The sequence below is a fragment of the Bradyrhizobium sp. CCBAU 11430 genome (assembly GCF_028128855.1).
GTDB classification, from domain to species: Bacteria; Pseudomonadota; Alphaproteobacteria; order Rhizobiales; family Xanthobacteraceae; genus Bradyrhizobium; species Bradyrhizobium ottawaense.
In genome coordinates this window covers 57,672-115,342 of the sequence record NZ_LBJV01000006.1, presented here as the reverse complement: position 1 = coordinate 115,342, position 57,671 = coordinate 57,672, and the positions used below count along the sequence as shown (strand labels likewise).

The 57,671-nt window shown below is 59.2% G+C and carries 43 protein-coding genes and 2 pseudogenes (2 of these 45 cut by a window edge); 11 read left to right on the top strand and 34 right to left on the bottom strand.

The window, feature by feature from the left end; all coding sequences use genetic code 11:
• Both XI04_RS04300 and XI04_RS04295 read right to left on the bottom strand, forming a co-directional pair.
• Positions 1-941, bottom strand: the 5' portion of a protein-coding gene (locus tag XI04_RS04300) for a serine hydrolase domain-containing protein (protein WP_271596672.1). Its footprint begins 319 nt before the window's first position; only the first 941 of its 1,260 coding nucleotides appear in the window; the start codon lies at positions 939-941; its stop codon lies off the left edge, out of view.
• Between the two features lie 68 nt (positions 942-1,009).
• The gene (locus tag XI04_RS04295) at positions 1,010-1,699 is read right to left on the bottom strand and encodes a molybdate ABC transporter permease subunit (RefSeq protein WP_172787781.1); all 690 of its coding nucleotides are present in this window, start codon (positions 1,697-1,699) and stop codon (positions 1,010-1,012) included.
• 1,139 nt (positions 1,700-2,838) lie between these two features.
• Here XI04_RS04295 and dctA point away from each other — a divergent pair.
• From dctA to XI04_RS04275, 4 genes are all read left to right on the top strand, one after another.
• Positions 2,839-4,161 (top strand): C4-dicarboxylate transporter DctA, encoded by a 1,323-nt coding sequence (dctA, locus tag XI04_RS04290; protein ID WP_172787763.1) that lies wholly within the window; start codon positions 2,839-2,841, stop codon positions 4,159-4,161.
• A 755-nt stretch (positions 4,162-4,916) separates the two neighbouring features.
• Entirely contained in the window at positions 4,917-7,589 is a 2,673-nt protein-coding gene (locus XI04_RS04285) for a PAS domain S-box protein (protein WP_271596673.1), read from the top strand.
• A complete protein-coding gene (locus XI04_RS04280; protein WP_271596674.1) occupies positions 7,586-8,269 on the top strand; it encodes a response regulator transcription factor in 684 nt (227 codons plus the stop codon). Before XI04_RS04285 ends, XI04_RS04280 begins: the two co-directional genes overlap by 4 nt.
• An 86-nt stretch (positions 8,270-8,355) precedes the next feature.
• The gene (locus XI04_RS04275) at positions 8,356-8,742 is read left to right on the top strand and encodes a response regulator transcription factor (protein WP_246708936.1); all 387 of its coding nucleotides are present in this window, start codon (positions 8,356-8,358) and stop codon (positions 8,740-8,742) included.
• 845 nt (positions 8,743-9,587) lie between these two features.
• On the opposite strand, the gene XI04_RS04270 is transcribed toward XI04_RS04275, so the two are convergent.
• From XI04_RS04270 to glmS, 3 genes are all read right to left on the bottom strand, one after another.
• Positions 9,588-10,412 carry an Effector protein NopP gene (locus XI04_RS04270; protein WP_271623508.1) on the bottom strand — a complete coding sequence of 275 codons (825 nt, stop codon included), beginning with the start codon at positions 10,410-10,412 and terminating at the stop codon, positions 9,588-9,590.
• 143 nt (positions 10,413-10,555) lie between these two features.
• A complete protein-coding gene (locus XI04_RS04265; protein WP_271596675.1) occupies positions 10,556-10,792 on the bottom strand; it encodes a hypothetical protein in 237 nt (78 codons plus the stop codon).
• A gap of 281 nt (positions 10,793-11,073) precedes the next feature.
• The gene (glmS, locus tag XI04_RS04260) at positions 11,074-12,900 is read right to left on the bottom strand and encodes a glutamine--fructose-6-phosphate transaminase (isomerizing) (RefSeq protein ID WP_271596676.1); all 1,827 of its coding nucleotides are present in this window, start codon (positions 12,898-12,900) and stop codon (positions 11,074-11,076) included.
• Between the two features lie 1,225 nt (positions 12,901-14,125).
• On the opposite strand from glmS, the gene gmd reads away from it, so the two are divergent.
• Together gmd and XI04_RS04250 are read left to right on the top strand one after the other, a co-directional pair.
• Complete coding sequence (gmd, locus tag XI04_RS04255) at positions 14,126-15,211, top strand: GDP-mannose 4,6-dehydratase (RefSeq protein ID WP_271596677.1); 1,086 nt, start codon at positions 14,126-14,128, stop codon at positions 15,209-15,211.
• The gene (locus XI04_RS04250; protein WP_271596678.1) at positions 15,192-16,190 is read left to right on the top strand and encodes a GDP-L-fucose synthase family protein; all 999 of its coding nucleotides are present in this window, start codon (positions 15,192-15,194) and stop codon (positions 16,188-16,190) included. The genes gmd and XI04_RS04250 overlap by 20 nt, the downstream gene beginning before the upstream one ends.
• A gap of 309 nt (positions 16,191-16,499) precedes the next feature.
• Here XI04_RS04250 and XI04_RS04245 read toward each other — a convergent pair whose 3' ends face one another.
• The 3 genes from XI04_RS04245 to panB form a co-directional block, all read right to left on the bottom strand.
• A complete protein-coding gene (locus XI04_RS04245; RefSeq protein WP_271596679.1) occupies positions 16,500-19,598 on the bottom strand; it encodes an efflux RND transporter permease subunit in 3,099 nt (1,032 codons plus the stop codon).
• A 673-nt stretch (positions 19,599-20,271) separates the two neighbouring features.
• Positions 20,272-21,138, bottom strand: coding sequence for a pantoate--beta-alanine ligase (gene panC / locus XI04_RS04240; protein ID WP_271596680.1), 867 nt, complete (start codon positions 21,136-21,138; stop codon positions 20,272-20,274).
• A gap of 13 nt (positions 21,139-21,151) precedes the next feature.
• Positions 21,152-22,024, bottom strand: coding sequence for a 3-methyl-2-oxobutanoate hydroxymethyltransferase (gene panB / locus XI04_RS04235; protein WP_271596681.1), 873 nt, complete (start codon positions 22,022-22,024; stop codon positions 21,152-21,154).
• Between the two features lie 5,628 nt (positions 22,025-27,652).
• Here panB and XI04_RS04230 point away from each other — a divergent pair.
• The 4 genes from XI04_RS04230 to XI04_RS04220 all read left to right on the top strand — a co-directional run bounded on the left by XI04_RS04230 (position 27,653) and on the right by XI04_RS04220 (position 32,658).
• Positions 27,653-29,377 carry a recombinase family protein gene (locus XI04_RS04230; protein WP_271623507.1) on the top strand — a complete coding sequence of 575 codons (1,725 nt, stop codon included), beginning with the start codon at positions 27,653-27,655 and terminating at the stop codon, positions 29,375-29,377.
• Positions 29,378-29,754: 377 nt separating this feature from the next.
• Positions 29,755-30,141 (top strand): hypothetical protein, encoded by a 387-nt coding sequence (locus tag XI04_RS04225; RefSeq protein ID WP_271596683.1) that lies wholly within the window; start codon positions 29,755-29,757, stop codon positions 30,139-30,141.
• A 449-nt stretch (positions 30,142-30,590) separates the two neighbouring features.
• Entirely contained in the window at positions 30,591-30,899 is a 309-nt protein-coding gene (locus XI04_RS38800; protein ID WP_333913917.1) for an FMN-binding negative transcriptional regulator, read from the top strand.
• A gap of 853 nt (positions 30,900-31,752) precedes the next feature.
• Complete coding sequence (locus tag XI04_RS04220; protein ID WP_333913958.1) at positions 31,753-32,658, top strand: TauD/TfdA dioxygenase family protein; 906 nt, start codon at positions 31,753-31,755, stop codon at positions 32,656-32,658.
• A gap of 189 nt (positions 32,659-32,847) precedes the next feature.
• On the opposite strand, the gene XI04_RS04215 is transcribed toward XI04_RS04220, so the two are convergent.
• From XI04_RS04215 to XI04_RS04120, 20 genes and pseudogenes are all read right to left on the bottom strand, one after another.
• Entirely contained in the window at positions 32,848-33,078 is a 231-nt protein-coding gene (locus XI04_RS04215) for a DUF2274 domain-containing protein (protein ID WP_271596684.1), read from the bottom strand.
• Between the two features lie 4 nt (positions 33,079-33,082).
• Entirely contained in the window at positions 33,083-34,294 is a 1,212-nt protein-coding gene (locus tag XI04_RS04210) for a TrbI/VirB10 family protein (protein WP_271596685.1), read from the bottom strand.
• Positions 34,291-35,325, bottom strand: coding sequence for a P-type conjugative transfer protein TrbG (trbG, locus tag XI04_RS04205; RefSeq protein ID WP_271596686.1), 1,035 nt, complete (start codon positions 35,323-35,325; stop codon positions 34,291-34,293). Before trbG ends, XI04_RS04210 begins: the two co-directional genes overlap by 4 nt.
• Positions 35,322-36,005, bottom strand: coding sequence for a conjugal transfer protein TrbF (gene trbF / locus XI04_RS04200; RefSeq protein ID WP_271596687.1), 684 nt, complete (start codon positions 36,003-36,005; stop codon positions 35,322-35,324). The genes trbG and trbF overlap by 4 nt, the downstream gene beginning before the upstream one ends.
• Before the next feature lie 93 nt (positions 36,006-36,098).
• Complete coding sequence (gene trbL / locus XI04_RS04195; RefSeq protein ID WP_271596688.1) at positions 36,099-37,325, bottom strand: P-type conjugative transfer protein TrbL; 1,227 nt, start codon at positions 37,323-37,325, stop codon at positions 36,099-36,101.
• A complete protein-coding gene (gene trbK-alt / locus XI04_RS04190; protein ID WP_271596689.1) occupies positions 37,322-37,693 on the bottom strand; it encodes a putative entry exclusion protein TrbK-alt in 372 nt (123 codons plus the stop codon). The genes trbL and trbK-alt overlap by 4 nt, the downstream gene beginning before the upstream one ends.
• Positions 37,693-38,421, bottom strand: coding sequence for a P-type conjugative transfer protein TrbJ (gene trbJ / locus XI04_RS04185; protein WP_271596690.1), 729 nt, complete (start codon positions 38,419-38,421; stop codon positions 37,693-37,695). The genes trbK-alt and trbJ overlap by 1 nt, the downstream gene beginning before the upstream one ends.
• Positions 38,418-40,859: a conjugal transfer protein TrbE gene (gene trbE, locus XI04_RS04180; RefSeq protein WP_271596691.1), complete on the bottom strand. Its 2,442-nt coding sequence runs from the start codon at positions 40,857-40,859 to the stop codon at positions 38,418-38,420. Before trbE ends, trbJ begins: the two co-directional genes overlap by 4 nt.
• Positions 40,860-40,869: 10 nt before the next feature.
• The gene (locus XI04_RS04175) at positions 40,870-41,133 is read right to left on the bottom strand and encodes a VirB3 family type IV secretion system protein (protein WP_036006831.1); all 264 of its coding nucleotides are present in this window, start codon (positions 41,131-41,133) and stop codon (positions 40,870-40,872) included.
• Positions 41,133-41,456: a TrbC/VirB2 family protein gene (locus tag XI04_RS04170; protein ID WP_036006829.1), complete on the bottom strand. Its 324-nt coding sequence runs from the start codon at positions 41,454-41,456 to the stop codon at positions 41,133-41,135. The genes XI04_RS04175 and XI04_RS04170 overlap by 1 nt, the downstream gene beginning before the upstream one ends.
• Before the next feature lies 1 nt (position 41,457).
• Complete coding sequence (gene trbB / locus XI04_RS04165) at positions 41,458-42,372, bottom strand: P-type conjugative transfer ATPase TrbB (protein ID WP_271596692.1); 915 nt, start codon at positions 42,370-42,372, stop codon at positions 41,458-41,460.
• Between the two features lie 214 nt (positions 42,373-42,586).
• Positions 42,587-43,915: an MFS transporter gene (locus tag XI04_RS04160; protein ID WP_271596693.1), complete on the bottom strand. Its 1,329-nt coding sequence runs from the start codon at positions 43,913-43,915 to the stop codon at positions 42,587-42,589.
• 132 nt (positions 43,916-44,047) lie between these two features.
• The gene (locus tag XI04_RS04155; protein WP_225134410.1) at positions 44,048-44,473 is read right to left on the bottom strand and encodes a CopG family transcriptional regulator; all 426 of its coding nucleotides are present in this window, start codon (positions 44,471-44,473) and stop codon (positions 44,048-44,050) included.
• A gap of 56 nt (positions 44,474-44,529) precedes the next feature.
• Positions 44,530-45,267 (bottom strand): annotated as a pseudogene (locus XI04_RS04150) (type IV secretory system conjugative DNA transfer family protein); the annotation flags it as partial.
• Between the two features lie 36 nt (positions 45,268-45,303).
• A complete protein-coding gene (locus XI04_RS04145) occupies positions 45,304-47,067 on the bottom strand; it encodes a relaxase/mobilization nuclease domain-containing protein (protein ID WP_225155234.1) in 1,764 nt (587 codons plus the stop codon).
• Between the two features lie 511 nt (positions 47,068-47,578).
• The gene (locus XI04_RS04140) at positions 47,579-48,412 is read right to left on the bottom strand and encodes a lytic transglycosylase domain-containing protein (protein ID WP_333913922.1); all 834 of its coding nucleotides are present in this window, start codon (positions 48,410-48,412) and stop codon (positions 47,579-47,581) included.
• Complete coding sequence (locus tag XI04_RS04135; RefSeq protein WP_225155232.1) at positions 48,409-48,921, bottom strand: S26 family signal peptidase; 513 nt, start codon at positions 48,919-48,921, stop codon at positions 48,409-48,411. The genes XI04_RS04140 and XI04_RS04135 overlap by 4 nt, the downstream gene beginning before the upstream one ends.
• Entirely contained in the window at positions 48,918-49,382 is a 465-nt protein-coding gene (locus XI04_RS04130) for a DUF2840 domain-containing protein (RefSeq protein ID WP_271596695.1), read from the bottom strand. The genes XI04_RS04135 and XI04_RS04130 overlap by 4 nt, the downstream gene beginning before the upstream one ends.
• Positions 49,383-49,671: 289 nt before the next feature.
• Positions 49,672-50,553 carry a replication initiator protein A gene (locus XI04_RS04125; RefSeq protein WP_225155230.1) on the bottom strand — a complete coding sequence of 294 codons (882 nt, stop codon included), beginning with the start codon at positions 50,551-50,553 and terminating at the stop codon, positions 49,672-49,674.
• A 22-nt stretch (positions 50,554-50,575) separates the two neighbouring features.
• Positions 50,576-50,857 carry a helix-turn-helix transcriptional regulator gene (locus XI04_RS04120; protein ID WP_036006809.1) on the bottom strand — a complete coding sequence of 94 codons (282 nt, stop codon included), beginning with the start codon at positions 50,855-50,857 and terminating at the stop codon, positions 50,576-50,578.
• A gap of 555 nt (positions 50,858-51,412) precedes the next feature.
• Here XI04_RS04120 and XI04_RS38795 point away from each other — a divergent pair.
• Positions 51,413-51,661, top strand: coding sequence for a helix-turn-helix domain-containing protein (locus tag XI04_RS38795; RefSeq protein WP_442868215.1), 249 nt, complete (start codon positions 51,413-51,415; stop codon positions 51,659-51,661).
• 67 nt (positions 51,662-51,728) lie between these two features.
• Here XI04_RS38795 and XI04_RS04115 read toward each other — a convergent pair.
• The 6 genes and pseudogenes from XI04_RS04115 to XI04_RS04090 all read right to left on the bottom strand — a co-directional run.
• Positions 51,729-51,840, bottom strand: a pseudogene (locus tag XI04_RS04115) (DUF736 family protein); the annotation flags it as partial.
• Positions 51,841-51,911: 71 nt separating this feature from the next.
• Positions 51,912-52,232: a DUF736 domain-containing protein gene (locus tag XI04_RS04110; protein ID WP_036006807.1), complete on the bottom strand. Its 321-nt coding sequence runs from the start codon at positions 52,230-52,232 to the stop codon at positions 51,912-51,914.
• Between the two features lie 500 nt (positions 52,233-52,732).
• Positions 52,733-53,263, bottom strand: a complete 531-nt coding sequence (locus XI04_RS04105) for a hypothetical protein (RefSeq protein ID WP_271596696.1) — start codon at positions 53,261-53,263, stop codon at positions 52,733-52,735.
• Between the two features lie 139 nt (positions 53,264-53,402).
• Positions 53,403-54,326 (bottom strand): DUF2493 domain-containing protein, encoded by a 924-nt coding sequence (locus XI04_RS04100; RefSeq protein WP_271596697.1) that lies wholly within the window; start codon positions 54,324-54,326, stop codon positions 53,403-53,405.
• A 327-nt stretch (positions 54,327-54,653) separates the two neighbouring features.
• Positions 54,654-55,715 carry a DUF7146 domain-containing protein gene (locus tag XI04_RS04095; protein ID WP_271596698.1) on the bottom strand — a complete coding sequence of 354 codons (1,062 nt, stop codon included), beginning with the start codon at positions 55,713-55,715 and terminating at the stop codon, positions 54,654-54,656.
• Positions 55,715-57,671: the final stretch of a strawberry notch-like NTP hydrolase domain-containing protein gene (locus XI04_RS04090; protein ID WP_271596699.1), read on the bottom strand. 2,360 nt of this gene lie beyond the right edge of the window; only the last 1,957 of its 4,317 coding nucleotides appear in the window; its start codon lies beyond the right edge, outside the window — the gene reads right to left on this strand; it ends in the stop codon at positions 55,715-55,717. The genes XI04_RS04095 and XI04_RS04090 overlap by 1 nt, the downstream gene beginning before the upstream one ends.

The following is a 57,671-nucleotide window of genomic DNA, read 5'->3' as shown; positions in this document are numbered from 1 at the left end:
CGCTGCCCGTCCAGCTCCCCGCCATTGAGCAGCATTTGTCCAAAGCGCACGTAGTCACCCACTGTCGCAAATGCGCAGGCTCCGCCGCAGTCAAACTTCGTCTGGCTTTCGAGGAGTCCGATGTCTTGCGGCTTTCCCGTCAGGGGGTCCTCCGAAAATGGACGCGCGAGGCGGTCGCGTTGCCATTCCGACAAATGGAAAGTGGCATCTTGCATTTTGATGGGCTTCCATAGGTTCCGGGTGAGATAGTCGCCCAATCGGTGTTCGCTGACCTGTTCAATGACAGCACCCAGCACATCGGTCGAGAAGCCGTATTCGAATTCAGTCCCCGGTTGGTGCGCTAGCGGCAGCTTGGTAATCGCTTCAATGAAAGCCTGCTTATCGCCTCTTAGGGGCGGATCGGCGAAACCGGGATAGAGACGCACCACTTGGTCTGAGCTGCCGGGCGCACCATAGGTGAGTCCGGATGTGTGGCGATAAAGATCGTGGATGTAGATCGCAGAACTCTGTGTTCGGAATTCTAATGAGCCATCATGCTGTGGCACTGCCACCTTCATGTTTGCGAATTCCGGGTAGTAATCAGTAAGCTTGGCTTGTAGAGGTAGGCGACCTTGCTCCATGAGGATGAGCCCCGCAACGGCCACCATCGGTTTGGTCATAGAAGCAAGCGCGAAGATCGCATCGAGTCGCATCGGCCTTCCTTTTGCGGGGTCGAGTTGGCCGTACGCTTTGTAGTGAATCAACTTTCCGTCTCTTGCGATTGCAACCACCGCGCCTGGAACGCGTTTACTTGCGATCTCACGAGCGAAGAAGTCGTCTAGCTTGGCAATGCGCTGCTGAGAAACGCCTACCTCATCGGCCGCTGCTTCGGGCAGAGGCGCGGAGTGCACCGAATTGAGAGCGAATCCAGCAGCTGCCGTGGCGATAGCAAGCTTTTTCATTGTACCCTCGGACTGGGCCCAGTTTGCTAGACTGCTGCCCGGCATTATCGGAATGTCAGGCCGCAGCGCTAAGACGATTCGGTGCCCCTCCTGGCACAGTGTCTGTCGATGAGCGCCAAAGTGAAGATTGTCGCCAAGGCGAACATCACCATACCACCGGCGACCACACCTGCCTCACGCCAGCGCGACGCCTGGACGAAGTCTACGACGTAGGCCGACAACACCTTGGTGCGTCCAGGAATATTGCCGCCGATCATCATCACGACGCCGAATGTGCCGATCGTATGAGAAAAGCCAACCACGGCGGCTTTAATGAATTCCAGTCGCGCCAGTGGCGCGGTGACGGCAATGAAGGCGTAGAACGGCGGAACGCGCCCGTTCGTTTCCAAGGGGAGATCGCCTATCGCAACAAAGGCGCTACGGATCGGCTGCACGACCAACGGCAGCGCCGAGAGGACCGATCCGACGACGATTCCGGCGAAGGTAAAGGCTAGCGTACGCTCGCCCCAGAAAGAGGCGAGAACGCCACCCGGTCCGTGGGGGCCGAGCAAAACGAGGACGCAAAAGCCGAGAGCCGTTGGCGGCAGCACCAGCGGCAGGACGATCATCGTGGCCACCGCCTCGCTCGCAAAGGTCTTTGAGCGCGCTAGCCACCAAGCGAGGGGCACACTAATCAAGAGAAGGATCACGGTCGTCACACTGGCGAGCTCAATCGTGAGCGCAAGGGATTGCGAAATCTCTGCCCAAACCACTTCCATCTGCGTCAGCCCGCCAGAGAGTGTGGGCCGACGTATCCTGACAGTGATAGCCTGCACGTGCGGCTCACACGGGGAGGTGGCGCGAATGGCCAATTGGTCGCGCGGCGGCTCGCGGCGGCCGCCAAATTCACGCGCTTCCTTTGTGCGAGCAAGAGCAGCATCGCAAGCCTCATCGACAACTCCTGTGGCAGGTCCGCTTCGGTCCATATGACCGGGCAACTTCTCATTTGTCGTCAGCAATTCCTGTGCCGGGTGCGAACAGTGGCAGCTCCATGCTCAATGCGAGAGACAGTCGAGTGGAAGGCGACGTCACTTTGGAGTGGACCTAACACTCTGTCAGGTTTTCGGCATCATTGTTCCCGAGCAAACAGCGACGGCCCCGCAACGAAGCGTTCGACTTTGCCGGCCGAAGAGGATCCTATGTGGTTGGTCGACGGCTCGCCGCGGCGGTAGTGCAGCGGGCGGAAGCAAGCTCGCCGTTTGGCCGCAACACGAACGGTTAGCCGAGAACTCGTTGTAACGCTGCCTCTGCGAGGTCGCAAAGGCCCGAGGAGCCGCGAGCGAAGGCCGCCTCGTGGTCGACATAGCCAATGCATCGTAAGCAAAGGCCTGGAGACAAACGCCCCCCCGTGCACAGCGAGCTTTGTCGCTAGCCACAACGCAGTTCATCCATCAAAGGCTTTTCAGAACAATCTGTTCCCAAGCGGCGCTTCCATCCGACAAATGCGTGCGATCCAAACTATCGATTTTACCGATGCCGCGTGTTGTTGCATCGATCTCAGCAGTGTGTGCATATCGATCACGCTAACGCTCCCAGGCGAGACGTAACTCCGCCAAGGCGGCGCTACGCTGCAATTATTTTGTTCGATCTTACGCATGCGGTCCGCGCTCGACTGAGCCGATGCGCCCGGGGCAGACGACTTGTCCACGACTGATCAATCGGCCGGAGTTTAGGCATCTGGTGCATATCTTGCTTAAGGAGAATGGACAACGTAACTAAGCGCCTGCCTTTGGAAGGACGCGCCGGCTCCCGGAACCGTCTTCAATCGGACACGGCTAAAATGATGAGTCTCGTATGACGCTGCCGCCTCTGAAGGGCGCGGCGGCTCGCATTCGAGTATATTCGGGAAGGAAGCGTCATGACCACCATGGCAACTGCGGCGCCCGCACGCGCGTCGCAAGTTTGGTATAAGATACTCTACGTCCAAGTGCTGATCGCGATCATTATTGGCGCCGTGGTCGGCTGCCTCTGGCCATCTCTAGCCACCAACGACTGGATTAAGGCTCTCGGTGACGGGTTCATCAAGCTTATCAAGATGGTGATCGCGCCGATTATTTTCTGCACCGTCACATCTGGTATTGCGCATATTCAGGATGCGAAGAAAGTCGGGTGCGTCGGCGTCAAGGCGCTGTTCTATTTCGAGATCGTGTCCAGCTTTGCCTTGCTGTTGGGCCTTGTTATGGGCAATCTCGTCCAAATCGGCCATGGCCTTACGGTCAAGCCGGATGCTGCGGCGGTCGCCAATTACGTCAAGCAAGCGGAAGCTTCGAAGTCCGTCGACTTTTTTCTCAACATCATTCCCGATAGCGTGATCGGCGCCTTCGCTCGCGGGGATGTTCTGCAGGTTCTCCTGTTCGCGATCCTTTTCGGCTTTTCTCTGATGGCGCTGGGAAAGCGTGGGGAGCGGCTGCGCGGCATGATTGACGACGTCGCGCAAGCCGTGTTCGGCGTGATCGCTATTGTAATGAAAGCGGCCCCGGTCGGCGCCTTCGGCGCCATGGCTTTCACGGTCGGCAAGTTCGGGCCGGCAGCGCTCGGTAATTTGATCGGTCTGATCGCGCTGTTTTACGCAACAGCCGCGCTGTTTGTTGTGGTGGTACTCGGCCTGATCGCGCGCCTCGTCGGCTTTTCAATTTTCAAGTTCCTTGTCTATATCAAAGACGAGATTCTGATCGTGCTCGGTACGTCGTCCTCCGAAAGCGCGCTGCCGCAATTGATGGAGAAGCTCGAGCGGCTGGGCTGCTCCAAGACGGTCGTCGGACTGGTGGTGCCAACTGGCTATTCCTTCAACCTCGACGGCACTAACATCTATATGACACTTGCAACATTGTTCATTGCCCAGGCACTCGGGGTCGATCTCTCCTTTAACCAGCAGCTCACGATCTTGCTCGTGGCAATGCTAACGTCGAAGGGAGCAAGCGGCGTCACCGGCGCGGGCTTCATCACCCTCGCTGCGACATTGTCGGTGGTAAACCCAGCGCTGGTGCCGGGCATGGCAATCGTGTTTTCGATCGACAAATTCATGAGCGAGGTTCGCGCCCTGACCAACATCATCGGCAATGGTATCGCGGCCGTGTTCGTATCCTGGTGGGAAGACGAGCTAGAGCACGGGACGCTGCAGGCTCGACTCAACCAGCCCACAGCTTCGACCACTATCGACCCTACAAGCACAATGAAGTAGGTCCCGGATCTTAACCGCCACCATCCGAACACGAATTGACTCGAATCGGCCAAGCCGACTTAAGGCGAGCTGGCACTTTCTCATGCGCTCTCCAGTGCACCGCTCTTGCGCCCGCGTCGCGGCCGGGCAGGTCCTCCTGAAAAGCACGCGATCAAAGAAATAGCGGCTTCTTCAGGGTGGATTTCGCTGGAATCCAGCGCGGCATGACACCGAACCGACGGTGCCGTGGGCGGCTCGCCGCAGTTCAGATGGAGGTATCCTTGACCGAGCAGCTAGGCGCGATGGCCCAATCGCACCGGTAGCACTCGCGCAACTTTTCGTTCCTGTCTCGGCACATGAAGGTTGTGCTTTCCTTCGCAGACTGTGCCGGGGGCGGCCGCTTGTTTCTGTTCTTTGCCGGTTCGGAGGCGCGCCTGATCGTTTAGCTTCAACCTCTCGGCTGAACTAGATCCTCGGTCCTCGGTCCGGGGGGCGTAAGCAGGGCGCATCGGGGCAGGCTCGAACGAATGCCGGGAGGGCTATCGGCAGGGGCGGAAAGTCAGAAATTTCAGCTTCGAGTGCTGCCCGTCAGCGGCACCTCTTCGAAAGTTTAGGACAACTATACGCATGTTTATAATGCGTTTTTTCCCCGCACGTGCTGAGTTCGGCAGCAGGTGATCAATCTCGGGCACGCTCGACCCAAGCGACGAGGATTGCCCCATTTTTGCCTAAAATGCTATAGCTCTCCCGCCGGAGACAGGCCGGACGGTCTCAAAATGTCTATCCAGATAAGCAGTCTTAAACGTTCAGCCCCTCAGTTGACCTTCGGCGGCATAACGCTAGCCGCTGTTACATTAAGTTGCGTATACCTCAATGCCCATTTCGCCGCGACGGCGTTCGCCTATTTGTTAGTAGTCTTGCTATTTTCATTGATGGGCAGCTTCATCGCGTCGTCCGCGCTTTGCATCATGGCAATCGCTGCTCTCGCATACTACTTTGCGCCGCCGGCGTTTAGCCTGCAAATCGACGACTCCCGCGATCTTCCAGTGGTTGTCGCATTCTTTCTTGTCTCCATTGTAGGAACGTACCTGATCGGAAAGCTCCGCCAGGAAAGAGAGGCTGCGCGTGTAGCTGCGGTCAAGCTTCAGCGCAGCGCGGCGGATTTGGAGGATCGTGAAAAACGGTGGCGAGCAATCTTCGAGCACAATCCGGCCATGTACTTCATGCTCGATAAAGCCGGCACTGTCCTTAACGTCAATACATTCGGCGCGACACAACTCGGCTATGCTCCTGCAGATCTGATCGGCCACTCCGTACTCGGCATATTTCTTGAGGAGGATCGCGCATTCGTTCACAACTGCATTCGGGCGTGCCTTGAGGATATTGGACAATCGCGCACGTGGGACGTCCAGAAAGTCAGGAAGGACGGCTCCGTGTTGTGGGTACGTGAAAACGCCAAAGCCATGCTTTGGGCGGACGACCGGCCCATTGTCCTTATCGCCTGCGAAGATGTCACGGAGCGAAAGCGGACCGAACTCGCCCTGCAGCGGAGCGAAGCACATTTGGCTCAAGCGCAGGAGTTGAGTCATACAGGCAGCTTCAGCTGGAACGCCACCACTGGCGAGGCATTCTGGTCAAAGGAAACATTTCGGATTTTCCAATTAGATCCTCAAACGATCCCCTCGCCGCAGCTTGTCGTTGATCGCACTCACCCAGATGATAGGGCTTCGGTTAAAGAAGTTATCGATAGAGCGATGCGAGACTTGAGCGGTTTCGAGCACGAGTATCGATTGCTGCTACCAGACGGCTCTGTGAAGCACATCCGTGCTAAGGCACGGCTCACGAGAAGCGCTTCTGGTGAAATCGAGTTTGTTGGGGCAGCTACCGATATTACGGCAGCGAGGAGGGCAGAACAGCAGTTGCGTCGCAGCGAGGCCTATCTGGCCGAGGCCCAGCATCTCACCCACACAGGGAGCTGGTCCTGGGACGTCCACGGGCTAGATTTCGTTTATCGGTCCGCGGAAGTTGACCGATTGTTCGGCTTTGACCCACAAGAGCCGGTATCGATAGAGACCATTCGCTCGCGCATCCATCCGGAAGACTTGCCACGGTTACAGGAGGTGCAGCGCCAGGCGAGAGAAAAGGAGCAGGAGCGGTTCGAATATGATTTCCGTATCCTTCTGCCAGATGGCAGGACAAGGCGCATACACTCGGTTGCGCATGTTGTCGCCGCTAGTGATGGTAAGGTCAGCGAGCTGATCGGAACACATATGGATGTCACCGATCAACACGCAGCTAGGGAACGCCTGGAAAACACGCTTGTCGCGCTGCGCGAAAGCGAACAGCGCTTTCGCGACTACGCCGAGACAGCTTCCGACTGGCTCTGGGAGACCGGTCCAGATCATCGGGTGACCCGCTTATCCGAGCACACCAGCACTGCAGGAATTTTGGCCACTGGATTGATGGACCTGCCTCGCTGGGAGATTGCGTGCGACGTCGAAGAGGAGCCCGAAAAGTGGCGGCAACATCGGGCGACGTTGCAGGCGCGTCAGCCGTTTCGGGATCTCGTCTACCGTACCGTGAATCGGATGGGATCTCCGATCTACGTCCGCACGAGTGGCAAGCCTTTCTTCGACGGAAACGGTAATTTTCTGGGCTACCGTGGCGTCAGCACTGACATCACAGCCATTATCCGCGCCGATCAGACCGAACAAGACCTGCGAAAGGCACAGGCGGAGCTTGCCCATGTGACGCGTGTAACGACGTTAGGAGAACTGACAACCTCCATCGCCCATGAGATAAACCAGCCACTCGCCGCCATTCTCACCAACGCCGATGCGTGCCTCGGATGGATGGCTCGCGAAACTCCTGATCTTGCCGAAGCGCGCTCTTCAGTGGAATGGATCATCGAAGACGCGATCCGGGCAAGCGAGGTGATCCGTAGCGTTCGCGCACTCGCGAAGAAAGGCGAGATTGAGATGGTGCCGCTCGACATTAATGATGTCGTCCGGGACGTCGTTGCGCTGGTAACACGAGAGCTGGTGAGCCACCGGGTGACGTTGCGAACCGAGTTAACGGCCGTTCTGCCTAGGATCCTCGGTGACCGAATTCAGCTACAACAGGTGATCATCAATCTGGTAATGAACGGAATCGAGGCGATGGACGCAATTACAGACCGGCCGCGCGAACTTCTGATTCAATCATCCAAGGACGATCTGGGGCGCGTGCAGCTTGCCGTGGCCGATTGCGGCGTCGGGATCGCTGAGAAGGACGCTGACCACGTGTTGGACCCCTTCTTCACCACCAAGTCGAGTGGCCTTGGAATGGGACTTTCGATCTGCCGATCTATCGTGGAAGCTCACGGAGGGCGGCTATCGCTTCTTCATAAAGATGAACCGGGCGCGACCTTTCAGTTTTTCTTGCCCGTGCATAAGGAGGCCCTCCAGTGACAGGACCGTTTGACTCGCTAGGTGAGCGTAGCAATGCCGAGGCCTCGACGAAGGCGATCGTCTTTGTCGTTGAGGATGACATCTCGGTGCGCCGCTCGCTTACTAACCTTTTCCGCCAGGTAGGATTGGAGGTCGTTGCGTTCGGATCGGCCCGGGAAATGCTGCAGAGCACAATTCCGGACGTCACAAGCTGTCTAGTTCTTGATGTCCGGCTGCCGGGCCTGAGCGGCCTTGACTACCAGACCGAGCTGGCCAGGTTGAACATACACATCCCGATCATTTTCATCACCGGTCATGGTGACATTCCCATGACCGTCAGGGCCATGAAGGGAGGTGCGGTCGATTTTCTCAGCAAGCCGTTCCGCGATCAGGAATTGCTCGATGCCGTGGTTGCGGCGACCGAACGCGATCGCAAGAGGCGGGAAACTCAGCGAACCGTCACGAACTTGCAGTCTCTATTTGGGACCTTAAGCCCGCGAGAGCAGGCGGTGATGAAACTGGTCACGGCCGGCCTGATGAACAAGCAGGTAGCCGCCGAACTTGGGCTTGCCGAAATCACCGTCAAGATCTACCGGGGTCACGTCATGAAAAAGATGCGTGCCCGGTCGCTGGCCGAGCTGATCAGAATGAGCGAGACGCTGGGACTTCGTGCAAATCATCCTGAACAAACGCAAGTATGATTTTACAGTTTCATCTCTCCAGCCCATTTTCGCCGAAGGTGGCTAACACTTTGGCAGCCACTGTTCCTGCGTCAGGAGAGCTCATCTTGCCCACGCCTTTGATTTCCGTCGTTGACGACGACGCCTCAGTCCGTGCGGCGACAGGGAACCTCTTGAAATCGCGTGGCTACGTCGTTCAGATATTTGCGTCGGCCGAGGCGCTCCTGCGGTCCCCGCAGTTGAACGAGATATCCTGTGTCATTACCGATGTGCAGATGTCGGCCATGAGCGGGCTGGAGCTGCTGGCGCAAATGCGGACGCGTGGCTACGAAGCACCATTCATTTTCATTACAGCGTTCCCCAGCGAGCGTGTGCGCACGTCAGCCCTGGAGGCGGGCGCAATTGGCTTCCTCGCCAAACCATTTGGCGGACAAGAGTTACTTAAGTGCCTCGACAACGCACTGAAGGCATATAGCGCTCGAGGCGGTATCTGATTCCAACCTGCAGCTTGAGTTGATGTCCGATCTAAAAGCTCGTGGGCAACAATCAAGTCGGCTGGCAACGTTCTCAGTCCGAACCCCGGCTTACTCCAAATATGCTACGGCCAGCATTTTCTTGCGCCTCCAGGCTTTACCGATTTGGGCGGCTGCAGAACAGACTATTCTGCGAGAGACGCTGGCACTGGCTCATTCCACGCCTACGCTCATGGTAATAAAGAGCGGTCGTTGCGCCTAAGCGTTCTTAGCTCCATCTGGAGCGAGGTTATCTATTCCATTGCAGAGCGGAGTTGCCCGCGTGCGCCCGGCACGCACGAGATTGGCTATGCTCAGCCCTACCGCGGTGACGACGAGAATGGAGCTTCGCTTGTAGCCCCTCATGTCTTACGCACCGCTTCTCTGGTGAGAGTGTTCTGCACGATCCTCGTGCTCACCAGATCCTTACGTCCGTTGAGCGGGCCCGGGTTGTCCATTGGGCAGCCGCTTCGCTGTACATTGTTGCGACCGACTCTCGTCCGGCGTCCACGCCATTATTTCTTCGCAAGCTTCATCTGCAGAAGAGTTGTGGTTCGAGCCGTCCAACGTGCTCGGCGCCACCCGTCCCGCCCCCCGGTTGGCGGGGGGCAGAACAGGTCGTCGCCGCAGGCGGGCATTCTCAGCAATATGCTTGTTCAATAGGCCCCTAATTTCGCAGGCGCGAACAATCAGCAACTGCTCAGCCAAGGAGAATTGAGGAGAGAGCATTCTGAGCTAAGTAAGGTACTCTGGCTAACCGCCGCCCGCCGCACGGAAGTGCGGAGCAGGCTAGATCACCAGGGGCCTAATGCCCGGTGATTCCATGGTCACATGAAATCATCTTCATAATCGTATGTTGGAGCACTCGCTGGCATCTCGATTTTACGATCTTGGCTGTCGTCAGCTTTGCGAAGATACCGCGAAGCGGTGCCTTCTCGCTGCCACTTGCCCTCGCCATTCCTCACCCACTTGTCTGACCTCGCTGGGTCTAGGACCATGTTATCGGCGTCAACCTCGACGAACCCCATCTTTGCAGCACGGGCTCTTGCCTCCGGATTCGCCGGACGCAAATTTAGCAGTGGCCACTCACCGGCGATTCCAAGTTGATGCTCGAGCAGAATATCGCCAGCGTTCTCGACAAGCGGATGAACGACCTGAAGATCTACAGTAGCAGTCGTCCCAGATCGGCCGGGAAACAGCTCCTGCCAGTTTTCGACCTCGAAATTCGTCATGCTGTCGCCCCCTTCCATTCGTAAAAGGCCGACACTCTCGCTTCCTAGTTGATAGCTGAAGTATCGCGCGTTATCAGAATCTGAAGCTGTTCCATATTTCTGTGCAAGCTCTGCAGTTCGTGCCGCTTTCCGAGAGACGAAGTCCGAATATTCATGTGGGTTATCGGCGATTTTCCTGATTTCGTCGCTGTGATAGCCCTGTGCCGCCATTCTGAACGACCGCTTATCGAGCTCTACGATAGGCGGGCTTGAATCAAGCCAATAGGGCCGTGTTGTCGAAGACGAAGTGCCGCTGGAGTTTGACGGGGCTAAACGCAGCTGCCGAAACGCATCCGCGAAACTGTCTGCGTCGTTTTGCTCATCAGTCTCGTCAAGGGGAGAGGATGTGAAATAGGACGAGCCATTGATCCGATTATACATGCAATTGGTGCTCCGGTCGGGCATGAATTTCCACGTCTGGTTCAGGCTTGCTAGGCCCTGCGGCGCAGATAGGGACTCAGGCTTACGAAAATCTGACGTGATGCTGCCGGCCGCCCTCACGTTAGCTGACGCAGGGCCTGCTTCTAGTGGAACGTGGTGCGCTTGCGCATTGATTCACTAGGTTGAATGAGAAGCGAGCAGTGCGAGGATCCTCCTCCGTTGGAACGGTCGATCCCCGATTCACTGCCGATGCCAATTGGATCCTTTGCATCGATCGCGATACTGGGCAGAAGCGCATTGTAGAGCGCGCGCTTCATGACGGCTGCATCGCGACCCGTCCAATCCCAGCATACGGTTTGGAGCATCATCAGGCCAATCAAGGTGGAACTCTTGGCTCCTGTGGCGGATTGCAAATGGCTCCTGAACGGCTTCGCCAGCACCTTGCAGGCCGACAGGCACCCAAAGCCTCCTATAGGGTGGCCGATCCTACTACACTGAGGCGGGCTGACGTAGCATCGCTCGAGGTTGCGAGACCCACGGCAGCTACAGCGACTCCGGATTGGGAACTCGTCGAGATCCATGACCCACCAACCGAGGAAAGGAGCCGCAAGCCGAACGCGTCGGCGCCGAAACCTGACGCTTCGATAGCAACACTGCAGTCTCATTCCACAGTGACGGATTTCGCGAGATTGCGCGGCTGATCCACGTCCGCGCCACTTACGAGGCCGGTATGGTAAGCCAAGAGCTGGACCGGAATAGCATAGACCATCGGCGTAAAGCTTGCGACCATTGTTGGCAGAACGATGGTCACGAGCGTGTCCACCGTCGCTTCCGAAGCGCCCTTCGCATCGGTGATCAGGATGATCTTTCCGCCGCGAGCCGCCACTTCTTGCATGTTCGAAATGGTCTTCTCGAAAACGCCATCGTAAGGCGCGATCACCACCACAGGCATAGCCTCATCGACCAGTGCGATCGGCCCGTGCTTAAGCTCGCCGGCGGCGTAACCTTCTGAGTGGATATACGAAATTTCCTTCAGCTTGAGCGCGCCCTCCAACGCCAGCGGAGCCGATGTGCCACGACCGAGGTAGAGTGCCGCCCTCGCGCCGGCGATATAGCGCGCGAGCTTCTCAATTTGCGGCTCGACTAACAAGGCCGCAGCGACCAACCGCGGCACCTCGATGAGCTCTTGCACGAGCTTCGATTCATCGATTTCAGACAGCTTACCTCGCTCTCTCCCTGCTGCGATGGCAAGCACCGCCAGTACCGTCAGCTGGCAGATAAATGCCTTGGTGGAAGCGACGCCGATCTCCGGCCCAGCCAGCGTCGGCAGAACGGATTCGCTCTCGCGCGCAATCGTCGACGTCGGGACATTAACTACAGATATCGTATGCAGGCCCTGGCCCTTGGCGTATCGCAACGCAGCTAGTGTGTCGGCCGTCTCGCCCGATTGCGAGATGACGATCGCGAGATCGCCCCGGCGCAGAGGCGCCTCCCGATATCGAAACTCAGAGGCTACATCTATCTCCACAGACAAGCGCCCCAGCCGTTCGAACCAGTATTTGGCGATGTGCCCGGCGTAGCTTGCCGTGCCGCACGCAGTAATTGAAATGCGCTGAATGGAATTGAAGTCGAAGGGCAATGCGAGCGGCAGCGCTACCCGCTTGGCCGCCTCATCGAGATAATGCGCCAATGTCTGCGCGACCACTGTCGGCTGCTCGTGGATTTCTTTAGCCATGAAGTGGCGATAATTAGCCTTTTCCGCAAGGAGAGACGACACAGCAAACTTTGATGTTTCCCGTCGGACGACACAGCCGTCTGCACCATAGATCGCGCACGTCGCGCGCGTAAGCACGGCCCAGTCACCGTCCTCAAGATAGGTAATGGTATTGGTCAGAGGCGCGAGCGCAATCGCATCAGATCCTAGATACACTTCGCCGTTACCATGTCCGATCGCAAGAGGCGACCCCTTGCACGCACCGATTAAAAGATCGTCGTGGTCCTTGAAAAGGAATGCCAACGCGAAGGCACCGCGCAAGCGCGGCAACGACGCCTGCACCGCATCCTGCGGTGAGTAGCCGTTTTTGAGGTAGAACTCGACGAGATGCACCACAACCTCGGTGTCCGTCTCTGAGTAAAACTTGGCTCCATTTCGTTCCAGCTCAGCTCGGAGCTCGCGGAAATTCTCAATGATCCCATTATGAACGACCGCGACATTTTCCGTCGCATGCGGATGAGCATTGCTCTCGGTCGGCTTTCCATGAGTCGCCCAGCGGGTGTGACCGATGCCGCTTTGACCTACAGGGGCACTATAGCGCAACTGCTCCTCAAGGTTTCTCAGCTTACCTTGAGCGCGGCGGCGCTCGATACGGAGACCTTCGAGAGTCGCGAGACCCGCTGAGTCGTAGCCACGATATTCCAGTCGCCTGAGCGACGCGACCAGCTTCTCAACGACCGGACCACGTCCCAAAATGCCAATAATTCCACACATATCAATCCATGCAGCCCAACTTCGAGGAGTCTGGCGTCCGCGCTATAGGAGCCCGTGATAGAGCTCGCTTGCCCGACAACAACGGGGTTCAAGTTCGAATCTTCCGCGGGCGCCTTTATCGCATCTGAATTCGCCCGCGTGATTTAGATCTTTTTCCAGCCATCGGCTTCATTTCTTCCTTTAGCTAGCTATTCGAATAGACGCTGCGATGGTGTCGCCAACGCCGTGACCGCCTCGACGAGAGCCGAACGTGCAGTTGCGCCTGCGCGCCGACATCCAGCTCGGCACAAAGAGACTCACCGGAACTAATGAGCCATCTCGCGCCCCCCTTCTAAGTTTCCAAAACAATGAGCAGCGATACCGCCCCCGCGATGAAGTTGATGCGCAACAACTGAGTCTATGCGTCTCAGGATCGGGTCGAGAGAGCGGTCACGTTTGGTCTCGGCTTCCCTCCGGCTCAGACAGAAAAAGAACGCTGCCCACATCCTCTACGTGGTCTGCTGGTGATATACCTGCGCGGCGGCTCTAGCTTGAATTGTCTAGTTCTCCTCAGAACGAATTTCCGGCGCGGGCTCAAGACACTTGTCATACTCGGACTGAGGCAACTTACGTTCAGTCAAGATTAGAGGATCGGCGTCGAAGCTCCATTGTACTAACGTAAACTTTCGATATCGAAATGTTCGACGGTCTATACCAACGTTTGCCAGTCCTTCTCATTTGTTTTACGTCGGCTGTGCATCGCCTGCTGCAAACCAGCTACTTGGGACCGGCGGGGACTATAGTTGTTATGCCGACCGTTAAGACTGAGTCTCCTATTTGGAAGCCGCAACCCGCAGCTCCTCCGCCTCCCTGAGAGCGCGCGGATGCATACATGCGCGTGAGAAGATAAGGCTCACAGATGGACGACATCTGTCTCATTTGGAAATATAGCCAGCCGGAAAGCGCCCCGAGCGGGCGCACCGGCGCTTACAATTCATCTCACCTGCTTAGGATCATCACCGTTGCGACGTCGCCTGAGTTTCATCCCCTTAAGATCAATGTGTTGGCAGGTCCACCTATAAATCAACGTATATGGTGTTGTATTCCTTCATGAGGTGTATGACAGGGGCTAACGATCGCGCTCCTTTAGTGAGATTGGCGCGCGCGTGCCCATCTAGATTTTCGGGAAGCGACTACGCAATGGCTTTTCATAGCGAACTCTTTTGGCGCAAGTAAACGAGACATCATGGTGGCTCACAATTCAAACCGGCGCGTCGCGATGATTACTGGTGTCACCGGGCAAGATGGCGCATATCTCGCCCAGCATTTGATCGGTCTCGGTTACACCGTGCATGGGGTCAAGCGCCGGTCGTCTTCCTTCAACACCGCGCGCGTCGATCATCTTTACAAGGACCCGCATGCCGCCGATGTGCCGTTCTTAATGCACTATGGAGACATGACCGATTCGTCCAACCTGATCCGGCTTGTGCAGCAGATTCGGCCGACCGAAATCTACAATCTCGCCGCACAGAGCCACGTCCAGGTCAGTTTCGAGAGCCCGGAATACACCGCCAATGCCGACGCGATCGGTGTGCTGCGCCTGTTGGAAGCTATCCGCATTCTCGGCATGGAAAAGGAGACGCGCTTCTACCAAGCCTCGACCTCCGAGCTTTACGGCCTCGCGCAAGAGGTGCCACAGACGGAAACCACGCCATTTTATCCGCGTTCGCCCTATGGCGTCGCCAAGCTCTATGGCTACTGGATTACGGTGAACTACCGTGAGGCCTACGGTATGTTCGCGAGCAACGGCATCCTGTTCAATCATGAGAGTCCTACCCGCGGCGAGACTTTCGTCACTCGAAAAATCACCCGCGCCGTCGCCAGCATCGAGGTCGGCCTCGAGGACAAGCTCTATCTCGGAAATCTCGACGCCAAGCGCGACTGGGGCCATGCCCGCGACTACGTCGAAGGCATGCACAGGATCCTGCAGGTGGACGAGCCCGGCGACTTCGTGCTTGCGACCGGCCAGACGCGGTCTGTCCGCGAGTTCGTCGAGCTGGCGTTTGCCGAGGTCGGGCGCAGCATCGTATGGCGTGGCAAGGGCGTCGAGGAGGTCGGCGTTGATAAGGCTTCTGGCAAGACCCTGGTACAGGTCGATCCCACCTATTTCCGTCCAACCGAAGTCGATCTCCTGATCGGGAACGCCAGCAAGGCGCGCGCAAAACTCGGCTGGGCGCCGAAAACGTCGTTCTCGCAAATGGTGAAGGAAATGGTCGCCAGCGATCTCGTCCAAGCCAGACAGGACGCAGCAAATGGCAATCGCGGCGTTTGAGCTGAAAGGCAAGACCGTTTTCGTCGGCGGCGATCGCGGCATGGTCGGCGCGGCGCTGGTGCGCCGACTGGCACGCGAGCAGGTCGATCTCTTGACGGTGTCACGAAGCGAGGTTGACCTGCGTGACCAAGCCGCGGTGACTGCCTGGTTTGCAGCGAAGAGGCCGCAGGCCGTGTTCCTCGCCGCAGCCAAGGTCGGCGGTATAGTCGCCAACAACACCCTGCGCGCCGAGTTTCTCCACGACAACCTCGCAATATCGAGCAACGTGATCCAGGCGGCCCATGCCAACAGATGCGAGAAGCTGATGTTCTTCGGCTCCTCCTGCATCTATCCACGCCTGGCGCCGCAGCCGCTGCGAGAGGACTCGATGCTGACCGGCCCGCTGGAGCCGACCAACGAGCCCTATGCAATCGCCAAGATCGCGGGCATCAAGATGGCCGAGGCGTATCGCAGCCAGTACGGCGCCGATTTCATTAGCGTGATGCCGACCAATCTATACGGGCCTGGCGACAATTATCACCCCGAATACAGCCACGTCATGGCCGCGCTGATCCGCCGCTTCCACGAGGCCAAGATTGCGGGCGGAAGCAACGTCGTGGTGTGGGGTACCGGCAAGCCGCGCCGCGAATTTCTCTACGTCGACGATCTCGCCGACGCCTGCATCCATTTGATGAAGACCTACTCCTCGCCAGAACCGGTCAATATCGGCACCGGCGAGGACATCAGCATCGCCGAGTTATCACTCATGGTTGCGGCCGCCGTCGGCTTTCGCGGTGAGATCAGCTTCGACACGTCGCGCCCCGACGGAACGCCGCGCAAGCTGCTCGACGTCAGTCGGTTATCCGGGCTCGGCTGGCGCGCCACCACCTCGCTCAACGAGGGCATTCAGCTGGCATACCGGGCGTTTCGTATTGAGAGCGATCGACGGCACAAGAGTGATCGGCTTGTTCTCGAGAAGGAAGCCTGCATCACGGATTAGAGCAATCCCACCAACGATCCGAATGGCGGGCCGAGCCATTCACGATGATTGGTAAATCCACCGTTTTATCAAGAGAGCACCAACTGTCTTTTGCCCCCTCCGGCGGGTCGAGCTTGGTTCCGATGCCGTGAATATCCGGCGCCGCTTCGCCTAGCAGCCACCAGCGGACCACCGAAGTATTCTTCTCCGAGGAGATGAGGCGCCCAGCTCGGCGCCAAGTGCGCGAAGTCTCGACGTCCCAGTAACTTGAAGCGGTCCTAGGCTCCTTCGCGCGCACCACGGAGCAAACCCACATCTATTTGATGGTCATTACCTAGCCATCTCGGCATCAGCAGCGCCGGTGAAGTCGAGCTCGGCTAGGTTCGCGCGGTCGGCGCTCGCGTCGTCACGGTGATCGGACGCGATCGCCACGTAGAGGGCTGGGAGAACGAACAGCGTGATCAGAGTGCCGACAGACATGCCGGCGGCGAGGACGAGCCCGATCGAGAAGCGGCTCGCCGCTCCAGCTCCCGTTGCAGTCAACAAGGGGATGAAGCCCGTGACCATCGCCGCCGTGGTCATCAATATTGGGCGCAATCGGACGCGCGCCGCCATCTCTATAGCCGAGCGACGGTCAAATCTCTCCTTGAGCTGCAGCTCATTGGCGAACTCAACCATCAGGATGCCGTGCTTAGAAATCAACCCGACAAGTGTCAACAGTCCAACCTGGGTGTAGATGTTCATGGTCGCCCAGCCAAAGAACGGCGGAATCAACGCGCCGACAATTGCCATCGGCACGCTGATCATAATGATGAGCGGGTCGCGCAGACTTTCGAACTGAGCCGAAAGCACCAAGAATATGATGATGAGTGCAAATGCAAATGTAATGGCCAGTTGATTACCCTCTTGCACATACTGGCGCGCGTCGGCCAGGAAGTCGTGGCTGAAGCCTGCGGGTAGTTTCTTCGCCTCGGCTTCCAGGAAATCCACAGCCTGTTCGATCGTGACGCCAGGCATCGGCACTGCCTGAAAAGTCGCGCAATTGAGCTGGTTGTAGTGGGTGAGCGCGTTCGGATCGGTGGCGGTCTCGATGGAGACTACGGTAGACAGTGGAAGCATTGAGCCTGTCGCGTTCTTTACGTAATAGCTCCCGATTGCTTGCGGCACCAGACGTTCCCCTCGGGGAACCTGCGGGATCACCTGGTATGAGCGGCCCTGCAAATTGAAGCGGTTCACATAGTTTCCCCCCAGTAATGTGGCAAGCGCATTCCCGATGGTCTGCATGGTTATGCCAAGCTCGTTAGCCTTGGATCGATCGACCTTGATTCGTACCACCGGCTGGTTGAACTCCAGGTCGGAGTCGCTCACCATGAACAGGCCGCTCTTACGCGCCGCATCCTTCAGCTTTGACATCTGCTCATAGATGGATTGGAAGCCAAGGGTCGAATTGATCACCATCTGCACTGGTAGCCCGTCCGAACCGCCCGGAAGCGGAGGCAAGCTAAAGGCAAACGCGTTGATGCCTTCGATTTTTGACAGCTCGGCCTGGACGAGGGACTTTAGTACAATCGATGATCGCTTGCGCTCGTCCCAGGGCTTGAGCAGCATGCCCGCGAGGCCACTCTGCTGGCCGCTAACGCCATTGAGCACGAAGCTCAAGTCAGTCTCTGGAAATTTCTGGAACGCGTTTTCGAGCTTGGTGCCGTAATAGTCGAGGTAGTCGATGTTGGCGTATTTCGGCGCCTTCGTTAAAGCGAATACGATCCCTTGATCCTCCTCGGGGGCGAGTTCTTTGGAAGTGTGCATATAGAGAAAGCCGACGAGGCCAAGCATGGTAAGTGCAAACAGGCCCGTAACCGGTCGATAGTCAAGCGAGCGGTCGAGCTTGCGGCCGTACCACTGTGTCATGGCGCCGAACCCACGGTTCACAAATCGTGCAAACCGTCCCCCCTCGTCGCGCTTCAGCAGGAGCGAGCACATCATCGGCGATAGTGTCAAAGCGATCACGCCCGAGACGATCACCGCTCCCGCTAGCGTAAACGCGAACTCGCGGAATAGCGCACCGGTGAGGCCGCCTAGAAATCCGATTGGGGAATACACCGCAGCCAAAGTAATCGTCATCGAGACAATGGGGCCGACGATCTCGCGCGCTCCCGCTGTGGCAGCCTTTCGCGGCGTTGCACCTTCTTCTAAATGACGGTGAATGTTCTCCACCACCACTATCGCGTCGTCGACTACGAGACCGATAGCGAGTACCATTGCAAGGAGGGTCAAGAGATTGAATGAAAACTCCAGCACGAGCATCATGCTGCAGACACCAACGAGCGACAACGGAATAGTGACAACCGGAATGATGACCGAGCGCAGCGAGGCCAGGAACAGGAAGATCACGACCACAACGACCACGACGGCCTCAATGAGCGTCTTTTCAACTTCATCGATCGATGATTGAATAAATTTGGTGGAGTCGTAGGCTACTTTCATCCTCAATGACGGCGGCAGGTTACGCTCGATTTCTGGAAACAGCCCTCGAACGCCTCGCGCTATGTTTAGAGGATTTCCTTGCGGGCTCGCCTGCACGCCGACAAAGACCGCGTGCTCGCCATTCATCGCGACACTAACGTCAGCAGTCTGCGCGGCAAGCTCCACTACCGCAATGTCCTCCACGCGCACAAAGCCACCGTCATTGGCCTTCACGATCATGCGCTTGAAATCTTCGACACTCCGCAGATCCGTGTTTGCCGTGACATCGAAGATAGTGAAATAGCCCTTGGTCTGACCCGCCGCGGCCTGGAAGTTGTTAGCGGCGATTGCAGCCGAAACCTCAGCCGGCGACACGCCGTACCCAGCCATTTTCGCACTATCGAGCCATAGCCGCATCGCAAAATTCTGGCCGCCCAGAATGTCTGCCGCTGCAACGCCGTCGACCGTTGAGATAACCGGTTGCACAACGCGTGAGAGATAGTCGGAGATCGCACTTGCCGCCAGTTCCTCGCTGGAGAAGGCGATGTACATGACAGCAGTCTTCTGACCCGTCGACTTCGTAACAACTGGATCGCTTGATTCCTTTGGGATCAGGTATTTGACTGAGTTGACCTTGGAGAGCACCTCCGTGAGCGCTTCGTTGGGATCAAAATTGAGCTTTATGTAGACTTTGATGGTCGAAGTACCAAGCACAGACGAGGAACTAATGTAGTCAACCCCCTCGGCGGACGCGACAGCCTGCTCCAGGGGAGAGGTGATGAACCCCTGGATCATGTCGGCAGAAGCCCCAGGATAGGACGTCGTGATATTGACGACCGTATTAGATAGCTTGGGATATTGCCGGATCGGCAGTACGGTGGCCGCGCGCAAGCCGATCAGCAAAATCAAGGAACTGACGACGATAGACAATACCGGACGTTTGATGAAAAGCTCGGTAAATGCCATATCGACTCATGTATCAAGGGTGGGATGCAGATTCGCCGCAACTTATAAAGCGGCAATGATCACCAATGCTGCGGCTGTGCTAGCCCCCGGTACGAGGGACGCGCTATTGGCTACTCTAAGAGCTCACGTGCTCGCGGGTGCGGACGCACTATCCTTCGCTTCCATGTTCGTCGCTCGAGTGAATGTTATTCCGCTGCTCTGATGGCTAAATCCCCATCTCGATGATCGGCGCCTGCTATAAAGCCCCTGTCTTCTCCGCCGGAGGTCCTGACTCCAGATGTTCGTCGTAACGACTGATTGGAGCTTAACGAATTATAGCAAGGCAGCAGCTCAGGTTTCGCACTGACCCGCAGACCAATGATTGAGGTTCGACGTCGAAAGTACACGCGACGTGACGGGTGCTCAACTCTACAAAGGTAAATGGGTGATATAGCCTGAGCTATAGAGCACTATACGAAGGTTTGTCGAATTGATCGCTGATCGCCGTAGAGCAAATCTGGTGATGTTGCCAGACACAAAGTTTTAGGTCCCACAATATTCCATACGCACCGGCTACCTATCCTCGCTAACTCGCTAAACAAAGTCGCGTTGGAGTTGGCCCTTCGCTGCCAGCTCGACGCGCCTTTCGGAGGTGCTTTGAGCATTTCTTGCCACTCAATATGCTGCGCGCGGTTTAGCTACGCATTTCGCTACCGAGTTGGCAACCCAGTAAGACGTTGTCGATCAGACGCGTTGAGCCAACGTAGGCTGCCGCACAAAGCGCCGCGGGGCGCCGCAGTGGACTATCGGCGGTTTTGAGCGTGTCACCGTCGACAAGTTCAAGATACTGCAATCTGTCAACTGCCTCTAAATGCCCCTTGGCGACCGCAATCAGCTTTTCTACGTTGCGCTCTCCCGAGCGAAATTCGTCGAGCGCGGCGGATAGTCCCCGGTTGATCGCAAGGGCCCGCTGACGCTCTTCTTTGCTGAGATAGCGGTTGCGGCTGCTCATTGCGAGCCCATCGCGTTCGCGAACGGTTGGTACAGTGACCATCTCGATCGGGAGATTGAGATCAATCACCATGCGACGCACGACTGCGCATTGCTGAAAATCCTTCTGCCCAAAAAATACGACATCGGGCTGCACCATGTTGAACAACTTGCATACGACGGTCGCCACACCGCGAAAATGCCCAGGCCTGAAGACTCCGCACAGAGGTTTGGCGAGGTCGCCCGGTTCAACGAAGGTTTCGAAATGGCTCCTATAAACTTCCTGTGTATCCGGCGCGAAGAGGATCGCAACACCGCCATCACGGCACAGTTCCTCATCACGTAGAAAGTCGCGCGGATAGCTGCTGAGATCCTCGTTTGGTCCGAACTGAGTGGGGTTGACGAAGATGCTGACGACCGTGACGTCGCATTGCGCCTGGCTCGCTGCGATCAGCGCCATGTGGCCATCGTGAAGATAGCCCATTGTCGGCACCAATCCGACCCGTCGATTGGCGCCGCGGGATTTAGCGAGAGTACGGCGAAGTTCAGCGACCGTCGTGATTGTTTGCATGTGGAGCTCTATATCAAGTTGGGTTGGACGGCGCCCAGGTGGCAATTGACTCTCCAACGTCTTCGGGAAGCCTGTAGGACTCTTGCGGTCCCGGGAATGCACCACCGCGGACATCCGCGGCCCAGCGCGAGAGCGCATCATGCAAATGCTGAAAGCCTTCTGCATAGGCGCGAACGAATTTGGGGCGATGACCTCCAGTGAGGCCCAGTACGTCGTGAAACACGAGCACCTGGCCTGAACAGTCCGGGCCGGCGCCGATCCCGATTGTCGGTATTGTCAAGGACTTGGTCGCTCGAGCAGCAAGCTCGGCCGGAATGCCCTCCAAGACCAAGGCGAAACAGCCGGCCTCCTGCAGAAGGTGAGCATCATCGAGCAAACGCAACGCTTCATCCGCTTTCCGACCCTGCACTTTGAAGCCGCCCATCACGTTGACGCTCTGAGGCATAAGACCGAGATGACCCATCACAGGAATGTCGCAATCGACGAGCGCCCGTACCATCTCGATTCTCTTGCCACCGCCCTCGAGTTTCACTGCAGCTGCGCCTCGCTGCAGGAATCCGCCAGCATTGCGTATCGTTTCCTCGACGCTGACGTGGAAGCTTAGAAACGGCATATCGGCGACGAGTAAAGCACGAGGCTTGCTACGTACCACGGCATCCAGATGATGGTTCATCATCGCAACGCTCACTGGAAGCGTATTTTCGAATCCAAGGCAAACGTTACCCACACTGTCACCGACAAGAATGATGTCGACGGACGGATCCGCGATACGCGCCGCAACCGCGTCGTAGGCAGTCGTCATGACGAGACGCCGACCGTCCTGCTTCCACCGCTGCAGCATGGGAATTGTGATGCGATCGGTCGGCTTCTCCGAAACGTGGCTCATTTGGACCTCAGTTCGATTTTGCAGGTGCGAATGTGGCAAAGCTTGAACTTCGGTTAACTCGTCAACGACTTCAAGTCATAGCTATCCACAGCGACGAAATGATCGAGTATGTCGGGTGATCAGCAGTCTAGTTGCTGCGAAACGCAGGTGAACTTCTTCGGCTTTAGCTTAACTGACTGCGTCCCGGAGTTCTTGTTGCGGATGTTTACGAACTCCTTGGTGGAGGGCCGCTGCGAGATAAGGGGGTGGATCGAGGGCTGATGGAACCGTGGTAATGAAGATTGCCTCCGTCTCATGCTTCGCGGCGTATACTGTTCTCGTTTGAAGAAATTCAGCCTTCCGCGCAAACGGTACTTCCTAGGGAGCGGGGAAGAAAATTGTCAACTTGCACAAGAGAAAAAGAAATCGACGGCTCAAAGATGGGCCGGGAATGGATGAAAATCCTTTTGGTTGCGCCATCATCGCCGCGAGACTTTCTTCGCTTGTCTGTTAGTAATGCAGGCGTGCGTCGGCTTCCGCCGATTCGCCTACCGGCTGCCGCTGTAGGCAAGCGATCCGGTCTGCTCTAGAGCAGCTCACGGGCTGGATCGACGATGCGCAGTGTAGAATGCCTTGAGGTCCGCCAAGGTGCGCAATACTGCGGCCTGACAAAGATCGCATTTCCAAGCACCGCAGCAGCAGATCTCGGTCGCTAAAGAGCCCCAATAGAACTTGGTGCCGATTTACTCGAGGCCGAGGCGTTCGCCCGCTTTAGCGGGAAGCAAAGGTTCGTAGCGGGGTCCGTTGTCGGTCCTGACTTGCTGGTCTTGACGCCGACGCTTGTGGCGTCCTCGCCTTGAGGACGGCCGCGGCGCAGCCCTGACGATCGCTCTTCATCGCCTTGCTGGAGGTATTGAGGCATCCTCGATTCAGATGTCGACATAATCCTGGCCAGGTTCGTCGCCGCGTACCCGCAGGCTGCTCTTTCAACCGGCCGGCACAGTTATACTTGCCCAGCTTTTTGATATCGATGTGTCAGCTCACGGGATGTTCACGTTCATAGCGCCGCACCGGTTCGGCCGGGTCAAGCTGCGCAATCGGCATAGCGCGGTCGTCGCACTCCGACTTCGGCGCATGTGGCAGGCAGAGTTTGGCTCGGCGTTCAAAGAAACCTTGTAGAGCGATCACGCTATTGACACCTGCCCTTGCGGAACGCTTGACCCACTTGGCGACGGACTTGGCCTGAATTGCAGCGCGGTTGGCCTTTGTCAGGCTCTCACGCTCGGGACCATGGCTTCCCGATCTCTCGGCGTCAGAGCCGCATCCTTATGCGTGCCTATCAATTCTCCAGGAGTGGGCTAAAGCTTCGCTAACTCCAGCTTCCTCGTTCACGACCTGTTGGACAACCTACCGAGAGCTCACACTAGGGGGCTCACAGACATGCTACCCGAACCGGCTGACACTCATGCGCCCCCTCTAAAAGCGCGCGTATGCGCGCAGCGATCTGCCGTGCTTCCTTCGGCCGCAGGTTGGGTTTCATGCAATCGAGTATGGTTAGCATTGCCTGGACTTCGTCCATGTTCAATGTGGCGACCTTGCGATCTGATAGTCCCAGAGACTGATCGGAGGCACGGACCTGCTTGGCTACAAGCACCGCAAGCGCTTGCGACCGCAGGGTCGTGATATGCCGCTCCAATATATGCATTTTTGGCCTGTAGCTGCCTTGGGCATGGTGTCGCAAGCGCTGGCGGCCAACCCGGTCACAAGGACTGGGGCTGGCCACCTTTGCTCCCATGAGGCTCAAATTCTCAAGGGTGACTAAGTTATATCTGCGAGAAGTAATGAAGGGCACCTACCAAAATAGGTCGGCCCCATCTCATCGTCGCCCCTCTAAACTGGGCCTTTGCCTTAAAGCGATTGGAGACACCAGCATGACCAGACACGTGGGCGTAGATAGAAAACAGTGCATAAAAGACAATGTCAGGCCGAACGCACATGAGAGGCGCAAGAATGTTGGCAGGGCAAGTCCAGACGAAGCGCGATAGAATGAGAAGATTATCCGAGACCTTGAAAGCCGCGACAGGAAGTACCGCGTTGAAGAATCGACGACGCTGCGTGCGTCGTCGTTGCCACACGTGGCGGACACAATTGCATCAAGACAACAGCGCACCGGACTAAGCCAAAGCACTCTCCTTTCCCTTCCTGAGTGTTGGCGAAAATTGATCGGAAGCAGTGTGGGTGCGACTCGGCGCCGTTTGGTTGCGCTGGAGCAGACGCTGTCCCTACCCCGCCCGGACTGCTTGTTGAACTAGCAGAACATGAATCAGCACTTTTTCGCCACGCATGCAGTTGGCAACGCTTTCCCTGCCACCCAGCTAACTGCTCCAAACTGAGCTTTAAGCAGCGGCAAGAAGCTGATTGCTTGCAAAAACGATCGAAATCGAGAGGAGAACTAACCTGCGAGTTGTGAGCGCATTGCGGACGCGACTCGGCGCCTGGCAGCCTGGGGGGGCATCATGAGGCACCACTCTGCCGCATCCGCAATGCAATGAGCTTAACGGAAGCGTGACTCGGCACATGGTGGTCCTTCAGCTCATGCGCTGTCCCTGCCAAGCCCCGTTAAACCCAACGCTTTTTTATCGGGGCTGGCTTACCGAAAGCTGACAGACCTGCGCAATCAAATAATGAAGGTGAGCATGTGGGCGGGCCGCTTGCCGCTGGCAGCGATATCGCCGTTACGCCTCAGATCAGCAATTCGGCGCGCTTGCGATGAGCGGCAACCGCATTGGGACCACGCGCCGGATTGACACTCACCCAATCCACCGCGCGTTTAATGACTGATCGCCGTATGACTTCACGCCCCCTGGCTCGTGGGCTCTTCGATGCAGGATTGGCCATTCGGATTGCGCACACTTGCTTTCGAATTCGAATACCTCGCGCCGTTACCGGCTCGTGCTCCACGCTGGGTTCGCGTGTGGAGGACGATTGGGTTTCGATTCGTCAAAATGCTTAATGAGCTCGTCAGCCTACCTCCCTGTCAGGCGCGAAAATTAGACGCAATTAGCGAGTTCGAGAGAAAGAGCGCGGATGCGACTCGGCGCCGATGTCCACCAGGGAGGGTGGATAAATGCGCTATCTGTCGCATCCGCTTCGCCGGAACGCTGGGGGCGACATGACTCGGCACCCCCCCCCATTGGAGGAAGGAAGGCGCTGTCCCTATCACGTACCGCTGGCTCAGTAGTCAGCCTCGGGGGATCACAAGGCTAACCCACCCGGCTTTCCCGTGAGGCCCGCCGCCTCAGGGTACAGTGGGACTTTAGAGAGAGAGTGGGCTCGGGTAACCTACCAGCATTGGTAGTCATGCACAGCACGGCGGCGAATGAGCAAGCACGCCGCGTTGAACTACCTTGCATGAAGGCAGCAGGCTTCGCGGGGTTCGGCGGTATCGGTCGCTCCGTAACGCCGTTATCCAGAGCGTCTTTGCGTATAAGCACTGGAGCTCCCTCACTACACCGCGGCCTTTGTCCCCGATATAGCTCCGGGCGCTGTTCGCCATTCTGGCGAAGGTCTCGTAGCCCAGCGCTTCTACGCTGGCCTTGCTTTGCGAGAGACCAAGGTATGGCCAGCACGGCTTGCGGCGGCGAGCGTTGGCTTCCAGGCGTTTGTCCCTCGGGCTAGCGTCTGCGGCAGGCTTCCTGCCGTTTTTGGAGCGCAGTTGCGCGATAAAGTTTGCGCCGAACAGCTCGATGTCGGGCAGAGGTTGATTTTGTAGAGGCGCAAGCGTCTGCATGCTCTTCTTTCACCAAGCATCGGTCAATTCATTCTCTCGCGAGCGACCAAACGGCTTGCGTTCCCAAAATGAAGCCACACGAGCAACGCAATGACGGCTGTGCGTGCCGCAGTGCAGTCGCGCCTCTGGCGTACAGTGAGCGCGTGGCTCCGAATTCCCGCAGGATCTTTCGCGATGGATCCCCGAGAACGCGCGGCCTCACTCTGTGAGGCTGCGGGCGATCAGCGTTGATGTTATTTGTGCTCAGCATAGCTTTGAATTCGCGTCTGCCGGTTCCTCAACGGCGTGCCACCATTTTGCTTCGCCGAGACTCGGCGGAACAACTCGCAACATCGAAGAGTGCGAATGTGCGGGATCGGCTGCGAAAATACGCGCGTGCTGCCGCCGTCGTTGAGCGCCGTGCCATGATCTGTTCGGCGAAGACGATCGAAAAGGACCCTGTAGCTGCGCAATGATCAGATAGGCATTTGATTTACGCGCTTGCCTCTTCGCTCTCGCCAAAAACTGCGATGTCTCGTACGCGCGGTAAAGATCCGTCGCCTGCCGAACCGCAATCGGCGGCGTTTGGCGGCACCAGGATAATTCGGCCTTCTCTGGAGAGAAGGCGCCAATCGACGTCTCTGATCCAGATTAGAGAAACCGTCCATTGGTGACAAATGCGATCTCAGCGGCGCTCGACATGGGGCAGCCGCCTCGACTCATGCTGACGCTTGCCAGGGAACGTGTCCGCCGGCTTATGCAGCAGATCGCGAGAACATCGCAAGGTTCTGGCTCACAGCAATCGACGGTCAGGATCGGGCATGGCTCACCCATTGGTGTGCTGAGGTATTCCGAGCCCAGAAGGTTTAGAGTTAGAGGGGAGGCAGCGCGGGCCGGCTCTCCGCGCTGTTCAAAGCTCTGAAACCGCCAACTCCGCGCTGCCAGCGGAGTTAAATGACGATGTGACTCGGCGCTCGTCAAAGAGGCCCTCGGAAAGCGCTGTCCCTATCACGTGCGCCACTAACTTCGCTCGCCAGCGCCGCGGTACTGCAACGCTGCCACCTCGCACCCTTGGGCGGCTGCCCGGGGCGCCCTGCCTTTTATCGCCGAGACGTCCCGCAAGGCACCTGCCAGATTTGGTCGGCTGAGCTGGCTTGCGAGGGAGAAACTGACGCGTTGTGCCGACCACCCCTGCCCCCGCACCCAATCCTGAAGCCGCTTATCGCGAGGGGGCAATGAGCTTCTGGCTTGTTCACCCTAGCCACGCATCCGATTCCCGACTTCAGCATCATTGGAGCGCACCTGGAGACAAAGACGCAATATCCAGGCCATAGGTCGAGCCATAGCAGTATGTCTGAACGTTGCGAGAACGGCGAAGGCCATTTCCCCTCGCTAGGTAGACCTGCTTAAGGACGGTTGAACCATCCACCGCCTCCTCGCCCACGGTCTAGCTAAGTACTCCAATCGGCCGAACTGGTGGCGAATTCGACGGCGGAAATAGAGCCCTGTGGCGAAGCCCGGGATTTCCATTTCGGTCTTGGCTAAATGGAGAGGTTGTGCGGTTCCTAGCAGTATCAGTTCCATGCAACGCCGTTCGCTCGTATCTTTTTCTTCGCCTGGGCATCCGATTGCACGACGAGCTCATGGAGGGCGTTACACTTGGTCATGATCCGAGCAAGGATGCTCGAGATGATCAGTTCGCCCCACGTCGTCTTGTCGACTGGCGCCAGCGCAGGTGCGTGCACCTCGTTGAGCTGCGCGATAACCTAGAGGTTCGATCGTGGGGGAGGCCGATTGCAAATTTTCCTTGCCGACGAATCCAGACAAGGCGATCTTACGTCTCGCGCGAGTACTTGCCCGTGTGGCCGCGAGGGAGGATCATGAAAGACAGCTCATCGATCGAAACGAGGAAAAGAGCGACGATCTATGCTCGATTCTCAACCGATCTTCAGAACGAGCGATCGATTGAGGATCAGCTTTCACTTTGTCAAAGCTATGCCGAGCGTGAAGGATTAATTGTTGTCAGTACCCATGAAGATCGGGCTCGTTCGGGCGGGTCTGTCATGGGCCGCGAAGGCCTGCTACAGATGTTGGACCAGGCGCGGGAGAGATCCTTTGACGTAGTGATCGTCGAAGCGCTCGATCGCCTCTCTCGCGACATGGAAGATCTGGCTGGCATTCATAAGCGGCTGTCATTTCTCGGGATCGAGATCCGGGCGGTCCACGAGGGCGTCGTTAACACTGTGCTGGTGGGCCTTCGCGGCTTGGTCGGACAACTTTATCGCGAGGACAATGCGCACAAAGTGCGTCGCGGCCAAGCGGGGCGGGTTAAGCAAGGTTTGGCTGGTGGCGGCCTGACGTACGGATACGCAGCGGTCCCTGGAAGAAGTGGTGAACGAGTGGTTGTCGAGGCCGAGGCACAAGTGATCCGGCGCATTTTTCAGGAATACGTGGACGGCCGTACGCCTCGGGAAATCGCGCATGATCTCAACAACGAGCGGGTATCTCCTCCGCGGGGACGAGGTTGGAATGCGTCAACAATCAATGGCAATCATGAGAGGGGCGCCGGCATTCTACTAAACGAACTTTATGTGGGGCGCCTTGTCTGGAACAAGGTCAGGATGGTGAAGGACCCCGACTCGGGAAAACGCCTGTCGCGACCTAATCCGAAGAGTGACTGGCAGATGGCTGAAGTGCCGCATCTTGCAATTGTCAATCCAGAGCTATTCACGGCTGCTCAGCAACGCAAGGAAGAGCGCGGTCACATCCACCCCAGCCACCAACGTCGGCCTCGTCGGATGCTATCCGGACTGCTCCGGTGCGGCTCATGCGGTTCGGGTATGGCAACCAATGGACGCGATAAGTCAGGGCGCACTCGTATTCGCTGCTCCGCGTCGAAAGAGAGCGGCACATGTTCTGATGCAAAGACCTTTTATCTAGATGCGGTCGAGAGTGCAGTCCTCAGCGGGCTCAGGGCCGAACTGCGTGCACCGAAGGTGTTTTCGGAATACGTACGAACGTATCTGGAGGAGCGGAAGCGCCTCCTAGCTACATCACAGGCAAAGCGACACCGCCTCGAGCAGCAGCTAGGGCAGTTGACTCGAGAAATCGAACGACTGGTCGATGCGATCGCGAAGGGACATGGCAATCCGTCTGTTCTCGGGCCGCGATCGACTGCCTTAGATGCCGAACGAAAGCGGATATCTGAGGAGTTGCAAAGCGAACCACCCGCCCCGAACGAAATTGCGCTGCATCCGGCCATCCTAAAACGATATGAGGAGCAACTCGGTCGGCTTGAAGAAGCAGTGGGTAAAGGTGTCAGTACGGGCGACGGAGAGGCCGCGGAAGCCATTAGAGACTTGGTCGAGACGGTCACCGTGCTCCGCCAACCAGGACGCCCAGGTGGTTTAGCCGTCGAGATAGCAGGCCGGCTGAACTCCCTGCTCGGCGAAAAGGCCTATCCAAATAAAGTCAAAGGAGCCCACACCGACCAAACCTACGATATCTTATCCAACCGTCCGCGTAAGACTTTGCGGAGGGATCCCACCGCCGGCGTCGACGCCTCAACTGCGTCGTCACTCCGGCTCAGACCGGATGATCCGTGAAGGATGGCTGAATGGGCCTGCCGCCGAATACCCGATGTGGTGGTGTCGCCTTCACACGACGCGGACGAGGTTCCACCAACGGTGCGAGGACACCCCAAGCCGGCTGTGCGAGGATCTCCGCCCTGGCACCTGGTGGCATTCATAAATGACGACGCTTGAAAGGCCAGTAATGTACGCCAAAACGATCGAGCAGGGCCGTTTTCCCGCGAGTAAGGCGCGCCTCGTGCGCGAAACGTCTCGACCCCAAATGGAGCTGGTTGACCTCGCCTGAATGCCAAGACGATCGAGCAGAAATACCGCAGATGAAGGACCTTCTACGCTGATTATCATCATGGCCACCATGCTAACGTAGCCCTGCTACTTGCTTGGGGCCAACATTGTCATCGCAGGAAATTTCTCCCCAGTCGACTGCTGCAGCCGATCGGGATCTAACCTTCCTAGTGATCGAGCGACATCGCGAGCTGTTGGCACATTACGATGCGGCCCTGTCCGTATCGGCAAAGCTCGATTCGGGACCCGAGTTTGATGCCGCCGACGAAATCAGCTGTCAAAGGAACCGTGCTCTCGCGGAGCATGGGAACGTGCTCATCCGTTCAACCCCAACCACGATCGCAGGCGTGATTGCTCTGACGCGTTACGTCGGCAGCCTACAAGAATGGGACCTTCCCGACGATGACGCGTGGTATCGGACTTTCTTGGAAGGGCTGGCAGACGCGATCGATGGAATCGCCATGGCGCAGCGGCTTGGGCAAGATGTCGATTAAAATGGCGCTCGCTTTCATCTTCCGCGGCATACTTTTCTGGGTGGCAATCGCTGCGCTTCTCTATTTCGTGTGGAAGTTGCCCTTCTGAAGTCTGACGATTGGGGGCTCGCCCGAGCCAGCATCGAGGCAATGAGGAGGGGCGGCTCTTGAACCACGGTACTCGCCGGACCCCTGGAAGTTGGATGCGATTTCAGTTTCCTGGCCTTGCCCGAAGCTGATCCGTCGTAGAATCGTCGACCACGACGCCTTTGCCAGCGCTGCGCGGCAGGCGCGCCTCCTCCACTGCTGCAGAAGGGGCATCGCTTGAGAAAGATCAAGAGAACTGCGCCCAAGTGAGGCAGCGACGTGCCAAGGGGCCCCCGTGCCCATAAGCCTCACGAATAGCTGTACGGTCGTTCCGCTAACAGCGCTTAAGTGCCCGAGAAAGCATCCGTTTCCTGGAAATTGGGATGCTTCCGGACATTACGGAACAAACGACCGCAGGAGCCGCTGTGGACCAGCCCTACCGCCGGTGCCACGACGTTCCGCACCATGGCGGCGGCTCGGTCTATTGTCCAGTAGACAAAGACGCTGGGCAAGCCGCCGGCGAAGTGAACTTAGCAATCCGCAATCGCGCATTGCCCGATCGGACCGCTCTGGCGATCTTTACTGGCGCAGAGGCTTGCGAGACGCCATCCTGGTCTCCCAGCAAGCCACAAGCCGAACATATGGTGCCGACATGGAATTTACATCGCAGTCCACGCCAATGGGCCGATTGAATTCTTCGAGAATCTCAATCGCCCGCTTCAGATCGTGACGCGACTGACGAATCTCCATGAGACGTGACGTGCGACGCCGTGGGCGGTCAGCGATGCTCCCGCGGATTTCATCGCGTTTACCATGATAGAAGGCAAGCGCAAGATGAGCCACCGCCCGTGCCTGATCGTATTCGTTTCTCCACCCGCCTAGCGGCGAGCAAACTGACGCAGGACCAGGAAATTGCAGCTTTTATCCTACTTCAGGACCGAGACGATAATGTGCATAACTGCCGCCAAGAGCGCCGCTCGAAAGAGAGCGATCTTACATCTGCAACTCTCACGGGCTCCATCGGCATTACGGGACATTACCTCGGGTCGTCAATTAACTCGCGAATTCGCCAATGGAACAGTCAGCTTGAGCTTACTAAAGTATGTGGAGAGTTGTCGGTATTCCGACAGAGCCCAAATCCCGTGTCAGGTCGAGTACAGCTGGCAGTAGCGAACTCTCGAAAAGCCCATTCGGCGTTATGGCTTGCCCAGCGCCGCCTGGTATGGCCATTGCCTAAAATGATCCATCAAGAAACAGAGCCACAAAGCAGCAAATGGTCACGCTTTCCACCCGCATTTCATCCTTGAGGAACGGTCAGCTGATTCACATCGCGGACATACCCGCTATGACCATCCGAGACATGTAGACCAGCAAATACTCTCGAACAGGTTGATTTGGCACGATGCCGTTCGATGACTCGCGGCAAATACCACGATTCGTTCAGTGCCTATTGTCGAGGACATGTTGGTCTTTCTGGCACGATGCTTGCTGAAGATCATTCGCTCCAAGGGGGGCGGGAGACCTGCCAGGGCCTGGAAAAGCGAGATCAGCGCAATGACTTTGATCGGTGGCGTCATTCCGAGCGCGGATATTGTGAAACGTGCAGCGCGCATCGGTGCCGAAGTCAAGAATATCAAGCTATCAGGCGATCTACCGGATCACGCGATAGCTGCGATCAACAGCTTATTGCTAGAGCACAAGGTGATCTTCTTCCGCAATCAAGGACATCTCAATGACGCCGAGCAGGAGCGCTTTTCCGCTCGTCTGGGAAAGCTAGTGCCACATCCGATACTCGGCGCTACCAAGGGGGCGTCGCTCCTCGAACTGGACTCCACTCGCGGTGGCGGTCGCGCCGACGTTTGGCATGCGGATGGGACCTTTGCCGACGCCTATCCCAAGATCTTGGTCCTGCGGGCCGTGGTAATGCCACCGTTCGGAGGCGACACCGTGTGGTCTAACACAGCTGCCGCTTATCTTGGTTTGCCGTCGCCCCTACAACGGCTCGCCGAGGGCCTATGGGCCGTTCACAGCAACGTTTTCGATTACGCTGGGATCGCGCGTCTCCGCGAGGTCGACAAGAAGCACTTTGACGAGGTGTTCACCAAAGCCGTTTTTGAGACGGAGCATCCCGTCGTACGCGTCCACCCCGAAACAGGCGAGCGGACGCTAGTGCTCGGCGCCTTGGTGAAGCAGTTTGTTGATGTCCCCAAATACGACGGACAAAAGCTGTTCGACCTATTTCAGTCTCACATCACCGCGCCCGAAAACACTGTGCGCTGGAACTGGTTAGAGGGGGATATTGCGATATGGGATAACCGCGCAACGCAGCATTATGCGGTCAACGATTACGGGAACCAGCATCGCGTCGTACGTCGGGCCACGATCGAGGGTGAGGTGCCTGTCAGCGTCGATGGCCGGAGCAGTGTAACGCGCCTGAAGGTGACCGAATGACTATACGACGACGCCCAGCGCTCTCGCGTCTGAAAATCGAGAAAATCTGGCAATCGGACTTGTTTAAGGTAAACGCGAAAACACACTTTCGGACGCGATATCTCAGCTCTTAAGGCCAACTCGGCAGCGCCTAGCTTGATGCATGCAAGCTATTTAGCGTCGACCGACGGCTTCGAGGAAACTGGAGCATCACTGTCCTTCGCTAGCGGCTTCACGTTTCAGCTTAGAAAATCCTCGATCAGTGGCCATAAAGCGCGCCAACATGGGGGCGATGAGTTTAGTCGGATCGACCACTTGACCACCCTGACGCGTAAGCGCTTCTGCATATGCAATGAGATCACGATGCACCGCCGCAGGCAGCTCCGCACTTACTTTGACCGGCTTGTCGTCTGGAAGCTCTCCTATTTTTAGTTTTGGCATTTTGTTACCCTCTATAGGGTGTAAGTATGAGGTCATGATTGACAAGAACACGAACCGGGACGCCAGGTCGCACGGTTAGAGTGGGCTGGACGCTGAGACTGCGGCGAACCACCTGCTGCCCCGTCTGGTTAAGTGAGTCCGACGCGCCGTGTCGCAATGCCTGGATGATTGCACTGTCGTTGCTATTGGTGTCCGAGCCGGCGCCCAGTTCGGTCCCGATCGCCAGAAACGTCGATAGTGCCGCAGCCTTGAACAACTCGCCCCAGTGATTGTCGACCTGATCTTCGAGACCTGCGTATCCGGCAGTGTCAGCGCCAGGCTGCCGCTCGAGAACGATCGACCGTCCATTCGGCATGATCAGCCGTGTCCAGACGAGCAGGACGCGGGACTGGCCGAAAGTGACCTGGCTATCGTATACCCCGATCAGGCGCGCGCCCTGCGGTACCAACAAGAACCGACCGGTGGGCGTATCGTATACGTTTTCCGTCACCTGCGCGGTGATTTGGCCTGGAAGATCTGATCTAATCCCTGTGATCAGCGCTCCCGGAATGACCGTCCCGGCCTGCACGATGTATGGTGAGGCGGGCCTGGTGACGCGGTCAGCGCTGACCGTACGGCGATCCACGGAGGCGTTCACGAAGGCAAGCTTTCGGTCCTGACCGCTTTGTGCAGATGCGTCATCCCCGGTCCCCGTTGGATTCGATGGCACGACGCGATCGCTTCCAACAAGCGCCGCGGTGGGCGGACGTACTTCACGTCCGTTCGTCGAAGCGAATAGATGACTGGTGCGGGCTGCCTCGGTCTCTTGATCCCGGCGCTGCTGGTCCGGATAAGCGCCAATCGCCGGCGACTGGCCTTGAGCGGCAAGGATCGGTCGACCGAGGTCCCCGGGGAGCGGCGGACCAAGCTGCGGGATTGGCTGGCGCGGAACGCCAGCATAATCCTTCGGCAGGGTCGTAATACCGTCGGCAACATTGTGGTGGTCTGTGCTATAAAGCTCCTCCGCCGCCTGATTTCGGGAGCGATTATGCTGCAGCGACCACAGCACAGCCCCACCTATGACAAGCAGGACGACCGCGCTCCCGCCGGCCAAGAGGTTCCGCGACAACCGCGTCACGCGTGGATGCTCTGCTCTCAAGCGGAAGCTTTCTGACCGCTCCACTTGTGTCTCCGGTGGAACCGTTTTCTCGTGATCGTTTCCATTGCGGGTGTTCATGACGACGGCCTTCCGTCGGTCCGGACAATACGGACCTTCTGCTGGTGCTCACCGCCGAGCCGGAGTTCGGCGGCTGCAAACAGCCGATCGACGATCAATACGTTACCGTAGGCGCGATAATTGACGAGCTCGGTCTTGCCCTCCGGGCCGATGACAAAGAGCGGTGGCATCTCGCCCTGCACGATGCCTTGCGGGAATTCGACATAGACCTTGCGGCCATCGTCATATGCGGCGATCGGCCGCCAGGGTGGACTGTCCCCTTCGATGACATAGCGGGAGATGCGCCGCGCCGGCTCCGGAAGAACGGGTTTCAGAGCAACTGAACGCGACTGCTCGCGCACTGCTTCCGGATAGTACCAGGCAACGGATGGCATATATGGCCGCTCGCGGGAGCGCAGTTCGATCAGGTAGGTCCGCCGATCGGTATTGACGACCAGGTTGGTCTCGATCGAAGCTCGGGTCGGCTTGACCAGGATATGGACGCGCCGTGTGTCGCCGCTCCCGCTCTCGGTATCGCCCACGACCCAGCGTACGGTATCTCCGGCCGCGATCGGCCCTGATCCCGTCAACTGTTCTCCCTCCTGTAGCGCGATATCCGTGATCTGCCCCGGTGCGGCGTAAATTTGATAAAGCGCCCCGGGACTGTAGGCGTAGATTTGCGCCGCGTTGAAATACCCGCGCTTGCGCGGTTCAACACGGGCCGCACTGTTTGCCATCTCAACCCGGCTCACCGGCTCTACGTTTTCCTTCCCTCCTGACTTACCGCCGAAAGCTGGCTTCCAGAGGGGTGGAACGTGAAGCGGTCTCGGTTTGTCGTCGAGAGCCACCGGTGGTGCCGGCAGCGGAGGAACTTCAGCGTCATAGCTGATCTCCGGCGGAATGTAGGTCGCGCATCCACCAAGCATCGACGAACAAAGCAGGAGAGCGTGGAAACTTGCTCGCTTCGCTAACACGAACTTGGGCCGAGTCGAATTGAGCCCGCTTTGCGCACCTGGATGCTTCGAATGAACGTCAGACGGCGTCTTGGTCACTGACTCAACTCCTTTGACCAGTTGATGGCGCGGACGTAGACCCCAAGGGGATTCTTGCGCAGGCGTTCGGCATCGCGCGGCGACTCGATTGCGATCGTGAGAATTGCTGTCCAGCGTTCGGTCGAACTCAGCGAACCGTTGTCGTAACTGCGTTCAGTCCATGCGACCCGAAAGCTCTCCGAAGACGCGCGAATGACGCTCGAGACGTCTACGGAGATTTGAGCCTTGCCCAGCTTGGCAAAGGGGTCATTGTTGCGTGCATAATCGTTGAGCGCAGCCGCGCCACGATCCGTCGTAAACTCATAGGCCCGGAGCCAATTCTGGCGCAGAACGATACCGTCGGCCGGCAAGCCTCTGACGTCCTCGATGAACCGCGCCAGATGGTAGGCGATCTGAGCGTCAGTAGGTTGATAGTCGATGTTGGCCGGCGCAACCCTTTGGGCTTGGCCGAGATGATCGACTTCTACTACCCAAGGCGTGATCGATCCCTGGCTCGATTGCCACACAAGGCTGCCAGCGAGACCGGCTGAAAGCATCAGGCAGCCGACCGCCATTAGGCGCCAGTTCTTGGCCTGCACGCGGGCAGATCCAATGCGTTCGTCCCAAGCCTGCGCTGCCTTTTGGTAAGGCGTAATCGGCTCGGGCATGCGCCCGTAGTGAACTGATGGTCGTTTGAACATCGCTGGTTGCCCCCTGATATCGAGTGATCGGTTTCAAGTCTTGCGATAGAAGGTTTGAGGCGCTGTCGTGCGGCGGAGGTGCAGTACTGCGTCTCAGCGTTCTCCTTCGGACAAATCGACGGAGGAGCCGCTGCCACCATGATCGCCGGAGCGGACGGCGTGGCCAGCGGCGGAGGCACCATGCCGAATCGTCTGAGCACGCTTCATGCGGCGAGCCCAATCAGGCTGCCCTTCGGCCGGAGCGCCCGCGCTCTGGTCGCCCGCTTGGCTACCTCCGAACGCAGCCGCTGCTCGACGCAATGGACTCGTCGCAGCGGAAGCGCCACCCTCCGCGACGCCGGCAAGGCCGCCGCTTCGATACGCGGCTGCTGCTCCGGTTATGACAGCGCCGCCACCGCGCGCGGCTCCTGCAACAGCACCGCCAGCGAGACCGGCACCGCCAGCAGCAAGTCCCGCACCTGCCGCAACAATGCCGCCAGCAGCAAGGCCTGTTCCAATCGCGGCGCCGGCGCCGAGTTGAGGTCCGCCCGACACTAGGCCGTTTGCGATACCCGGACCGAAGATGCCGAGGCCCAGCAAGGAAAGCGCCGCGAGCACCAGCGTCATCGCGTCTTCGATGGTCGGCTGTGCACCGCCGAAACCTGCGGTGAACTGCGAGAACAGGGTGGAGCCGATGCCGACGATGACGGCCAGGACCAGGATCTTGATGCCGGAAGATATGACGTTGCCCAGAACGCGCTCCGCCGCGAAAGCGGTCTTGCCAAACAAGCCAAAGGGAATGAGCACGAAGCCGGCCAGTGTCGTGAGCTTGAACTCGATCAGGGTGACGAAGAGCTGGATCGCCAGAATGAAGAAGGCGAGCAGCACCACGACCCACGCGAACAGGAGAACGACGATCTGGACGAAATTCTCGAAAAAGCTGATGTAGCCCATCAGGTTGGATATGGACTCGAGCAATGGTCGGCCGGCATCAAGGCCAACCTGAGCGATCTTTCCCGGCCGCAGGAAATCCGATGCGGACAGGCTTGCGCCCGATGCTTTCAACCCAAGACCCGCAAAGCTTTCGAAGACGATGCGCGCCAGGCTATTCCAATTGCTGATCAGGTAGGCAAAGACGCTGACAAAGAGCGTCTTCTTGACGAGGCGTGCGATGATGTCCTCGTCCGGCTCCCAGCTCCAGAACAACGCGGCAAGCGTGATGTCGATCGCGGCAAGCGTAGTTGCAAGATATCCGACGTCGCCCCCCAGCAGCCCGAAGCCATTATCGATGTGGCGCGTGAATGTCTCAAGGAACTGGTCGATGATGCCTGTACTGGTCATGGCTTGCTCGCTTCAGGTAGCGCCACCGACGGATATCCCTGCGGCATCCGACTCTGGTCTTTTGGCGCGGGTGTCAGGCCAGCGGCCGGGTCGGATCCCCGAAGCGGAGCTGCGCTGTCTTTCCGGCCGAAGAAACGGCGCCGGTTCTCAGCCCAAACCTTTTGGCAATGCTGATAGCCTCCGACATCGTCTGACGTGACGGTGCGGCAGCGGGCGAGATCGGAAACGTCAACATCCGTGGTCTGCTCTGTCTTTGGGAGCGCAGACGCATCTTCGCCACTACGAAGCTGGATCGTGCAGGCAGTCACGACCAACACGCCGATTGTCGTAAGTAGCGACAGCGCCTTAAATGTCTGGATGTCAGTCATCAGTGGAACATCTGCACGTTGGATGATTGATAGCCCTGCCCTGGCGTAAGAAACCGTCGGAGCTGTTCGCGGCCCTGGTCCTGGGCCGCCGCGCGCTGCGCGGCTTCAAGGCTCTGCGCCCTGCCCTGTGCCGTCACGACAGCCGTCAGGTCCGCCAGCTGCTGCGCATTCAGTGCGAGAATCTGATTGCCGGCCTGTGTTGCCTGCAGGGCGCCGCTAGCGCTCTGACTCGACGTCACGAGTGCAGACGTCTGGATTCGATTGGTATTGAGGTTGCCAACGATGCCAGCCTGGACACGAAGGGCATCCTGCGTTGCGGCATATGAATTCTGCCAGCGCGATTGAGCATTGGAGATCAGCAACTGATCCGACTGGCTGCTGGCGGCTGGCGCGTAGCTCGTCGAGAAGGCGCGATCAATCTGCTGGACGTCATAGGCGATGCGCTGCGCCTGGGCCAGCAATTGCTGGGTGCGCTGGATCGAGGATTGCAGTTGCTGCAGCGACGAGTACGGCAGGTTCGCCAAGTTTTTTGCCTGGTTGATCAACATCTGCGCCTCGTTCTGCAACGAGGTGATCTGGTTGTTGATCTGCTGGAGCTCTCGCGCAGCTGTCAGGACGTTCTGAACGTAGTTGTTGGGATCGAAGACGATCAGCGCCCGTGCGGGCACCGCGATGCCGAGCATCAGCGCGACGGTGCCAGCGGCTGCCAATAGGCCAAGACGCCTCATAGTGATTTCTCCAGATTGACGAGATTGGGGAGCAGGTCGAGGGTCCAGGCCAAACCGCGGTGCTGGAGCCAGGCCGGTACGAAGCCATCAGGTCCATGTTCGGCCAGGAGCTGCGTAATGGCAGCCTGGTCGGTCTTGGCAGAGGCCGCAGTGAATGCGAGCGCAATCTCACCAAGGCCAAGTTCGAACATCCGGTTGCCGCGACGGGACTGGCAGTAGTAGTCGCGCTTGGGCGTTGCCCGGCTCAGTAGCTCAATCTGCCGGTCGTTGAGACCGAAGCGTCTGTAGATGGCTGCGATCTGGGGTTCGATCGCCCTCTCGTTCGGCAGCAACAGCCGCGTTGGACAGCTTTCGATGATCGCCGGCGCGATTGCAGAGCCATCGATGTCCGAGAGCGACTGGGTCGCGAAGATGACGGAAGCGTTTTTCTTCCGAAGGGTCTTCAGCCACTCCCGGAGCTGTCCGGAAAAATCATCGTCGTCGAGGGCAAGCCACCCCTCATCGATAATAAGAAGAGTCGGCCGGCCGTCCAGATGGTCTCCAATCCGATGAAAGAGATAGGCCAGCACGGCAGGTGCCGCGCTCGTTCCAATCAACCCTTCGGTCTCAAACGCCTGAACGGAGGCCTCGCCAAGGCGCTCAAATTCGGCATCGAGCAGGCGCCCGGAAGGACCGCCGAGGCAATATGGTTGCAAGGCGCGTTTCAGAGAGTTCGATTGGAGCAGGACTGACAGGCCCGTCAGGGTACGCTCCACCCTCGGCGCCGAAGCGAGAGATGTTAGCGCCGACCACAGATGAGCCTTGACCTCCGGGGTGATCTCGACCTTTTCCCGGGCGAGGATCGCGCCGATCCATTCGGTCGCCCATCCGCGCTCGGCGGGATCGTCAATCCACGCCAACGGCTGGAGGGCGACTGGCTTTTCGCTCTCGTCGGACAGTGCGCCGCCGAGATCGTGCCAATCACCACCCATGGCGAGGGCGGTCGCCCGAATCGAGCCACCGAAGTCGAACGCAAAGACCTGAGAGTTCGGATAACGCCTGAACTGCAACGCCATCAGAGCGAGCAGCACCGACTTGCCAGCGCCTGTCGGTCCTACCACAAGGGTATGCCCGACGTCGCCGACATGGAGGGAGAATCGGAACGGGGTTGATCCCTCAGTCTTGCCCAACAGAAGCGGCGGACCTTTGAAATGCAGATCCCTCGCTTCGCCCGCCCACACCGCCGACATCGGAATCATATGGGCGAGATTGAGGGTGGACACCGGTGGTTGCCGCACATTCGCATAGACATGCCCCGGCAAACTGCCGAGCCAGGCTTCGACGGCGTTCACCGTCTCAATCATGCAGGTGAAATCGCGACCCTGAATGACCTTCTCGACCAAGCGGAGCTTTTCGTCGGCCGCATTGGCATCGCGGTCCCAGACAGTGATGGTCGCTGTGACAAAGGCTTGCCCAATCTGATCCGACCCCAGCTCCTGTAACGCCGCGTCGGCATCAAGCGCTTTGTTGTGGGCGTCGGTATCGAGCAGCGTCGACGCCTCGTTGGTCATGACCTCCTTGAGAATGGCCCCAATCGACTTCCGCTTGGCAAACCACTGCCGCCGAATCTTGGTCAGCAGCTTGGTGGCATCGGTCTTGTCGAGCATGACCGCGCGGGTTGACCAGCGATACGAAAATGGCAGGCGATTTAGCTCGTCCAGGATCCCGGGGGTCGTCGCCCCCGGAAAACCGACAATCGTCAGAACCCGCAGGTGGGCTGAGCCCAACATCGGCTCAAGGCCGCCGGTCAGCGGCTGGTCGGCCAACAGCGCATCGATGTACATCGGAATTTCGGGCACCCGAACCCGATGACGCTTGATCGAGATCGTCGAGTGCAGGTAGGTCAGCGTGTCCTGATCATCGAGCCAGGCACATTCGGGCATGAACCCTTCGACGAGCTGCAATACGCGGTTCGTTTGATCGGCAAACCCCCGCAGCACCTCGCGCGCGTCGGCGCCAACGGTGCGGTCGCGACCTTCATAGAGCAAGCGCTCCGCCTTAGCCGCTCCTTCCTCCGGCGGCAGATAGAGGAAGGTCAGGAAATAACTGGACTCATGGTGGGCACCCGCCTCTTCGAACTGAGCTCTGCGCTCGGCGTCGACCAATGCAGATGCGACATCCGGAAAGGTGTTCGGCGGATAGTTACCGGCAAAATGGCGCTGCGCTTCGACGAATACGGCCCAGCCGGATCCCAGGCGGCGCAAGGCGTTATTCAAGCGACCGGCGACCGCGACAAGCTCAGCCGGCACTGCGCTGTCGAGATCAGGCCCCCGGAACTTCGCCGTCCGCTGGAACGAGCCGTCCTTGTTCAGGATGATTCCCTCGTCCACCAGGGCTGCCCAAGGCAGAAAGTCGGCGAGCCGGGCATTGGAATGGCGATATTCGGCAAGGTTCATCATGACCGAGAGCTCAGGTGTTGAGATGACCGGGGATGCGCAGATGTCGGCGCACCACATCGACGAAGGCCGGGTCGCGCTTGGCGGCCCAGACTGCGGCCATGTGGCCGATAAACCAGAGGACCAGACCCGCGATCCAGAGCCGCAGCCCCAGACCTAGGGCTGCCGCAAGCGTGCCGTTGACGATCGCAACCGATCGCGGCGCGCCACCCAATAGGATTGGTTCGGTGAGCGCGCGATGAACGGGCCCGGCAAAGCCTGTGATCGGCTCATCCATCAGATCACCACGCCGCCGCCGAAGGAGAAGAACGACAGGAAGAAGCTTGAGGCGGCAAACGCGATCGATAGACCGAACACGATCTGGATCAGCCGGCGGAAGCCACCTGATGAGTCCCCGAATGCGAGCGTAAGCCCGGTCACGACGATGATGATGACCGCGATGATCTTGGCGACCGGCCCCTCAACCGATTGCAGGATCTGATTGAGTGGCTGCTCCCATGGCATGTTCGAACCAGCGGCCCATGCCGGCACCGCTGCCAAAAGCACCGTGCCGAAGGCAGCCAGCGATGCACCTCGAAGAAAACGAAATTGCACACGCATGTCAGTCTCCTGCTGATGAAAGATTGTAGTCGCCGCTGGCGCTGAGCCCCGAGATGAGGGCGAGTTCAGCGAGGCGACGGTCGGCGCCGCGTCCCGCCAGCACCGCGATAACGTTGATGGTCTCGGCGATCAGAGCCCGCGGAACCGTGATCACGGCTTCCTGGATGAGCTGCTCAAGCCGCCGCAGTGCACCGAGCGCGGTGCCCGCATGAATAGTGCCGATGCCACCGGGATGACCGGTGCCCCAGGCCTTGAGCAGATCGAGCGCTTCCGCACCGCGGACCTCGCCAACCGGAATACGATCAGGACGCAGTCGGAGGGACGAGCGGACGAGATCCGACAGCGTCGCCACACCGTCCTTGGTCCGCAGCGCAACGAGATTGGGCGCTTTGCACTGCAACTCGCGAGTGTCCTCGATCAGTACGACCCGATCGGAGCTCTTCGCCACCTCGGCCAGGAGCGCATTCGTCAATGTTGTCTTGCCGGTCGATGTCCCACCGGCGACCAAAATATTTTTCCGTGCGGCGACCGCGCTCTGCAGGATCTCGGCCTGCTTCGAGGTCATGATCCCCCTGGCGACGTAGTCGTCGAGCGTAAACACGGCGACTGCGGGCTTGCGGATGGCAAAGGCTGGCGCTGCAACGACCGGGGGCAAGAGTCCTTCGAAGCGCTCACCGGTCCCGGGCAGTTCGGCCGATACCCTCGGCGCACCGGCATGCACCTCCGCGCCGACATGATGCGCAACCAGGCGAACGATGCGTTCGCCATCCGCAGCCGACAGAGTTTCGCCTGTGTCGATCAGGCCATTCGACAACCGGTCGATCCACAACCGTCCATCCGGGTTGAGCATCACCTCAATGATCGCTTCGTCTTCGAGGTAGCCGGCAATCGCCGAGCCAAGTGCGCTGCGCAGCATTCGCGCACCGCGCGAATTCGCTTCCGATTGAATGGAATGGATTGCCACCGCTCGCCCCCACGAATGAGGACGCCCAAAGCGCGTCCTCAGATGGGGATGATTAGAAAAAGCACCAGTGGACTTGGCGCAACAAGCGCTTTGCGTGATCGTAGGCTAGCGTAGAAAAAGAAAGACTGAGAACCCATGTTTGAGGCCTACTTAATCGGCCGGCAGCTCACCACTCCGCATCGTCATCCGCAGGCAGGAGGATGATCGAATCCTCATACAACCCAACCGACTCGACGGCTCGGGAATCATCAGCCGGCTTGAAGACGAGGATTGAACTCATCCACGGAGTGATGGATCGGCGCCCGGGCAGCGCGAACCAGGCCAACGCCGCGATCTGCAGCGCTAGGTTGAGACCGAAAGCGACTTGATAGGCCTGGAGCGGCCGATGGCCATCGTTCGCCGACCATTGCTCCAGGATAAGACCTGTCGCGTATTGTGCCAGAAAAGCCCAACCAAAGTGCAAGACGTTCAAGGCGCCGTTGGCACGACCGGCAAGTTGCGGCGGAAAGTAATCCGCTATCACCGCGAAGCTGACCACAGTCGCCGTGCCGGCAATTGCGACAACGGACCAGGGCAGGATGGACGGCAGAGGCACTCGCAGGATCAAAGCTAGCTGCGCTGCGACAAACAGCACCGCAACCGTCGCTAACACCGTCTCCGCCCTGATTCCTCTTTGCTTGACGTAGTGGACGGTCATCCCGAACAACAAGGCGCCGCAGCTCAAGACGATCGACATTATGAACAGCTGTCTCACGAGACTTGTGCGATCAAGCCCCTCCACGTCGGTCAGCCACGGTGATGCCCACAGTCCTTGCAGAGACCAGGCTGATCCAATGCAAGTCGCCGAAAATGGGGCCACTCGCCAGAAGCGACGATCGGCAAAAACGGAGCCAAGGGTGGCGCGCGGTGTTGGTGGGACAATGACCCGCTCAGGCACGACGACATAGATGAGAATGGCCGTCGCTCCGGTAGCGGCCGCCAGAGTTTCAAAGAGCTGCCGCCATCCCATCCAGGCGAGCAGGTGTTCGACGGGGACCGTAGCGGTCACCGCTCCTAGCGATCCCAGCATGACCATATAGCCGTTCAGCAGGGCAACTCGCTCCCTGGGGAACCAGATGATGATGGACTTCAGTCCAGCAGTCAGCGCTGCAGCGACACCAAGCCCGATCATTGCACGGGCGATCAAAAGGGACAGGAAGCCGGTCGATACTGCGAACAGTCCGGCGCCCACTGCTGCGAGCAAGAGCAAAACACTCTGGACGCGACGCGGACCAAAGCGGTCCAACAATATGCCGACTGGGATCTGCGCCGCCGCAAAAACGAGGAAATAGACCGAGGTAAGCAACCCGAGGTCGGCAGCCCCAACCCCGGCATCAGAGCTGAGATGACTGGCGATCAAAGCGTTGATCGTTCGAAACAGATACGAAAGATAATATCCGACCGCAAACGGGAGAAATACGCGCGCGGTGAGGCGCCATGCCCCTGAAATCTGCATGCTGGCCCCCTTTCTGTCGGCTCGTGCAAGCCGATAGCGTGACCAGCTTTGCGCGGTTCGGCTAAATCGCTGCGGTCGTAGGCTGGCGTAGAAAAAGAAGGGTCGGCGCGTTTGCGCATCCATGACGCTCGGTCAGGATTCGTCGACCGGTTCCTGACGGCGGATATCTTCCGGAATCTCGCGGAGAAAGCTTTGCCCCTTTTGCAGGCGGCGCCCGAGTGCCTCGACAAATCCTTCAAACCGCTCCCGGCCTTTTACTTGCGCGGCCGCCTGCGCGTCATTCGGTAGTGGCGGCGTGATCGTCAGCCAGAACCGTATGAAGAGCGCCAGGCTTTCGGCCGTCAAACCCACGTCGCGCTCCAACCTCTGCATCTGACGCGACAGCCGATCGAGGCGCCGGGCGTACGCTGCCTCCCGCCTGTCCGCTCCGTCGGGTGAAAGAAAGGAGGCGACCGCAGCTTCCACGATGGCAGACCGGGAAAGCTTCTTGCGATCGGCGAGCTCCGAGATCTGTTTCAGCAGCTCTGGCGGAAAATAGACGTTCATCCGATCGCGCATATTGCCTCAGAGCTCCATACCGTCATTCGGATCCATGGCGACTTGACTGGCGACACCTCCCAATGGTTCCGCTTGTCGAGCGAGCCTTCGGGGTCGACCAGGACGTCGGCGACATTCTGGACGTCGCGGACCTCCCACTCCCCGCGCCGGACCTCCAGCAGCGGGTTGTAGGCTGAAGACTTTGGGTTGGTTGGATCGAACAACAGGACGCGGCCGTGCCGCGAGCGGAAACCCGCGGTCAGCTGCCAGTTTTCGCCCTTGATGTCATGCACGATGGCCGAGCCTGGCCAAGCCAGCAGGGACGGGACGACAAGACCGACGCCTTTGCCGGACCGGGTTGGTGCAAAACACAACACGTGCTCCGGCCCGTGATGGCGGAGGTAGTCGCGATCGAGCTTGCCCAGCACCACGCCATCCGGACCAAGAAGTCCGGCCGCTCGGACCTCTTCCGCACCAGCCCAACGCGCTGAACCATAGGTCTCGACATTTTTCCCTTCACGCGCGCGCCACACCGACATGGCGATCGCCACCGCGATCGAAACGGCGGTCCCTGATGCTGCGATGAAGGCGCCCTCGACAAAGACCTGCGGCGCATAGGCATCGTAGACGAACCACCACCAGAAGAAGATCGGCGGATAGTAGATCTTGAAGCCGAACAGCTCGAACCAGGGCCGCCCAAGCTCGGGCTGGTAGGCAAGTCGCCAGGCCGTCCACTCGGTTGCTCCCCAGATGGCCAGCAAGACGATCAGGCCGACAACGATCAGCTGACCCCAGAGGATTTTGGTTCCGGACATTCCTAGCGCCCTTCCGCAACTGAATTGGCGAGATACCTAGAGGCCGAGGTCGCGCTTCCGACCAAAACCCCATTCGATGCCACCGCCGTCTTTCACGACACCGGTGACGTGTTGGCCAAGCTTGTTCTCGAGTTCGCGCGACCACGGCACGAGTTGGAAGCCGAGCCCGTTATCGATCATAGCGAAGCGTCCCGAGGTGAGCGTCACCCGCTGGCGGTACGTGCCCGCCACATGCTCCCCGGACGCGTCGTTCACATGAGGAAGGCCGGTGTCGGCCGAGATTTTTGAAGCCACCTCGTCCAGCTCGCGTCGGCGCAACGTGTTCAGGAGGTCGCGCCGCAAGATGAGGCGCTGGCCCTGCCGCTGCGCCAGGCCCTCCTGGATCAGATGCTCGGTACGGGCTTTCATGGCGTCGCGGGTCTCTCGGCCGAATCCGCCCATGGCAAGCGGCATGGGGTCGCGTTCGACCAGCCTGTGGTCGAGCCAGGTTGCTCCCCTCGCAGTGATCTGCTCACCAAGATCGAGGTCGGAACGGGTTGCGAGCACCACGGTCGGCCGCGGATCGCCGGCTTGACCGAAGCGTCGGACTTCAACGATGCCGCCGGCCGGCGGAGCATGTTCGAAAGCCTCTAGGCCTCGAAAGCGCACATGGTGCGCCAGTCCGTCTGTTCCGTCGATCAGGACATAGGCCTCGCCGGTCAGTTCGTCATGCAGTCCACGGTCGACCAGTCGTCCGATAATCTGGGATGCCGGCTGTCCAACCTCGATGACGAAATCGGCAACGCCGCGCGCTTCCCCACGCTCGGTAAAGGCCCTGTGCATGGTCTTGATGATGTCGCCGCGCATACCGAGGTCACGCAAGCTACGCTCGGCCTCGAGCCCGACCATCCATTCTCCCGGTAGGGCGGACGCGGCAAGGCCCATCTTCTCCAGGTGTTGAAGGCGACCGATCATCAGGCGCCGGATCTCGGAATCGGACTTGCCGGGATTCTCTGCGCGAAGATCGATATGGCCGGTCTCATCGGCCGCCAGCCGGATCTCCCGATCGAGCCGCGTCCATCGTTCCGCCGTGACTTCCCTCTCCAACGAATTCCGGATCTCGTGCTCCGGTTTTGGGCCCAGTTCGATGGCGACCAGTTCCTCAGCGCGCGAGCGCAGGCCCTTGCTGATATAGTCGCGAGAGATCACGAGATCCGCCCCTTCCTCATCTATCCCACGGACGAGAAGATGGACGTGAGGGTTGTCGGTATTCCAATGATCGACAGCCACCCAATCGAGCTGGGTGCCGAGGTCGGTCTCCATCTGCCTGGCGAGGTCGCGGGTAAACGCCTTCAGATCGGTCATGTCGCCGCCGTCCTCCGGCGAGACGATGAACCGGAAATGATGCCGGTCGTCCTTGCAGCGTTCTGCGAAAGCCGCGCTATCAGCGCGGTCGCCGCCGGCATCGAACATCTCGGCCCGCTCACCGCTCCGGGTCACGCCGTCGCGCTTCAGATATGAAAGGTGCGCGGTCAATGGTGCGGAACGGAACGCTCCGCCTTTGTGACGAACCACGCGCGCCTTCACCACAACGCGCCGCGTTGGATTGAACATTCTGGCGCGGCTAAAGGCCAGGCGCCCGCGGCCAAACGTCGAGTGCCCATAAGCCGTCGAGCGCCTGCCCACCACTGTCTGACCCGAGGTATGTCCTGCTTTCTTCGCCGCCCGCAGCACCTGATTGATGAAGCTCTTGGGCTTCGGCGCGCGGGTACTACGAATGCGTCCAGGCCGTATACGCAGGTCGCTGTCGCCCACGCTCACTACAGGGCCTCCCAACGATCAAAAGCACGAACGGTGCCGAAAACACCTTTGATTGCATTCGTAAAATTGCTAGGCGCGGCACGCGCCCCGACCGACCGGCACGCCAGAACCCAAGCCATGCCAATGGCTTGCGGTTCGACCGGCGAGCCCCTTTTATCTAGCCGTCCTGCCATCGCGTTCTCCTGGCTGCTGATTCCCAGGACCCAACGTCCAAGCCACCAGGCCCTCGGAAGGAGCGGCGATTTGCAACGTAATGCAGTTCGGGTCATTGCGGCGGATCCTCGAATAGCCCCCGCCCGAGCACGTCGGCTGACCGCCTCATTGCGAAAGAGCAGCAGCGACTTGGCAGCCGACTTGCGAAGCCCGAGTGCTTCTGAGCGCTTGCGATAGCGATCGTTACCCGAAGGGCCGAGACACCCGAAGGGTGGCTCGGTGAGGAGCGAAGCGACGAGTAGAGCGCGGGCCGAAGGCATCGCCCATACGCCGTCAGCTTGCGGACCCGCACACCTGATCATTGCGATGTTCCCGAACCCGATTGAGGGACGAACACGCCAATAGGCCGGGGGACCATGGGCGCATCGGGCGCCGAGATTGCCGTCATGACATCGCCCGGCGGCACGAGCGCCAGCAACTGACGGCGCGTTTTCATGAGATCGGGTCGCCTGACGAATAGCGTCCCAGCCTTTGATGAATGGCTGCTGGACGTCCACCTCGCCGGCAGGTCGATGGCAAGCAGATTTGTAAGCTTTGCGACGTATGCTCGCGTCTCTTCTGGCAGAGGGCCGCCTGCGAGATGCTCTTCATAGCGTGATGGTCCCACGTTGTACGCGGCAAACACGCCAGGCGAGCCATACCGATCGAGCAGTTCGCGCAAGTACGCCGTGCCGGCCAGAATGTTGTCGTGCGGGTCGTAGGGGTCGTTCCCGAGATTGTAGCGCTCGCGAAGGTCCGCCCAAGTCGCCGGCATGATTTGCATCAGGCCCATTGCGCCTTTTGGCGATCTGGCGTGCACATCACCAGAACTCTCGATGCTTTGGACTGATCGGATCCAGTTCGGCGCAATCGCAAAGCGTTGTGAGGCTTCATTGATGAAGCCGGCAAATGAGTGAGCGGTCTGACTGATCGCCGGCTGGGCGGCTGATCCACTCTGGGCCAAAGCCTCACCGTCGAACGCGGTCAGAAGAAGCATCAAGGGCACGACAGCACAAATGCGCGTGCCCAACCGACCCAACCACGCCGTCGGGCTCGCGCCGGTCTTGCAGACATCGATCGAGGCGGAGGAATGATCCCGCAATCGATCGAACAAGGGAATGGCGAGGAGAACACGTCGAATGCGCACGATCACTCCTCCCACGTCCACACCGGCATCGCATGGCCGATCACGCTAGACGCCGGAAGAAATCCAAAATACCGGCCATCAAGAGAGTCGTCCGACTGCCAGTTCATCAGAAACAGTTCGCCGTCGCCGACGACGCGGCAGCCCTGCCATCTCGGCAATGGCCGCCCGCGTCCGTCGCGATCCCTCGCCTCGCCCATTGCAATGTCGTCGACCGAAATCTTGAGGCCGGTTCTGCAAACACTCTGGCCGGGAAGAGCAAGCACGCGCTTCAGCATGGGTACGCCAATGGGCAAATAGCCGTTGAGGTCGAGGAAGGCCGCGAGCGGCTCCGGCGGCTGCACGGCGACCAATTCAGTGACTTGGAATTGGTCCGCCGGGCGGAGGCGGTAGAGACCGATCGGAACGCTCGCGGATGCGTTCCAGATGAAAAGCGGAAGCGGCTCCAGGACGATCGTCGCGACGAGCGCAGCAGCGGCCCCAATCATCATAGCCAGCATCATGAGGCGGCCTGTCATCGCATCACCTTTTGGCGATGAAGCCAGGCCCGGTGGCGTGCTTTCGTGTAGGACCGCGGGTTTTCGTTGACGGACAGACGGTTGTGAACGTGATGCCAATGATCAGGTGCGACATCAGCTGGATCGATGCCGAGCGCCTCGATGGCGTCGGTCATCTGCAGCACTCGCTCGACCTTCGGCCAACCAGCGAGCCGCAGCAAGATCTCCCCACCCGGCTTCACATACGGGATGGTCGAGCAGCGCTGTCCCGGTGCGACCGCGCGCAAGATGTCGATGCGCGAAATGATCGTCCCAAAGTCGTTTGAGGTCCATCGGACGAAGGCAAAGATGCTGCCGGGCGCAAATGACAGGACACGCCGGTGGCGATCAAGCTTCCGTTCCGCAACAACTCGACCGAACCGAATGCGGTTTTCGATACGCTTCTCAAGCCACAGAACTTCCACTTCCGTGAGATCGCTCATGCCGCGGCTCCCTGACGCTGGAGTTGGCAGCCGTAAGCATGGGGTTCGGCGAATAGCGTATGCGACTTGGAGAGCCAAACAGAACTGGCGGCCTGCTGCTGCCGATCGCCTCCAACGAGGTTTTCGGCCTGGTGCGTTAGAAGAAATCCGAAGGATTTCTGGTTAGTAAAGTTAGAGCGGCCGGAAAGCGAGGAGAAACAAGCTCTTAATCTCGATTCCGGTCCCCGATAGCACGAGGATCGGGTCCCCGATAGCACGAGGGTTGCGGTCCCCGATAGCACGAGCTGATTCACAGGTTGTCCTCCGAATTTGGAATGAGACCGCGCCGACGCAAGCGTGCCGTTAAGGGATGAACAGGCGTTGGCGCGAAGTTCAGCCGCTCGGTGCCATCAGGATCCCGTGTGAGCACGAGCTGATAGCCGGGCAATGTCTGGCGCTGAACGATCTGACGTACGTCGTAGGCAAAATGCTTGAGCGGCGAGAGGATGCCGGACTTGGCATGGAGGTGCACAAGGTCAAAACTCCAGCCGCCGTCCTGGCGCCCACCGTGCTTGCGCACTAGGCGGTAGAGCCACCGTTCAAGCCCGCCGGTCAGATCGAAATAGGCTCGATCAATCGTCAGCACGAGCGCGTCGTCGATGACGCCGGCGTAGAACCAATCCGGCAGGATCAGCTCGAGCCCGAATGGGCGGCCATTTGCATCCGCCGTCTCCTTCCACTCGTTGATCCAGGAGAAGCGATGGCGTCGCCGTTCTGCCGGTTGACGGATCGACGTCAGCACGGTCGTTGACTGAAGTCTGTCAAGACCAGCCTTCAGGCGGTCATAGTCACGTGCGCTGGTGCCGCGGCCCACAAACGTCAAAATCTCGTAAGGCGTTGCAGCCATCAGGCGCGACGTCTTCAAGCCAGTATCACGGGCTTGGACGATCTGGGACGCGGCCCAGATCAGAACGTCTGCATCCCAGATCGTCGCCATGCCGTGTTCCGGCACGGCTTCGACACGAATTGAGATCGCACCCGCGCGGAAATCGATCGGCACAGTTCGCTTTGTTTTTGCAAGCGAGAAGAACGGATAGGCCATCAGATCCTGCGCATCGCGCGGCGCGAGATCGCCGGGCAGCGCCCGAAAGAGCTCAAGCAGCTCGCGCTCTGCATGGTGTTTGCGCCGCATAGTCACTGCTCTCACGCGGCTATCAGCGACGTTCCTGACCTGCATAGGGACGCAGGGCCGGATGCTTCTTGGCGGGCAGCACGGTCCCCTTGCCGGGATCCGATGTCGACGTCTTGGCGCCGAGATCGGCCCACGCTTTCAGGTCATCGACGGCGTAGACAACACGTCCGCCAATCTTACGATACGTCGGTCCAGTACCGTATGTGCGGTGCTTCTCCAGCGTGCGGCCGGACAGACCAAGGTAACGCGCGGCCTCTGGCGTACGCAGGAATCGCGGGGGGAGACCGGCCATCGGATCGGGCATTTGAGAACTCCAGGATGACAGCGCACTACGCTTGGCTAGGCCGGCGTGTGTGCGGTCATCATGGAGGAGCAGAACCTCGGAGGGGGATGCCGAATGTTGGGGGTGCGATTTTCGGCACCCTCGGGGACTGCGCTACTCATCCCTGCGCCCGGCCCAGGAGCAGCAGTTGCTTCTGCTTTTGCCTTGAGAATTGGAGAAGCGAATTCGAGAACTACTCGGCAAGGAAATCGTGCAGGAAAATTTGCGCGGATTTGCAATTGGTGACACGAGGTTCGCCGAATTTGAGCCTATCCTGAGGCCCATTTCATCGAGAGTAAACGGCTGGACTGATCGCCAGATTTCTCTGTTGGTTCATCTTCACGATCTTGGAGGTGACTACGCGGCGGGGCCTCGACATTGCCGCGTTGCCGACTTGCTGATTGAGGAATTGAGCGAGCGACAATGGATTGCCTCTATATGGCAACTGGCGGCGGATCCGCAGCTGAACGGATCGCCTACATCGTACTCGAAGACCCCGGAAACCGGCGAACACACGCCGATTGAGCAGAGGTCGTCGTGATGAGCAAACAGGGTTTGGGTCGCCATGTTGAGCGTGAGACAGGAATGACGTTCGACAGATGGGGCCGACGGTTCCTGATGGCATGGCGTCGAGGGAATTGCGATCCGGCGTCCTATCATAGCTTTGCCGATAAACTCGGATATGAATCCGCCGCTGCCTTCTCGGCAATGTTCAAGAAGTATATGGGGCAGCCGCCGGGCCGAGATTTGAGTACCTTGAGATTCTCGGCTAAGATCGGAGAGTAAAACTCATACCCGCTGGATTCCGGCCTCGCCTCCGAGAGGCGGGCTGATGATCCCGGAGGGACCAGACGCCGCTGCGGCGGGACCAAATCAGGGTGAAGCCCTCGCGGCCTTCGATCTTGACGGGCGAGGCGTAGATTGGGGGCCGCTAGGTTCGGATCGTTGAGCCTGACTGAGAGGTAAATCGCAAGCTGCCTCAGGCCAGCCGCGAAGACCCCGCCCGGCGGACCGGACGGGGCTTGGTGAGGCGCTCTTACTCGCCGCTCTTGCGTGGCCGCGACCAGAGGAGGGTGTAGCCTTCACCGCTCTCGTCATCGAACAGGTTGGCGTAGATCGGAGCGTTGAAGGAAGGATCGTCGAGCTTGAGCGAGAGGTAGTCCCGGCCCTCCTCGGAGCGCTTCGACCAGGCCGCGCCGATCTCCGCGCGACCCACATAGATGCGGTGGCTGGGAGCGTTGTCGTTGGAGCGGTTGGTCTCGGCGACGATGCGGACGCCCTTGGCCTGCAGGCTCAGGGTGACGATCTCGCCCTGGAAATCGTTGCCGACCTTCTTGAAGGAACCGATGTTAGCCATGTCACTTCTCCTGTTGTGTTTCGAGCCCGCGACCATCGCGGCCTCGATGGCGATCTGCAGGCCGAAGACGATCGGCGACGCACCCGCTCGCGGGCCGGAGCGGAGCGGAGGACGCCGTTGTGGCGACTTTCTTGTCTCGCGAGGAATGGGCGAAGCCCAGGGGAAGAAAGTCGCATCAACGGCGTTGCGGCTCAGACGATCGAGGCGAAGCCGGTCTTCGGCCAGATCCAGCCATCAACGAGGCCACGTGCGTCCGCGTGCTGAACCGCAATCTCGGGAGAAGACATGGCTTATCTCGGTTTTGCTGAACAAGAGGTTGGAACGATTCAGCGCAGAAAAAGAAACAATTTGCTGCAAAGGGCGGTATCGTCTCCCAGCAACGGAGCTAGGCAACACGGCTCCGCCGCGGCTGCGTGGGCCAGACCCAAATGCCGGCGGCTTTGATCGAGTAGTTCCGAGGAGGACTGGCCCCCCGCGCTCAGGGCTCGATCATCCCCCGTTCAGCGCGCCGATTTATGCGAACCTGTCGACGACGAAGGCGGTAAACGGTCATCCCTCGGGCCTTCCGGCCGTAAGAACTGGTTAGACGGACTCTCCATCACTCCACCCGGCTCGAGCGGGCGGGTCTTCGCCAGAACGATCAAGCGCGTCCATGACGTGACCCCAATGCAAACCGCGCCCAGGCAAACGAAGACCTCACGCCAAGCCAACGAAGGCACCCCGATCTGGGACACGGCGAACACCACATGATAGCCGGCCACGGCGGCGGGAATAGCAAATGCTGTTGCGATCGCGATGCGCAAAGCCAAGGACCGGGTAATCGCGACGGCGGCCTGACCGAAGGCAAGCGTCAACGCGCCACCGGCCGTTCCGATAAGCAGCGCACCGACCACGCCGGCACCATTCTGAAACGCCGTTATTCCGATACTGAGAGCGACGAAAAACGGCAGGGCATACACAGCGAGCGCAAAGATCGCCCAGCAGAAGAAGCCGATGCCGAGTGTGTTGAGAACGAGCCCAAGGGCAAGCATAGTGGTGGCTCCATATGCATAGATCTGACAGTCGCGCCTTCCACCACCACCACGGCGCAATTTTCGATATGGAGCCGAAACGAGGCAGAGTTGCGGCGCATGCAACTCCGCGTTCACGCCGGAGGCGAGAAGGCAGCGCTCACGCGCCGCCGAACCTCCAGACGGGGATGCCGAGCCGCTTCGCTTTGTCTGCCAGGTTGTCCTGGATTCCCGTGCCCGGGAAGTGCATGACGCCGATCGGCAGGAGTTCGAGCATGGCGTCGTTGCGCTTGAATGGGGCTGCCTTGGCGTGCTTTGTCCAGTCAGGCTTGAAGGCGATCTGAGGCACCCTGCGATTGGTCGCCCATTTAGAGGCGATAAGCTCGGCTCCTTTGGGCGAGCCGCCGTGGAGCAGGACCATGTCGGGATGCTTGGCATGAACCTTGTCGAGGCGGTCCCAGATGAGGTTGTGGTCATTGAAGTCGAGCCCGCCGGTAAGCGCGATCTTTGGTCCCGGCGGCAACATGACCTCGGTTTCGGCGCGACGCTTGGCTGCGATGAAGTCGCGGGAGTCAATCATCGCCGCGGTCAGCGTGCGGTGGTTCACGAGCGATCCTGACCGAGGGCGCCAGGGCGATCCGGTGTGAGTCTCAAAGCGCTCGATGGCCTGGTCGCGGAAGAGCTCCAGGCAGTTGCGGCGCTCGATCAAAGTGATGCCTTCGGCCGTCACGCGCTCGAGTTCGACCGATCGCACTTCGGAGCCGTCTTGGTCGCGCTGGCTTTTGTGCTGCGCCTGTTCGTTGTCGTCGAGTTGGCGTCCGATGCGGTCGACGGCGCGGTGGAACAGGTTGACGGTCGACCAGAGCAGATCGTCGAGGTCCGGTTCAAGCCGGGTGTCGCTCAACGTCGCGACCAGGGCATCAAAGATATCGGCGACAGCACCGGCGATGATCTTTCCCTCGGGAAGCGGCCGTGGGTCAGGCTGGTCGTCGAAGGGACGGTAGCCGAAGAGTTGTAGCTCGGTGAGGACGTGGTCAGTTGGAGAAGAGGCGTGCGGCGGTTCAATGTCGTCGTGGACGGTCATTGGAGGGATCCTTTGCCGGATCGGCCGCGCCCATCGCGGCCTTCGTGGCGATCACTCAGACGGCGGGCGGAGCGGGCCAGAACCCGCAAGGGCCGAAGCGGCAGCGGAGGATGGCGGAGGCCGGCTATTTTGCTTCGCGATGCAAAGCGCGCCGGTTTGATGGCTGTTGTGTCTGCATCGCCGGCGCGCGGCGGAAAATAGCCGGGCGCAGCCATTGCCGGCCCGGTCCGCTTGCCGTCCGATCGCCCTCTAGAAGGCCGAGGTCGCGTCCTCTTCCGGCAATGGCCTCGTTATGACCGACCTATTAACGTCGATCGAAGCACCGGCCTATTCTGCGGCTACTGTCGACGAATACAGGAAGCGGACGACGTCCTCTGGTACGAGTTGAAGCCGCAACTCTGCTCGGAGGGTCTCGAGACCGAGGATGTGCAGGTCTTCGTTGAAATCGCCCAGCCGGGGCGACAACGTAATCGCTTCAACGCCTACGGCTTTTGCACGCTGGGTGAGAGTAGCCTGCACCGCATCTCCGGCGGCATCTGCGTCACGGGCGATATAGAGCCGACGCAGACCAGACGGCAGCATCATGGCCGAGAGGTGATTGGCCGAGAGCGCCGCGGCCATAGGCAGAGTCGGCAGCACGTAACGCAATGAAAGCATGGTCTCGATTCCCTCGCCGGCGGCGAGCACGTCGTCCACCACGCCGAAGCGAACGGCGTTGCCGAGCAGATCGCCCATGGCCCGTCGTGGCGTGTCGATCGGAGCCTTGCCGAGACGAATGCGATCAAAGCCGTCTGGATCGAGCCAGGTTCGATGCACGCCGGTGATCCGCCCCTCGAGATCCGTGACGCAGGCAATCATCGCCGGCCAGGTTTCGGTCGGCGACTGCTCGTCCGGTCGATAGTAGCAACGAGGGTGGAAGCGGAGGCTGCCACCATGATGGACGTGGGCTATTCCGCGACGATGCAAATACGTCTCGACCACGGTGCCTTCGATCGGGCTAGAGATCGCAAAGAGCCGACGGGCGGCTTCCTGCGATCCGGCCGGCGGCACCGAACGAATGGGTTTCGGCGCCAGCTGCTGCTCAGGACGAGGCAGCTTCAGAAACCGCCTCGCTTCCTCGGCGACCTCGCTGAAGTCGCGCAAACCCCGGCATTCGCGGATGATGTCGAGGAGGTCGCCATGCTCGCCGGTCGCAGCGTCAGTCCACTTGCCGGCGGGGCCCTTCGGCGATTCTTGGAGCCGTACGAACAGTGAGCGGCCCGGATTATTGTGAACATCGCCGACCACCCAATACCGGCCTGCCCGCTTGCCGTGGGAGAGATAGTGCCGACACACCGCCTCCGCCTCGCGCGCGAGACGGCGTGCCAGTTCGGAAGCCCCGTGAGACATCACGCGGCCTCCCGCTCACTGACGCGCGCGACCGGGTAGGTGTCGAGCACCTTTGTCAGGATCCCGATGCCGCTTGCGTCCGTGGGCACGAACATCCGCAGCTTCCAGGATATGATCTCTCCAAAGAGGCCGTAAGCGCGGAGGCGATCGCGCATCGTGTCGTTGAATCCCGACAGCTCGATGCGGCATGCGCCCATCACCCGGACGCGGCGAAGCTGGAGCCCCTCCGCGAGATCGAGGACGGTACGTCCCTCCATCACCGCTGCAAAGGCAGCGTCCGGCGACAGCGTGGGCGCGTCCGCCGAGACGGCGTTTGCGACCCACGCGGCAGAAACCTTGCGGCCGATGATACGTTCGCCCGTATCGGTCTGAAGACGATAGACGCGGGTCGTTTCATCCGGCAGCCGCTTCCAGATGGGTAGCAGCAGTCCCGCAACGACGTGGATCGTGCTCTCCGTGAACTCAGGCACCTCAGCAAGCTCCGCCAGCCAGGCCGCAGCAAAACGTTCGCGATCCGCTTCAACCCAATGGCTCTCCACCATCATGTTCAAAGGGAACTGGTGCTGCTCCATAGGCCGGACCAGGCGGACGCGGCGCTCGATCTCGCCGTCATCGAGCATGACGCTCGGGGCCGGAACCTGCACGGCGGCCCTTCCCGAACGCTCGTTGATCAGCAGGACAGCATGATTGGAAAGACGAGCAAGGGCGTCATCCAAACCAACAGGATGGTTACTCTGGCGCTGGACGATGGTGAGCAGCCGTGTCTCGGCGCCTGTGCGCGGATGGACATAGATCATCCTCCGGCCGCTGACGACAAAGCTTTCGGCACGGAGCGTTTCCAGCCCGACATCGTACGTGCCCGATGCGACGGCGCCCTCGATCCGAGCGGTCAAGAGCTGCTCGAAAACAGTGAACAGGACATTCTGCAGGCCGATGGTGAGCGCCAACAACCTGTTCAGGAAGGTCGTGATCGGCGGCAGATCATCCCTGAGCCCATTGGTATCCGTCAGCTTCAGGCCGGTAGCATCCTCGAACCTCTCGAGCGAGCATCCGTCGACCTTGCCTCGCACCAGCAGCGTGTAGAGTTGACGCAAAGCATCGCGTCCGTACTGGCTTTCGAGATTGTCCTCAGGCCGGAACAGGCCCTGCCCTCCGGTCTGGCGCTGGCCGCGCGTAATGGCGCCCAACGTGTCGAGCCGGCGCGCGATGGTGCTGAGGAAGCGCTTTTCGGCCTTCACGTCGGTCGCGATGGGGCGAAACAGCGGGGGCTGCGCTTGATTGGTGCGGTTGGTCCGGCCGAGTCCCTGAATCGCAGCATCGGCCTTCCAGCCGGGCTCGAGCAGGTAATGAATCCGCAAGCGGCGATTCCGAGCCGAGAGCTCGGCATGGTAGCTCCTCCCCGTGCCGCCCGCGTCGGAGAACACGAGGATACGCTTGATGTCGTCCATGAAGGCCGATGTCTCAGCGAGATTGGCCGAACCGGCGCGGTTTTCGACTACCAACCGGTCGTCCTTACGAATGATGCGGCGCGAGCGGCCGGTCACTTCGGCGACCATGTCGATGCCGAAGCGCTGCACGATTTGATCCAGCGCGCCGGGTACCGGAGGCAGCGAGGCGAGTTTCTCGATGAGGCGGCCGCGTCGTGCTACGGCTTCCCGGCTCTCAACCGGCTGGCCATCGCGATAGACCGGCCGAGAGCAGAGGTTGCCCTCCGAGTCTGTAAAGGGCTCGTAGAGCTGGACCGGGAAGGAATGGGCGAGATAGTCGAGCACATACTCGCGCGGGGTGATATCGACCTGGACGTCGCCCCAGTCTTCGGTCGGGATCTCGGCGAGCCGGCGCTCCATCAACGCTTCGCCTGTTGAGACAATCTGGATGACGGCGGCATGGCCGGCGTCGAGATCGCGGTCGATCGATCGGATGAGCGACGGTGTCTTCATCGAGGTCAGCAGATGA

Excerpts from the sequence above, each read along its gene's own strand:
- trbK-alt (WP_271596689.1), bottom strand. The coding sequence starts at position 37,693 with ATGACTGACATCCAGACATTTAAGGCGCTGTCGCTACTTACGACAATC.
- XI04_RS04105 (WP_271596696.1), bottom strand. The coding sequence starts at position 53,263 with ATGCTTGCCCTTGGGCTCGTTCTCAACACACTCGGCATCGGCTTCTTC.
- trbJ (WP_271596690.1), bottom strand. The coding sequence starts at position 38,421 with ATGAGGCGTCTTGGCCTATTGGCAGCCGCTGGCACCGTCGCGCTGATG.
- XI04_RS04110 (WP_036006807.1), bottom strand. The coding sequence starts at position 52,232 with ATGGCTAACATCGGTTCCTTCAAGAAGGTCGGCAACGATTTCCAGGGC.
- XI04_RS04295 (WP_172787781.1), bottom strand. The coding sequence starts at position 1,699 with ATGGAAGTGGTTTGGGCAGAGATTTCGCAATCCCTTGCGCTCACGATT.
- XI04_RS04160 (WP_271596693.1), bottom strand. The coding sequence starts at position 43,915 with ATGCAGATTTCAGGGGCATGGCGCCTCACCGCGCGCGTATTTCTCCCG.
- XI04_RS04175 (WP_036006831.1), bottom strand. The coding sequence starts at position 41,133 with ATGGATGAGCCGATCACAGGCTTTGCCGGGCCCGTTCATCGCGCGCTC.
- trbF (WP_271596687.1), bottom strand. The coding sequence starts at position 36,005 with ATGTTCAAACGACCATCAGTTCACTACGGGCGCATGCCCGAGCCGATT.
- XI04_RS04245 (WP_271596679.1), bottom strand. The coding sequence starts at position 19,598 with ATGGCATTTACCGAGCTTTTCATCAAACGTCCGGTATTGTCTATCGTC.
- panC (WP_271596680.1), bottom strand. The coding sequence starts at position 21,138 with ATGCAAACAATCACGACGGTCGCTGAACTTCGCCGTACTCTCGCTAAA.
- XI04_RS04155 (WP_225134410.1), bottom strand. The coding sequence starts at position 44,473 with ATGCGCGATCGGATGAACGTCTATTTTCCGCCAGAGCTGCTGAAACAG.
- XI04_RS04130 (WP_271596695.1), bottom strand. The coding sequence starts at position 49,382 with ATGAGCGATCTCACGGAAGTGGAAGTTCTGTGGCTTGAGAAGCGTATC.
- XI04_RS04120 (WP_036006809.1), bottom strand. The coding sequence starts at position 50,857 with ATGCCCGATCCGATGGCCGGTCTCCCCCCGCGATTCCTGCGTACGCCA.
- XI04_RS04250 (WP_271596678.1), top strand. The coding sequence starts at position 15,192 with ATGGCAATCGCGGCGTTTGAGCTGAAAGGCAAGACCGTTTTCGTCGGC.
- XI04_RS04230 (WP_271623507.1), top strand. The coding sequence starts at position 27,653 with ATGAAAGACAGCTCATCGATCGAAACGAGGAAAAGAGCGACGATCTAT.
- XI04_RS04100 (WP_271596697.1), bottom strand. The coding sequence starts at position 54,326 with ATGACCGTCCACGACGACATTGAACCGCCGCACGCCTCTTCTCCAACT.
- XI04_RS04125 (WP_225155230.1), bottom strand. The coding sequence starts at position 50,553 with ATGCGGCGCAAACACCATGCAGAGCGCGAGCTGCTTGAGCTCTTTCGG.
- dctA (WP_172787763.1), top strand. The coding sequence starts at position 2,839 with ATGACCACCATGGCAACTGCGGCGCCCGCACGCGCGTCGCAAGTTTGG.
- XI04_RS38800 (WP_333913917.1), top strand. The coding sequence starts at position 30,591 with ATGCTTCCGGACATTACGGAACAAACGACCGCAGGAGCCGCTGTGGAC.
- glmS (WP_271596676.1), bottom strand. The coding sequence starts at position 12,900 with ATGTGTGGAATTATTGGCATTTTGGGACGTGGTCCGGTCGTTGAGAAG.
- panB (WP_271596681.1), bottom strand. The coding sequence starts at position 22,024 with ATGAGCCACGTTTCGGAGAAGCCGACCGATCGCATCACAATTCCCATG.
- XI04_RS04170 (WP_036006829.1), bottom strand. The coding sequence starts at position 41,456 with ATGCGTGTGCAATTTCGTTTTCTTCGAGGTGCATCGCTGGCTGCCTTC.
- trbL (WP_271596688.1), bottom strand. The coding sequence starts at position 37,325 with ATGACCAGTACAGGCATCATCGACCAGTTCCTTGAGACATTCACGCGC.
- XI04_RS04095 (WP_271596698.1), bottom strand. The coding sequence starts at position 55,715 with ATGTCTCACGGGGCTTCCGAACTGGCACGCCGTCTCGCGCGCGAGGCG.
- gmd (WP_271596677.1), top strand. The coding sequence starts at position 14,126 with ATGGTGGCTCACAATTCAAACCGGCGCGTCGCGATGATTACTGGTGTC.
- XI04_RS04215 (WP_271596684.1), bottom strand. The coding sequence starts at position 33,078 with ATGCCAAAACTAAAAATAGGAGAGCTTCCAGACGACAAGCCGGTCAAA.
- XI04_RS04135 (WP_225155232.1), bottom strand. The coding sequence starts at position 48,921 with ATGACAGGCCGCCTCATGATGCTGGCTATGATGATTGGGGCCGCTGCT.
- XI04_RS04270 (WP_271623508.1), bottom strand. The coding sequence starts at position 10,412 with ATGTATAATCGGATCAATGGCTCGTCCTATTTCACATCCTCTCCCCTT.
- XI04_RS04210 (WP_271596685.1), bottom strand. The coding sequence starts at position 34,294 with ATGAACACCCGCAATGGAAACGATCACGAGAAAACGGTTCCACCGGAG.
- trbE (WP_271596691.1), bottom strand. The coding sequence starts at position 40,859 with ATGATGAACCTTGCCGAATATCGCCATTCCAATGCCCGGCTCGCCGAC.
- XI04_RS04285 (WP_271596673.1), top strand. The coding sequence starts at position 4,917 with ATGTCTATCCAGATAAGCAGTCTTAAACGTTCAGCCCCTCAGTTGACC.
- trbB (WP_271596692.1), bottom strand. The coding sequence starts at position 42,372 with ATGCTGCGCAGCGCACTTGGCTCGGCGATTGCCGGCTACCTCGAAGAC.